A 57671-nucleotide genomic window follows, 5' to 3' on the forward strand; every position below is an offset into this window, starting at 1 on the left:
CTTGAATATGCATGAATATGACTCCTTTGAAATTACAATTCGCGCAAAGAAAATCGAAATCTAAATTTCCAATAAAAAAAGGGAGGTTAATTAGCCTCCCTCAGTTTCTAATTTTAGTTTTATCGCCAGCGATTGAGATCCAAGCGCACGACGCAAAACTAAGGCAAAGTACACATGCAATGTGCCATCACCATATAGGATCGGTTTTCTTTACGAAGATCTGCTAGCCAATTCAAGTCCTTCACCATCTCAGTCGCAGCAGCGGGAGGTATACCAGTTGGAGCGACCGCCACTTTGAATTTTTCATTGAAAGCTTTTGACATGGCTTGCGCCGCATTATCGCCAAACATGCTAAAGAAGCGATCAAACTTTGAGGGCTCACGTTCGATGTAAGTGACGCGATAAGCATCGCCCAATTTAGCGCGCGTCGCGGCCGATTTCAATGCATCGTTAAAACTACCGAGCTTATCTACCAAACCACGTTCTTTCGCTTGTTCGCCTGTCCAGACCCGACCTTGTGCGACCGCATCGATTTTTTCTGGCGTCGTTTTACGCGCCGCTGCCGCCTTGGTTGTGAACTCGTGATAAATATTATTAATGCCTTGCTGTATCACTTCTCCAAATTTGGGATTCATAGGACGCAAAGGATTAAACGAATCAGCCATCCAAGTGGTGGTGGTACCCGCAGTATGCACGCCGATTTTATCCATGACTTTTTCTGCTGTGGGGAAAATCGCGAACACACCAATAGAACCAGTAATCGTCGCCGCATCGGCTATCACTTCGTCCGAGGACATGGACACCCAATAGCCGCCTGATGCTGCAACATTACCCATAGAAATCACCACAGGTTTGCCCGCTTTGCGGGTCAACTCTAATTCCTGACGAATTAACTCCGACCCGAATGCGCTGCCACCAGGTGAATCAACTCGCAACACCAGTGCCTTGACCTGATCGTCTTCACGTGCCTTGCGTACCAGATTCGCTGTTGACATACCACCAATCGAGCCCGGAGGTGCATTGCCTTCGCTAATCTCACCCTCAGCGACAATCACTGCGACCGCAGGGCCAAAGGCGAATGAACGGTGATTTTCTAAGTAATCATCAAACGCAATTTGTTTAAAGCTCTTAGTGTGCTCATCTTTCGCACCCATGCCTAACATCATTTGACGCAGATCATCACGGGTTTTCAAGCCATCAATTAATTTGGCATTGACAGCGAACTGTCCCACGCTACCATTGGCCGCCTTCAACATCTCAGGCAGATTATCAATGCTTTGCATAATCGCGCCAGCAGGTAATTTGCGCGCTGCCTCAACCCCATCGGTATAGAATTTCCACATCGCGTTATACAAGAATGCATCGGCTTCAGCTGCAGCGGAAGAAGGACCGTTAGCGATATACGGTTCAGCAAAGCTTTTAAATGTACCGACTTTTAAAACATTGACGGTGATACCGATTTTGTCCAAAGCATCTTTGTAATAATTACGATAGCGACCAAAACCGGTGAGCATCACATTACCCATAGGATGCATGTAAACTTGATTGGCGTGTGATGCCAGATAGTATTGACGCTGATCGAAACTCGAACCCCAGGCGATCACTTTTTTGCCGCTAGCTTTAAAGCGTTCCAAAGCGGCTGCAACTTCGCGCAACATAGGCAAACCCGCACCTTGCATACCATCTAACAGCAACACGGCATTATTAATTTTAGGATCTTTGCTCGCGGTATCGAGTACGGTCAAAATGTCGCGCAACTGAGTCGAACGTTTATTTTCACCCTGCACTTCAGCCAAAAACGCGTCGCTGGCACTACCTGCATGTTGCTCAACCAGATCGCCTTTGAAGTTCAATATCAATGCGGTCTTGTCTTCAACTTTGATCTTATTCGAAGAAAAAAGACTAGTCAGAATAAATATAACGATAATCAGAAAAATTAAATTGATGACGAAGCGACGGCTAACATTCACCGCATTCCAGAACCATTTAATACCTTGCCCGATCGCTCGGAAGGGGGAAAAAGCCATAGTAACTCCTGGGTAAAAACAATATTAGAGTAAGTGCCCGTCATGCCTGCAACAGATCACTTTCACACATTTACATTAATACAAACTAACCCGCATAAGTTCACGTTGGAACATGAATCAGGATCTGACGCTATTCTAGTCCTTAAATCTTAAACCTTGAGTCGTAGATCATTGCAAAAAACAACACAGAATTTTAACTGATTTCCAAACCATCTATAAAGAATCTGACATTAAGCATCTGACGCAGTAACAAATCACAATTCAGCTAAAATGTCACCGAATCACTTTGACTAGTCGCCCCCTTAATTCACCTAGAACGGAAAACTCATGAAAACAAAAGCCGCCATCGCCTGGGAAGCAGGAAAACCGCTGACCGTAGAAGAAGTCGATTTGCAAGGCCCGCAAGCCGGTGAAGTCTTGGTCGAAATCAAAGCGACTGGAATCTGCCACACCGATTACTATACTTTGTCAGGTGCAGATCCTGAAGGCATTTTTCCAGCGATTCTGGGACACGAAGGTGCTGGCATCGTGGTCGATGTTGGCCCCGGCGTGAAGAGTTTGAAAAAAGATGACCACGTGATTCCACTCTACACACCAGAGTGCCGCGAATGTAAATTCTGTCTCTCACAAAAAACGAATCTTTGCCAAGCGATACGCAGCACGCAAGGCCGCGGCTTGATGCCCGATGCCACTAGCAGATTTTCTATCTCTGGCAAGCCGATTTTCCACTACATGGGTACATCGACTTTTTCCAATTACATCGTGGTTCCAGAAATCGCATTGGCAAAAATCCGTGAAGATGCGCCCTTCGATAAAGTTTGTTATATCGGCTGTGGCGTAACGACTGGCGTAGGTGCTGTCTTGTTCACAGCAAAAGTAGAAGCAGGTGCGAATGTCGTTGTGTTCGGATTGGGAGGAATCGGCTTGAATGTGATTCAGGCAGCACGCATGGTCGGTGCGAACAAAATCATCGGTGTGGATATCAATCCAGCCCGCGAAAGCATGGCGCGCAAATTCGGTATGACCCACTTTATCAATCCTAAAGAAGTCGGCAACGTGGTCGACGCCATCATAGGACTCACCGATGGCGGCGCCGATTACAGTTTCGAATGCATAGGCAACACAAGCACCATGCGCCAATCGCTAGAATGCTGCCATAAAGGCTGGGGTCAATCCATCATCATTGGCGTTGCCGCCGCAGGTCAAGAAATCAGCACCCGCCCATTCCAGTTAGTCACAGGCCGGGTTTGGAAAGGCTCCGCTTTCGGCGGCGCACGTGGTCGTACCGATGTACCGAAAATCGTTGATTGGTATATGGAAGGCAAGTTGAATATCGATGACTTGATCACCCATAAATTGCCTTTGGAAAGAATTAATGAAGGCTTTGATTTGATGAAGAGCGGTGTGTCGATACGGTCTGTTGTGGAGTTTTAAACACATTCGAACCTACCCTACATGCGACTATAACGAGGCCACTTTCCTTTTCGCATTTCCCTTAATTAACTGCCGTCGAGGTGACCGACTTTTTTGGGCACCTCGATTTCTTGTGGTGCTGTAACAGCCTCCAACGTAGTCGTATGAATGCTCAGAATGTCAGTCTTAGAATGAACAGGTCGATAGCGAATAGTGAAAGTCGCTTTAACGCGTTCTGAACGCAAGAAATACACGGTCCACAGCGCATAGGCGATGCTAGTGATGATCAAACTAGTCCATTCTTTTGCGAGTGCTAAGTTTTCGACTTTAACAAAATAAGTGGCGAGCAAATTGTCACAAAAGTGAAAAAGTAAAATCGCGCCAAAGATCATGATGTAAGCACGCGGGAAAATACTACGTTTCTTATACAAAAATAGAACCAGCAATAATGCAAAAACCAAAGCACCTATATTTCCCGCTAGTTCAAAGATTAGTATGGGAATTTGTGCCGGGTAGAAGGCTGGACTTGTGCTTGTCTCGAGTGTCACCCAAGTAGGTAAGCTATAGATATCGACATCGGAAAGTGAGTTCAAAATTCGCAACGGTGTCAATGTGATGCTAATCATGGGAATTAACAACCAGCCGCCAAATCCTTGAGGTACTGACATCTCGCTGACGCTTAAAGAATTTGCCTCAATTGGTGGGTCGTGACGATAGAACTTGATCGCGAATTGCACCCAAAGAACGCAGAATAGAACCGCAAGTGTCGCGATGGTCCAATTAAAATTTTGAGTGAAATTTGTATTGGACTCATCGCCAACTATGTTCGATTGTTCTTGATTATTAGAGGTAGGCGTCGATTGCTGATCGTTTTTCCACAATGAATAACCCAAAACATTTTTTACTTGCTCAATCGCCTCCACATGTTTGCTGACCTGCTCCGGCAAGAGATGATCTACGCGGCTGATGTAGTGGTCGCGCATCGTTATGCTTTTCTCATTTGAACTGACTTTATGTGTCAGCTCAAATCCTGGCCCCTCTATACGCTTACTTTCTTCAGTAATAGTCCACGATTCTGGCAATAAAATTTCGGTTACTTGTTCTAGGTCTATAGGATGACTGAGCGCTAAAGGGCTAGTGCGTATCGGTTGTGACGGCCGGGTTAAGAGGCTGTCGATTTCTGGAGCGTAATACAAGGATTCAAGCCGTTTTTTCGCGTCGTCGCGAGACCACAATTGTGGGATCAAGTAGTGTTCAGTGGTACGCAGCTGACTTGTTGCCTCGTCATCCACGACATTCATAGCTGAGGCGAGCGAGATACTCGGATAGTATCTGGCGTAATAGTTCATGTAGCGTTTTTGTAGATCATCCAAATTTTCAACTGCAAGCGAATTACGGATATTTTCTGCACTGATGCCTTGATAGGTCGTGGTTACCGTCATTTTCGCTGCTTGTGCTATCCCTGCTGAATTATCTATCACGGTATGAACGATACGTTTTTGGACTTGGCTATCCAACTTTGGCATCGGTGTGAGTGCCGTACTGTCTGCATCAATCAATAAAGACAAATCGTAATTCGGCTGATAGAGTTGATCGAGGCTTGAAATCTGTTGTTGACGAGTAGGATCCAGCCAATAATCTTTTCCGCCAACTTGTGCTCTTACTATGACATGATTGAAGACATTTGGGCTCGGCTCCAGCTGTGCAATGCCTCGGCGTAGATTGGTGTTAACCAGTGCCGCTTGGGCTTTTATGCCCAATGCTTTAAGCAGCGTTAAAGTAAGTAAAGTTTTGTCCTTACAGTCGCCAAAACGACGGCTCAAAACTAAATCAGGCGAGTTGGGGGCGTGTGAATTGGCGCCAATTTCTACGCCCAGATATCGGATTTCCTTTTGCACAAAAAGTAGCGCCGCAAGCATTCTTTCTTCCGCGCCACTATGTTTTTCCGCGATCTGATTGATGATCTTTTGTAGTGAATTATTGTAAGTATTTGGAATTCGATAGAGTGGCAACGCCCACTGCGCAACGCTTTGCCAACTCTTAAAATCGCCCCATTGCACGTAAGGATAAGCATCGTACCAGCTAGGCGTCTCAGCCGCGACGATCAAAGCAGGAACCTGTTTGCGCTCCCAAATATACTCACGTTCATTGGCTAGTTCTTGCGTTTGCACCTCTTGCTTAGCGTTGACATAGGTAAAGTGCACTTCACTCTTCTTTGGCAATAGAAGTCGATTGAAAATTTGACTGACAGGCGCTCCCCATTGCAAATCGAAACCACCAAATTGATGCTGCTTAAAAACGGGATTAGAGCCTGAAATGGTGTAGGCATAATCAAGTATGTCACCGACCTGAATATCTTCCAAAAAAATATTGGCGGTCTTACTTCCGTCATATATCCGAAGCTCTAATTCCTTCTCGCGTTGAAGGATTTTGACTTTTGCACTATTTAATTTATTGATTACCTTATTTCCTCTGTAGATGGAAACGGAGTGCAGAGTGAGTTTTTGGTAAGAAGGATCGAACCAAATTTCGACGTGGCCAAGTTGGTCCAAACCTTGAACGTTAAGCGCCTTTATTGTGTAGTGGCGATAAGTTGTTTTTTGCGCGTCGCTAACTTTCACTTGATTATCCGCGAGCAGGTAATAGACGCCTCGACTAACTTGATTGTCTTTATCGAGTGCGTTTAAGTCCGGCGCTATGAGTTTGACCCAATCAGGTCTCGGTTTGATATCGTACTCACTTGCATTTGCCATTGTGGGACTAGCTACCGTCAACGCGATAAATAGTAAAGTAGCCAGGACAGTAATTATTGAGAGTCGGGTAGAGGCGTATGTTTGGCTCATTATTGGACTAGTTTGGACGATTATAATTTTAGTGTGTTGATTTGCCTGTTACTACGAAACCATACAAGTCTGTCGTAGGAAAAGATGCGAAAAAGAACTACAAGCCATCTAAGCCAAGCTATTCTACCTTAAGCGCATGATCACAATCACAACTTTAATATTCAACACTAATTTTCAACATCATAAAAATAAGAAGAAAGAGTGAAATACAAGCTCAAACAAAGCACAAGATCTACACAAAGTGGCGAACTTTATCCCTGAGAATGTATGCGTATATAGGCTAGCAACATCAATCACAGCCTACAAAAACATAAACGTATCTCTTTTCTATTTTTCATTAAAGGCCTGAACACGAAAACCCGGCGCAAAACCAAAATGCCACTCCGTCACATGGTAAAATATGCGGTTATTCTAATCTTACAGAACGCCCGCAATGACCGACTCCATCAGCACTCCAGACGATAACAACGAACAAGACAGCGTTGCCATCAAAAAAGTATCTACTGACCTGATCCGCAAAGAAGTGGCACGTCGTCGCACCTTTGGCATTATTTCTCACCCGGATGCGGGTAAAACCACGCTCACCGAAAAACTCTTGATGTTCTCCGGTGCGATTCAATTAGCGGGTACGGTCAAAGCACGTAAAAGCGGGCGCCATGCCACGTCTGACTGGATGGAAATTGAAAAACAACGTGGCATCTCGGTAGCATCTTCCGTAATGCAGTTTGAATACCGCGATCACGTGGTCAACTTGCTCGACACGCCGGGTCACCAAGACTTTTCCGAAGATACCTATCGCGTGTTGACCGCAGTCGACTCCGCCTTGATGGTAATTGATGCGGCCAAAGGTGTGGAAGAACAAACGATCAAGCTATTAAATGTCTGTCGTATGCGCAATACGCCGATTATCAGCTTCGTCAACAAAATGGATCGTGAAACCCGTGATCCTTTGGAATTATTGGATGAGTTGGAATCGGTTTTAAAGATTGATTGCTCGCCTGTCACCTGGCCTATAGGCATGGGTAAAACTTTCCGCGGTGTGTATCACATCTTAAAAGACGAGATCATGTTGTTCACACCAGGTAGTGAACGCGCTGATCAAGAATTTGAGGTCGTCAAAGGCATAGACAATCCGCGCCTGGCAGAATTATTCCCGCTGGAAATCGAACAATTAAAAATGGAAGTCGAATTGGTGCATGGTGCCTCTCATCCTTTCGATTTAGAAGCGGTGTTAGCGGGTACACAAACGCCTGTGTTCTTTGGTTCGGCGATTAATAACTTCGGCGTACGTGAAATTTTGAACGCCCTGCTCGACTGGGCGCCAGCACCACGCGAACGCAATGCAACTATTCGTACGGTAGAACCAACGGAAGAACCGTTCTCCGGTTTCGTCTTCAAAATTCAAGCGAATATGGACCCGGCACATCGCGACCGCATCGCCTTCTTGCGCGTTTGCTCAGGTCGCTTTGAACGTGGTATGAAACTCAAACACTTGCGCATCAACCGCGACATCAAAGTCTCATCGGTGGTCACGTTTATGGCGTCTTCTCGCGAACAAGTTGAGGAAGCTTACGCGGGCGACATCATAGGTTTACCGAATCACGGCAATATGCAAATTGGCGACAGTTTTTCTGAAGGTGAATTACTGCAATTTACTGGCATCCCCTACTTCGCACCGGACTTCTTCCGTATCGCCCGTATCTTGAATCCACTCAAGACTAAGCAATTACAAAAAGGTTTGCAGCAGTTAGGTGAAGAAGGCGCGGTACAGGTATTCAAACCTATCGTCAGCAGTGATCTGATCCTTGGTGCGGTTGGTGTATTGCAGTTTGAAGTCGTCGCCAGTCGTTTAAAAAATGAGTATGGTGTTGACGCAGTATTCGAAGGCACCAGCATCAGCAGTGCACGTTGGATTACGTGCGAAGATAAGAAAATGTTGGCTGACTTTGAACGTTCCAGCGCCGGTGCGAACGTGGCTTATGATGCGGCTGGCAATATGGCCTATCTCGCCAGCTCGGGCGTGAATTTACGTTTAACGCAAGAGCGTTGGCCGGATGTGGTGTTTCATGCGACGCGGGAACATGCTGCGAAGTTAGATTGATATCGACTTGATTTCGGAAACAAACCGCTCAACACCGAGGTAAAGACATGCCGTTACCTCGGTGTTGAGCGGTTTTAGTTTTATTCTGAGGCAATATTCAAACGCATACGTTCAAACCGTATCGTCACACCATCTGGCAAGGTATCTGAAACATCTTCTAGCTTTTCAAAACCCAAGACCTGATAAAACGGCACGCCAGGCAGCGTGGCCATCAATTCCAAGCTCGTAAAACCTTGCGCTAAGGCCGCTTGTTTGCAAGCTTCAAATATCGCTCGACCTACACCGCGTCGCGCAGCATTAGGTGCGATAAAAAAGGCGCGGATTCGAGCAGGATCGTGGGCCGGATCAAGAAACTCATCGGCGCCCATGGGTCTTTGGTCACCGCCATATAGCGTACGACGACGACTCCAACCGCCACAACCAGCTAACTCGCCATCGAGTGTCGCGGTGAAATAGCTACCGTCATTCACCAGCGCGCTATCGACACCGAAAACATACTTGATGGCAGACTCGGCTTCTTGCTCAGTATAAAAACCACGGCTCAAGAAACGGGCTGATTCTATGATCATTTGATTGAGTTGCGGGACTTCTTCAAGCGTACTTGGCCGGACAAATAATTGTGGATTTGTTTTGGAATTCATGAAAACCTCTTACTCATTTGCTACTCACTGGTTGTTGAAATCACGTCTTACACAGACATGAAAAGAGGCTAAGTTCGATTCATCGTAGGGCGGGTGCAACCCGCGCCGCATGTAAGTTGTGCTGGCGCGCTCCACGTTTTGGCGGCGCGGGTTGCACCCGCCCTACATTTATTCATCATTAATTTACCGGATTCGTCCTGTCCATTCTTGAAACAAAAGTAATTTTTCGCTTCAACCTCTAGACTGGAATATACACAAAAACACACAAAAAACAAAACCCCAGAATTGCTTCTGAGGTTCGTGCTTTATCACTAAAATTATGACTAAGTTTTGGCTCTTCTATTTAAACACCAAAGCACCATCCACTACATCCACCACAATCACATCCTTAGGTCCAAACTTACCTTGCAGCATCAGTTTAGACAAAGGATTTTCTATCTCTTGCTGAATCGCACGTTTGAGTGGTCGGGCGCCATACACAGGATCGAAACCAGCCTCTGCGATTTTCAACAAGGCAGCGTCAGTGACTTGTAAACCCATTTCCATTTGTGCCAGACGTTTGTTCAATGTTTCTAACTGTATCTTGGCGATTGCGCCTATGTTCTTCGCGTCGAGCGCATGGAAGACGACGATTTCATCAATACGATTAATAAACTCTGGACGGAAATGTGATTTCACTTCGCCCATCACCGCCATTTTGATCACACTAGGATCACTGCCTTCCATGGCTTGAATCTGATGCGAACCAAGATTCGAGGTCATGACAATCACGGTGTTTTTAAAGTCGACGGTGCGTCCTTGTCCGTCAGTCATACGGCCATCATCTAAGACTTGCAGTAAGACGTTAAAGACATCGTGATGCGCCTTCTCAACTTCATCCAGCAAGATCACACTATACGGTTTGCGACGTACGGCTTCGGTCAGATAACCGCCCTCTTCGTAACCAACATAGCCCGGAGGAGCACCAATTAATCGTGCGACGGAATGCTTCTCCATAAACTCGCTCATGTCGATACGAATCAATGACTCTTCTGTATCAAACATGAAGTTCGCGAGCGCTTTGCACAACTCTGTCTTACCGACCCCGGTTGGTCCCAAAAATAAGAAGGAACCATATGGGCGTCCTGGATCACCGAGTCCAGCACGTGAACGGCGAATTGCATCCGATACCGCCGTAATCGCTTCATGCTGACCGACTACACGCTTGTGTAAAGCATCCTCCATCTGTAAAAGTTTTTCACGTTCACCCTGCATCATACGAGAGACGGGAATGCCAGTTGCACGTGAGACGATTTCCGCAATTTCTTCCGCCCCAACTTGGGTACGCAATAATTTTGGTTTGCCACCTGTTTCGGCATTTTTTGCCGCTTGTTGTTCAGCGGACTTCAATTGCGCTTCCAGTTCTGGCATACGCCCATACTGAAGTTGTGACATAGTTTGCCAATCGCCTTTGCGTTTGGCATCGTCCATTTGCAAGCGAATTTTTTCTATTTCTTCCTTGATGTGGGTACTGCCCTGAACCGTGGCTTTTTCCGCTTTCCACACTTCTTCCAAATCAGCATATTCGCGTGAGAGTTTTTTGATCTCATCTTCAATCAAGACCAAGCGTTTCTTCGAGCTTTCGTCCTTTTCACGCTTGACCGCTTCTTTCTCGATTTTTAATTGAATCAAGCGACGATCCAATTTATCCATCACCTCAGGCTTAGAATCAATTTCTATCTTAATTTTTGCAGCAGCCTCATCAATCAAGTCGATCGCTTTATCTGGTAAAAAGCGATCAGTGATATAGCGATGCGACAGTTCAGCAGCAGCGACGATCGCCGGATCGGTGATATCAACGCCATGGTGAACCTCATACTTTTCCTGCAATCCGCGCAAGATGGCAATCGTCGCCTCGACGCTAGGTTCATCTACGATAATTTTTTGGAAGCGACGTTCGAGCGCCGCATCTTTTTCTATGTATTTACGATATTCGTCCAAAGTCGTCGCGCCCACGCAATGCAATTCACCGCGTGCCAAGGCAGGTTTCAACATATTGCCTGCATCCATCGCACCTTCAGCCTTACCTGCACCGACCATGGTGTGCAACTCGTCGATAAAGACGATAGTTTGTCCTTCGTCCATCGCGATTTCTTTGAGTACAGCTTTCAAGCGCTCTTCAAACTCACCACGGAATTTTGCACCCGCCAACAAGGCTGCCATATCGAGCGAGAGTACGCGTTTAGATTTCAAACTATCGGGTACCTCACCATTGACGATACGCTGCGCCAAGCCTTCGACGATGGCAGTTTTGCCCACGCCTGGTTCACCAATCAGGACTGGATTATTTTTGCTGCGGCGTTGCAAAACCTGAATCGCACGACGAATTTCATCATCACGACCAATCACAGGATCGAGCTTGCCAAGTCGTGCACGTTCAGTCAGATCTAAAGTGTATTTTTTTAAGGCCTCGCGTTGACCTTCTGCCTCAGGAGAATCGACGTTGGCACCGCCACGTACGCCTTTAATCGCAGCTTCCAAAGCACTACGGGTTAAACCGTTTTCACGCGCCAATTTGCCTGCTTCTGATTTATCGTCGACTAATGCCAACAACACCATTTCGCTGGCCAAAAATTGATCCCCGCGCTTTTGTGACTCTTTGTCGGCCAAATTCAATAGACCCATAAGTTCACGGCCAATTTGTACTTGACCATCGGTGCCGGTGACTTTTGCGATACGATCTAAAGCCGCTTTTAGACTACTCAGTAAGCCATTAATATTGACGCCAGCACGTTGCAATAAGGAACGCGCGCCGCCATCGTCCTGATTGATCAAGGCAAGTAAGACGTGCACAGGCTCTATATATTGGTTATCATTACCTACGGCCTGACTCTGAGCGTCGGCCAAAGCTTCTTGCAATTTTGTCGTTAATTTATCTAAGCGCATGTAAACCTCCAAGTGCATTAATTTATGCACTATAGATTAGGCGACAAAACCACTTTTCAAGCACCATTAATAGGAAAAACTTTAACCGCTTTGCGTTAAATCAATCATTTATGCAATTAGAACAACTTAATTTAACTTATCGTGCCGACGAAGATCGTATCTTATTAAGAGTTGGATTTTCCTCAGACAATCCCGAACAACCCAAACAAGAAATACAACTTTTTTTCACTCGACGTATGCTGCAAAAATTATGGCCAACCATGATGGAAGCAATTAGTGCTCACATGCGCCTGAATCGCCCAGAAGCAGCATTTGCCAGCAGCGAACTGGTCAATATGGAACATCAACAAGCCATCGACAACATCAAGAAAAGTGGAAATTTCGATCAGGCCTACTCGGAAGATAATCGCAAAACACTAAATGGCGAGCGACCACTATTATTAGAAACTATAAAATTCCATTTGAAAGCGAATTCACCACTTTGGATACAGTTTTTTCCAACGCAAGGCGGCACCGTCGATTTGCGTTTAGAGACGTCGCTCTTACACGGCTTTTGCAAATTACTAATTGACGCAGAAAAAGCGTCTGGTTGGGGATTGGATTTGAACTTACCAAAAGCGGAAGAAATGTCGGTACCGGCTCATATGCTAAATTGAGTTCGCGCTAGCTCTCAGTTAATTGTCACAAAAAAGGCAGAGAAAAAATCTCTGCCTTTTTCATGTGAACCACAGTTTACTTACGTCCTTTTACATCACGTTCCATCAATTTGTAAATCCGGCGATATTCATCTAACCAGCTATCTGCTTCGCGAAAACCATGCGGTTCAATCGGATAGACTGCCAAATCAAAATTAGGGTTCTTCAATTCAATCAGTTTTTGTACCATGCGCACGCTATCTTGGAAGAAAACATTGTCATCCAAAATACCGGTGCAAATTAACAGCGGACGTTTTAATCCAGCTGCGAATTCTATCGGGGAGCTGCGTGCATAGGCATCGGGATCAACATCCGGGGTATTCAAAATATTCGAGGTGTAACCATGATTGTAATGAGCCCAATCTGCGACCGGACGCAAAGCCGCACCAGCGGCGAACTTATCGGTTTTAAACAGTGCCATGAAGGTCATAAAACCACCGTAAGAGCCACCATAAATACCAACACGATTTCTATCGACGTTTGCATTATCGACGAGCCAATCGAGACCATCTTCATAGTCTTCCAATTCAGGCGTACCCATGCGTTGGTAGATCGCATTGCGCCAGTCACGACCATAACCAGCTGAGGCGCGATAGTCCATATCAATTACGACATAGCCTTGTTGCACCAAGAGATTATGGAACATCATTTCGCGGAAGTAAGTCGACCAACCGTGATGCGCTGCTTGCAAATAGCCAGCGCCGTGAACAAACATTACGGCAGGTTTACGCTCGCCGTTTGCCGCCTTATTGTCGCGGTATACACGTGAATAAATCGGCGCTGCACCGTGCTTGGATGGCACAGCAATAATTTCGGGCTTGATCCAATCGATCTGTGCAAACTCTTTTGATGTTGAATCTGTCAAACGAATTGCCTTGGCACCTGGCGCCGTCGCCTGCACAAATAAATCAGGCTGACGGATAGTCGTAGAATGGGTCAACAAAAGTTTATCTTCGGTCGGCGCCAATTCAAAATCGATGCCGCCATTCATATCCGTTAATGCCTCATCGCGTTTGCCATCAACAGAAACACGATACACCTCATGAATGCCGGGATGCTTTTTGTTGGCACGATAGTAGAACCATTTTCCATCGTGCGTAGCTTGCACGCTATTGACTTCAAAGCGACCATTCGTCAGCGCTACATTTTTACCATCACGTTGTATGTACAGCTGGCTAAAGCCAGATTCTTCCGATAAATACCACAATGCTTTGCCGTCAGGACTCCAGCCAAACTCATTAAAGCTACCATCGTTAACCCAGGCCTGATCGGTCAGTCTATGAGCCAGCTCCCATTTTGTCCTATCATTGGAACTCAAATCCATTTTCAAGATCCATCGATCTTTGTTATCGGCACTGAATAAACTAAAGGCGAGTTGCTGGCTTGAAGTGCTCCAACGTATGCCACGGAAATTAATATACACAGCACGTGGCGCAGAGGCTTTGGGTGCCGGCTTTCCTATGCGTTTTGCTGCATCGGTTTTGAGTGCCAAGAGTGGATCATCGTTGATACCCGCCAACTGATCCAAGCTGAGTTTATGGGCTTTATTGGCGCTGACATCAACCACAAAAATTTGTTCATCATTGTCGGCACCCGTTCCGACTTTGCTACGAACATCTTCAATTTTCACATAGCCGTCGCTGCTCACATAATGTGGCATTTTGTCGTTACGCCCATCTTTACGTGGCGCAGCGGTGCTGACTAAGACAAATTTCCCATCCGGTGAAAGGCTGAAACTACGGAATTCACGACCCTTACCTAAATAAATCGGCATAGGTGCGCTAGCAGCCTGACTAGCCAATTCACGCTGACGTGCTTCCGCTTCTTTTTTATCCGCGTCACGTTTTTTGATAATGTCGAACAAGCGTGTTTGCTGTGCAGTCAAATAGTCGGGCGTTTCTTTTTTGGCTATCGGATCATCATCATTTTTGATATTCACCAACATGCTTTGCTCGCCATTCCGCAAATTAAACAAAATCACTCTGCCATCATTGCGCAGCGCGATTTGATCATTTCCGACAAACCCTAAAACACCATTCATCTCACCAGTGCGAGTGAGTTGTTGGCGCTTACCCTCTTTTAATAAGAATAAATTCCCATTCCGTAACCACACTGTTTGCGCACGATCAGGGCTAGTGAACTTTTGTTCTGACTCAGCAACGACGACCTCGGCAGCACTTAATTTTTGCGCGGCACCGCCATTTGCATTGACTTTATATAAATCACGGATTTCAGAACCAACAGCCTTGCGAGAAAAATAAATACTCTTGCCATCTTGGCTAAAATACGGACGTTCAGGCGCAATTCCCATCCAATCGGTATTTGCCATAATCTGTTCCATGCTGAGTTTTTCAGTGGACTTTGTGGCCAGCTTATTACTGTCCTGCGCCGCAGCAACAGGCATAAAACTCGTCGTCAAGACGCTTGCTGCGATCAAAAGCAGCGCACCATTCTTTTTCATTCTCATTGTTGTTTCCCTCGTCGGGTAAGATGGTCAATAAAAAAACGCTGAATCTTTGCAGAGTTCAGCGTTTCTTGGACAGACCGGAAACAAAAAGATTCCTTTTAAATTGGCCCTAATCAATCTTAATCAAACTTATTCAGGCAATTTCTGATTTGCCAAATCACCTTCTACATGATCGCCCAACTCGCCTTCCCATTTCGCCACTACCGCCGTTGCCAAACCATTACCAATCACATTGGTCGCAGAACGCGCCATATCTAGGAAGTGATCAACCCCTAACAACATCAAGAGACCGGCCTCAGGGATATTAAATTGCGCCAAAGTCGCGGCAATCACGACCAGAGAAGCACGTGGCACACCCGCCATACCTTTGGAGGTCAGCATCAAAATCAGCATCATCGTGATTTGCGTACCGAGCGACAATTCTATGCCATAAGCCTGAGCGATAAACACCGTGGCGAAAGTGCAATACATCATAGAACCATCGAGGTTAAAAGAATAACCCAAAGGCAGCACGAAAGAGGCGATACGGTTTTTCACACCAAAGCGCTCCAGACCTTCCAGCGTTTTTGGAAATGCGGCTTCAGACGAAGCGGTGGAGAAAGCTAAAATCGTTGGCAAACGCAATTCACGCAAGAGACCGACAACGCGCCCTTTCAAAAACAGGTAGCCAATAAAAATCAATACCAACCACAAAATCAAAATGGAGAAATAAAACTCAGCCATAAAGACGCCGTAGGTTCCAAGCACCGCTAGTCCGCTCTTAGCGACCACACCGGAAACCGCCGCGAACACCGCGATAGGTGCAAAATTCATGACGTAACCAGTCAATTTCAACATGATGTGCGCCACGCCATCCACCGCTTCAATCAAGACTTTACTGCGATCACCGACCGCCGCTGCCGCTGTACCGAAGAAGATAGAGAAAACGACAATCTGCAAAATTTCATTTTTCGCCATACCGTCAACAATCGACGAAGGCACCAAATGTGTAATAAATTCCTTCATGCTCAAATTAGTCGTGGTAATTCCCGACACCGCATCAGCCGCGGGCAACATGGCGTGCATCGCGTCGCCAGGACGGAAAAAGTTGACCATGATCAAACCCAAAGTCAGGGAAATTAATGAGGCAATAATGAACCATGCCAAGGCCTTGCCACCAACTCGTCCTACCTCATTCACATCGCCCATTTTGGCGATACCAACCACCAAAGTAGAAAACACCAAAGGCGCAATAATCATTTTGATCAAGCGCAAAAACATCGTGGTAATCAGCGACATTGCATCCGCAAAGTCTCCAGGTTTTGCTGTATTTGCGTTAACAAAATAGCCAACCACGATCCCGAGTATCAATCCGAGAATGATGTAACTAGTAAGATTGAGGCGTTTTTTCATGTTTTACACATCCCTTTTAATAATTTCCGACTTCATCTAATAAGCTGTTCGCGCTACTTTTTCTCAACACAAAATAAATACAAAAATAAATCCAAAATCTTAAACTAGGTAACTGTCGTCAGCCCAAACAGGCAATCAGCCCTTGAAACAAGCTAAGAAAAATGGTGGCTCAGTATACTGGAGGAAGATGTTAGCGACCACTTTTTATTCAAATAGCGCGTAAGAAAATTTTCATTTTTAATACAAAAACGCTAAATACTCTGTTGAATCCTATCACCATCAGCGACAATTCCTTGAATTCATCATACGAAAAAAAACCCAGATCAAAATCTGGGTTTTTCAAGTTCGCAGCAAAAAAGAATTTATTCCACTTCCACCACTTCTTGAGAAGCGACTGGCGGTGGTGCATCACCTTCTGAAAATTCCAGCTTGATCTGATCTTTCTCATCAAGATCAACGCCGACACGTCCGCCACTCACCAAACGACCAAACAATAATTCGTCCGCCAAGGCTTTGCGTATCATATCTTGAATCAAACGCGCCATAGGACGAGCCCCCATCAATGGATCAAAACCCTTCTTCGCCAGGAACTTACGTAAATGTTCGCTGAAAGTCGCTTCCACTTTTTTCTCATGCAATTGCTCTTCCAACTGCATCAAGAATTTATCCACGACGCGCAAAATAATTTCTTCGTCCAAAGAACGGAAGCTGATAATCGAATCCAAACGATTGCGGAATTCAGGCGTGAACATACGCTTAATATCCGCCATTTCATCACCAGCTTGCTTGCTATTACTAAAGCCAATCGATGCTTTCTGCAAACTCTCGGCTCCCGCATTGGTCGTCATAATAATGATCACATTACGGAAATCCGCTTTGCGTCCATTGTTATCGGTGAGCGTGCCATGATCCATGACTTGCAACAAGATATTAAATACGTCAGGATGGGCTTTTTCAATTTCATCCAGCAGCAAAACAGCATGCGGTTTTTTAGTAATCGCCTCAGTCAACAAACCACCTTGATCAAAGCCTACATAACCCGGTGGCGCGCCAATCAAACGACTGACCGCGTGACGTTCCATGTACTCGGACATATCGAACCGTATCAGTTCTATGCCTAAAGTAAAGGCAAGCTGTTTCGCCACCTCAGTTTTACCTACGCCAGTTGGACCTGAAAATAAGAAAGAACCGATAGGTTTATCTGTCTTGCCCAAACCTGCACGTGACATCTTAATTGCCGCCGCCAACGCTTCAATTGCAGGATCTTGGCCGAACACCACATTTTTCAAATCACGATCAATGGTTTGCAATTTACTGCGATCATCTTGATTTACGGTTTGCGGTGGAATGCGGGCGATCTTAGAAATAATGTCTTCAATATCGGCCTTACCGATGGTTTTCTTCTGTTTAGATTTCGGCAAAATTCTTTGGGCAGCACCAGCTTCGTCGATCACATCAATCGCCTTATCTGGCAAATGTCTGTCGTTCAAAAACCGGGCTGACAATTCCGCTGCCGTCGTTAAAGCTGCAGCAGAATATTTCACGTTGTGATGTTCTTCGAACTTCGATTTCAAACCACGCAAAATCTGCACGGTTTGTTCTATCGTAGGCTCATTCACGTCGACTTTTTGGAATCGACGCGCGAGTGCATGATCTTTTTCAAACACGCCGCGATATTCTGTATAGGTTGTCGCACCTATGCACTTCAACTGCCCATTCGACAAAGCAGGCTTCAACAAATTCGATGCATCCATCGTGCCGCCTGACGCTGAACCAGCACCAATGATCGTGTGAATCTCGTCAATAAACAAAATCGCGTCAGGAGCGTCTTTTAACTGTTTCAAAACACCTTTCAAGCGCAACTCAAAGTCACCACGGTATTTTGTACCAGCTAACAAGGAACCCATGTCGAGTGAATACACGACCGCTTGACTCAAAATATCCGGCACATCGTTTTGCGTAATGCGCCATGCCAAACCTTCGGCAATTGCCGTCTTACCGACGCCAGCTTCCCCCACCAGCAAAGGATTGTTCTTACGGCGACGGCACAAGATTTGAATCACGCGCTCCACTTCGCTGTCACGTCCAATCAAAGGATCGATCTTACCTTCAGCGGCCGCTTTGTTCAGATTTTGGGTGAATTGTTCTAGAGGATTTTCTTTTGCTTGACCATCACCCTGTGCATCTTCTGCACCTTCTGGTGATTTTTGTGGCTCATTATGATTATCTTTACGCACGCCATGCGAAATAAAATTCACCACATCGAGACGGGTCACGCCTTGTTGATGTAGGTAGTACACGGCATGGGAATCTTTTTCTCCGAAAATCGCGACCAGCACATTTGCGCCGGTGACTTCCTTCTTACCATTCGATGCTGATTGCACATGCATAATGGCGCGTTGAATTACGCGTTGAAAACCCAAAGTCGGTTGCGTATCAACTTCGCCAGTGCCTTGAACCGTAGGTGTATTGTCGGAAATAAAATTAGACAAAGTCTTACGCAAGTCTTCAATATTCACGGCACAAGCGCGCATCACTTCGGCTGCGGACGGATTATCCAACAAAGCCAAGAGCAAATGCTCGACCGTGATGAACTCGTAACGAGCTTGCCTCGCCTCCACAAAGGCCATATGCAAACTGACTTCTAATTCTTGCGCAATCATACTTCCTCCATCACACATTGCAGCGGATGGCCCGCGTGCTTAGCGTGTGTTAAAACCAGCTCAACCTTTGTCAATGCGACATCTTTCGTATATACACCGCAAACTCCACGCCCTTCGACGTGTACTTTCAACATGATTTGCATGGCGGTTTCTCTATCTTTACTAAAGTATTCTTGAATGACCGCAACAACAAATTCCATAGGCGTGTAGTCATCATTCAGAAGTACCACTTGATACATCGAAGGCGGTTTTAATTTCTGCGCCTGTTTTTCGAGTATCGTACTATTTTCATGCTTTATTCCCATACGTCTATTCTAGTACGTTGATCGTGGTCGAAGTCAAAAATTAGACAAATAAAAGTGCTTCTGTTCATTGTAAGGCGCTTACGTAATTCCTGCAGAAACATAAGGCAAAGTAAACTCATATTGGTCGTTGACCATTTTTTGCATTTAGTTGCTATAAGACTTTTCAACTTGCATCCCTAGATGGAGATCATTTCCTATAGATCAAGAGCGAGCCTTTTTCACGTAAAAAAACAACAATGCTACAAGGACAAGCTAATTTTCTTGACTTTACTTTTTTTTCCGCCAAGAATGATATTTATTGATATGAAACTTAGATTCTTATTATCAATATGAAGTGGGCAGGTTAAGAAAGGTAGCTTTATAGAGTTTTCTTGCTTTTTCGGCTCGTGTGATTAGTTTATATTTGAAAGATGTATTATGGCAACAGGTACCGTAAAATGGTTCAATGACTCCAAGGGCTTTGGTTTTATCACTCCTGATGATGGCGGTGAGGATTTGTTCGCCCACTTCTCCGCGATCCAAATGAACGGCTTCAAGACTTTGAAAGAAGGTCAAAAAGTACAGTTCGAGGTAACACAGGGTCCAAAAGGCAAGCAAGCTTCTAACATCCAAAATCCTTAATCCGGTTTTTGTAATGTTTTAAAAAAACCCGCTGCGGCGGGTTTTTTTGTGAGTGTTTGGAATGTGTTCGCCACAAAAAAGTATTTCATCTGATTCAAATAAGAAATACTGGAAATTCGCTTCACCGAACAACCGAAAGGTTATCTCGTTGAACTCGCCTTGAACCCATCCCCATCCCAAGCTTCCACCGCGTCGCTTGCAAGCGACTTAGAAATTACCGGCGCAAAGCATGCTTTGCGAAACCCCGTCAATTTCCCCTTGAAGGGGAAGGAGTGAACAATGCAAATCCTAGACATAGAAACTCTATCTTTCGCATTAATAGACGCAAAAAAGCAGACAAAAGTCGGCTTTTTAAGTCAAAACTCAACAGCACTTTTAAGCTTCGGAAAATTCAATTATAGGGATGCAGATCAAGGCGCAAAGCACAGCAATACATGTGTATTGCGCGCATTTGCAACGCCGATATGCGCCCTAGAATTGGATTTAACGACGCTTAATTGCAAATTCAATTATGGGGATGCAGATCTAGGCGTAAACCACAGCCATACCCAAGTATGGCGAGGATTTACAACAACGAGCTGCGCCCCAGAATTGGATTGCTTACATGTTCTCGATCATTACATCACCAAAGCCCGAACAAGACACTTGCGTAGCGCCTTCCATCAAGCGGGCGAAGTCATAAGTGACTTTCTTCGCAGTAATCGCACGTTCAGTTGCAGAGATCAACAAATCAGCCGCTTCCAACCAGCCCATGTGGCGCAACATCATTTCTGCGGACAGAATCAATGAACCTGGGTTCACATAATCTTTACCAGCATACTTCGGTGCTGTACCGTGAGTTGCTTCGAACATCGCGATAGAGTTAGACAAGTTCGCACCTGGAGCGATACCAATACCGCCAACTTGTGCAGCCAACGCGTCCGAGATGTAATCGCCGTTCAAGTTCAATGTCGCAATAACGCTGTATTCTGCTGGACGCAACAAGATTTGCTGCAAGAATGCGTCGGCGATGGAATCCTTAACGATAATGTCCTTACCTGTTTTTGGATTCTTGAATTTGCACCATGGACCGCCATCGATCAATTCTGCGCCGAATTCTTTTTGTGCTAATGCGTAAGCCCAGTCACGGAAGCCACCTTCGGTGTACTTCATGATGTTACCTTTGTGAACGATAGTCACAGATGGCTTGTCATTGTCGATCGCGTATTGAATCGCTTTACGTACCAAACGCTCTGTACCTTCGATAGAAACTGGTTTAACACCGATACCGGAAGTTTCTGGGAAACGGATTTTCTTCACACCCATTTCATCTTGCAAGAACTTGATCAGTTTTTTAACTTGTTCAGAGCCTTGTGCAAATTCGATACCTGCATAGATGTCTTCTGAGTTTTCACGGAAGATGACCATGTCAGTTTTTTCTGGCTCACGCACTGGTGAAGGCACGCCTTTGAAATAACGCACTGGACGCAAGCAAACATACAGATCCAGCTCTTGACGCAAAGCCACGTTCAAAGAACGGATGCCGCCTCCAACAGGTGTCGTCAAAGGACCTTTGATAGAAACGACGTAATCCTTCAATGCACCTAAAGTTTCTTCTGGCAACCAGACGTCTGGGCCATACACTTTCGTGGATTTCTCACCCGCGTAAATTTCCATCCAGCTGATTTTGCGCTTGCCGCCGTAAGCTTTAGCTACCGCTGCATCAACAACCTTGATCATGACTGGGCTGATATCAACACCAGTACCGTCACCTTCGATGTAAGGGATAATTGGATTTTCAGGAACATTCAATGAGAAGTCTGCATTGACGGTAATTTTTTGACCTTCTGCAGGCACTTTAATATGTTGATACATCGTTTTCTCCGTGGATACGTGCGATCAAGCGCTACACTAGCATTCTGTAAATTATAGAATCGCGCTTTACTGTTAACATGTCTCGATGCCAGATACAAAATTCGCGCGATAACAACTTCACTACAACATCGAACACGCAAACTCTTATATAAGACAGAAGACCACCATTTCGTATTATGCACTACTATTTTACTTGATGCCATAATTTTGCGACACTTGCGATTCGACTTTTCGCGCGCTTTTAGCATGCATTTTTACCGTTTTACCGATTAAATCAATGAAACTTATCTTATTTAACAAGCCCTTCGATGTGATGTGTCAATTTTCATCACACCCCACTCGTGAGACTTTGGCCAATTACATCAAAACGCCAAATATTTATCCGGCAGGTCGACTTGATGCCGATAGCGAGGGCTTGGTTTTACTAACGGACGATGGAAAGTTACAGCACAAAATCAGCCACCCGAACTGGAAGGAGGCTAAAACTTATTTGGTGCAAGTGGAAGGCGATGCCACACCTGAACAACTAACTTGCTTAACACAGCCGCTCAATTTGGGTGATTTCACCACACTACCCTGCAAAGCAGTCAGGATTGCTGAGCCCGAATGGATCTGGCCACGCAATCCACCTATACGTGAGCGCGCGAATATACCCACTAGCTGGCTTTGCATCATTTTGTCTGAAGGGAAAAATCGGCAAGTTCGACGCATGACAGCCGCCGTTGGCTTACCGACCTTGCGCTTGATTCGTAGTGGAATCGGCGAGTATAGCCTCGCCAGCCATCCATTATTACCGGGCGAGTCAATGGAAATTGTTGGCTAGGACAAATTGACATTTAAATTGAACGATTTTCAACAAGGATAGTCAGACTTCAAGCTATTTTTACCATACACCAATACTATCCATGCTCAAAATTTCTCACATCAACTTATTGATATTATTTTGCTCAATAATCTGCACTCATGACACGACGGCGGCAGAGTCGACGCTTAAGCGTCAGCAATTTCAAATTAGCACCTACTTAATCGATGCTGAATTAGCGCGCACTACCGAGGAGCGTCAGCGTGGCTTAATGTTCCGCGAATCACTGGCTGAAAATCAAGGGATGATGTTCCAGTTCGCACAAGCAGATCACTACTGCATGTGGATGAAAAATACCTTAATTCCATTGTCGATTGCGTTTATTGATGAGCAAGGCAAAATCATTAATATTGAGGAAATGCAGGCCAACAGTGAACAAACCACTTGTGCGAAAAGCAAAGCGCGATATGCATTGGAAATGAATTCAGGTTGGTTTCGTCTGCGTCAGATTATAAACGGACAAAAAGTAGAAGGACTTCCACTGACAGGTAACACTGAATAAGCAAAAGCGCTCACACTTTTGACCATCAGAACAAATCTAACGCAGCAGAAAAGACAAAAACCGCAATAGAAATTGCGGTTTTTTATGTCGTAAGTTGAATACAAAGTAACTACAAGGTAGGCAACTTATTTACTACATTTACGCCAATCAAGCCAGCGCAAAACAAAAACAATTAAGCCAATGCTTTCAAAGCAGAAGCTAAACGGCTCTTATGACGAGCTGCTTTATTTTTGTGAATGATTTTTTTGTCAGCAATACGATCGATCGTAGAAACAGAGTTCTGAAAGATCACTGCAGCAGCAGCTTTATCACCAGCTTCGATTGCCTTACGAACAGCTTTGATCGCTGTACGCAAAGTCGAACGCTGACTAGAGTTGTGTGCATTTTGTTTAACTGCTTGACGAGCACGTTTACGTGCTTGTGCGGTATTTGCCATGAGATTTCCTAAACGTGGTCAACGCGACGGGTTCAAGATGTGAATTTAATTACCCACATGGCCGCGCCGCAAAATTCTGTACAGCTTTGCAGTATAACTGGTTTTAAAACCATGTGCAAGCCGCTTCTCGCTTTTATTGCTAGCGACCGTCGTAGACCTGCAAAATCGATAATAAAACCGAGGCTTACTACCAAGGAAATATCTTTTTCGACGCATTACAATAAGCGCTTGAGCACTCACGCGTACAACAGGAATCACGATGTCAATTGGCAGTATCACCCTTACCGGCCTGCACGCCAGGCTTGCACCACTCTCGCAAGATCATCTGACCGACTTGCAAGCCGCCGCCAGCGATGGACGCCTGTGGGAATTATTCTTCACTTCTGTGCCTTCGCCAGAACATCTGACGACTTGGTTCAAGACTGCAATCGAGCAACGAGACAAAGGCCTTGCCCTACCCTTCACCGTATTTGACCAGAGTCAAAATAAAGTGGTCAGATCAACACGCTATTGCAATATTGATAGTGCCAACAAACGTCTGGAAGTTGGTTACACATGGTATGCACAATCTTATCAACGCAGTGCCATCAATACGGAATGTAAGCTTTTATTATTGACGCATGCATTCGAAGTTTTGGATTGCAGTAGAATTTCGCACAGACTGGTTCAACCAACGCTCGCAAAAAGCCATAGAACGCTTAGGCGCCAAACTCGATGGTGTATTGCGTAGCCATATGATTTTGCCAGATGGCCGGGTACGTGACACTGTGGTGTACAGCATACTCAAACATGAATGGGCTGGTGTCAAAGCAAATTTGGAATTCAAACTCAAGCGCGCGCCATTTACAGGTTTATTCTAATTATCTATCAATCTAAATACCAACCCCAGAGAACTACACAGTGTTAACCGACTTTTTCTTCACGCTCAAAGACGCCAAAATCCCAGTGTCAATTAAGGAATTTCTGACCTTGCTAGAAGCCATGCAGCAAGGCGTCGTTGGCACTTCGGTCGACGAATTCTATTTCTTGTCGCGCACTATCTTGGTCAAAGATGAAGCGAATTACGATAAATTTGACCGCGCTTTTGGTCTTTACTTCAAAGGCATCAATACAATTTTTGAAAAGCATCCCGACATTCCACTCGATTGGCTTAAAAAACGCCTACAACGAGAATTGACAGATGAGCAAAGAGCTGCATTAAAAAAATTCGGCTACGACAAGCTGATGGACAGACTCAAGCAATTACTCGAAGAGCAAAAAGAACGACACGAAGGTGGGAATCGTTGGATAGGCACGGGCGGTACCTCGCCTTTTGGCAATGGCGGCGATAATCCTGAAGGCATACGCATAGGTGGCAAAAGTGAACGCCGTTCTGCGGTCAAAGTCTGGGAAGCGCGCGCCTTCAAGGACTACGATACCGAACGTGAGCTCGGCACTCGCAATATCAAAGTCGCTCTGCGCCGCTTGCGTAAATTCGCACGACAAGGTGCAGAAGAAGAGTTGGCGCTAGATGCGACGATCAAAGCTACCGCGAACAATGCGGGCTACCTCGATATCAAAATGCAGCCCGAACGCAAAAACAATATCAAAGTGCTGATGTTGCTAGATGTCGGCGGTACGATGGACGATCACATCGCTCAGATTGAGGAATTGTTTTCAGCGGCAAAAACTGAGTTTAAAAATATGGAGTTCTATTATTTTCATAACTGCGTCTACGATTATCTGTGGAAAAATAACCACCGACGTCATTCAGAAAAATTCCCAACTTGGGATGTGCTACGCAAATACACGCCTGATACCAAATTAATTTTTGTGGGCGATGCCACCATGAGTCCGTATGAAATCTTACAAGCTGGCGGCTCAGTAGAATACAACAACGAAGAAGCTGGCGCAACCTGGATACAACGTTTCACTGCGCACTTTCCTAAGCATTTATGGCTTAATCCCGAACCCGAAGGCATTTGGCAATATCGACAGTCGATCGACATCATGCGGCAATTGCTGAGTAATCGTATGTTTCCTATTACTTTGTCGGGCTTAGAACAAGGAATGCGTTTATTGAGCAAGTAAGCGCAACATCTCTCACATTGTGACCGACGGTACCAAAGAAGACCGAATAGCAAACCGCAGAGGCGCAAAGAACGCAGAGGAATTCTCGATAAAAACTTTGTGATTTCTGCGTCTATGCAGTTCAAATATTTTTCTTTTTTCCACACAAACAAAAAATTAACTGTACATAAAACCAGTATTTCACATTACAATAATTCGTCAAATCCTCGGTTTTCCGTGTAGGATAAAAAAAGAAACGCGCCGTTCAGACACGGGCGAAAGCAAATAAACAAGTCAATAAATTAATAGATTAATAAATTCCTCACCCATTTCATCGCATGGCAACTAAAAAAACCACAACCCCATCCGACTATAGCGAATCATCCATCCGTGTCCTCAAAGGACTGGAGCCGGTCAAACAAAGACCTGGGATGTACACCCGCACCGAAAACCCTCTGCACATTATTCAAGAAGTCATCGACAATGCCTCGGATGAAGCTTTGGGTGGTCATTGTAAGAATATCCAAGTCACCTTAAATGCCGATGGCAGTATCAGCGTCGAAGATGATGGCCGCGGCATTCCTGTCGGTTTGCATCCAGAAGAAGGCGTGCCTACGGTAGAAATTGTCTTTACTCGCCTGCATGCTGGCGGCAAGTTTGACAAAGGTTCAGGTGGCGCTTATGCCTTCTCCGGTGGTTTGCACGGGGTCGGTGTTTCTGTCACCAATGCACTATCCAAACGTTTAGAGATTACCGTCTGGCGCGAAGGCGGCTTACATAATCTGGTGTTCGCAAATGGTGATGTCATTGAGCCATTGAGCACACAGGCTTTAGGTCGTGGTGATAAGAAAAATGGCACCCGCGTTTCAGTCTGGCCGGATGGAAAATATTTTGACTCCCCGAATATTTCTATCCCAGAAATGCAACGTTTACTACGCTCCAAAGCAGTTTTGCTACCGGGCGTTAAAGTCACCTTCAGCAATGCGAAAACAGGCGAAAGTCAGACCTGGCAATATGATCAAGGCTTACGTGGTTATTTAACTGAAGCACTTACACAAGCCTCACATGGCGACTTAGTCATCCCCATGTTTGAAGGCGAGCAATTTGCGAATGCCGATACCGATGGTTTCGCAGAAGGTGAAGGCGCATCGTGGGTCGTGGCATGGACTGAAGATGGCGGTGTAGTGCGCGAATCGTATGTGAATTTGATTCCTACACCCGCTGGCGGCACCCATGAATCCGGTTTGCGTGAAGGCTTATTCGGCGCCGTGAAAAGCTTCGCGGAAATGCATTCCTTGTTACCTAAAGGAGTAAAACTTTTGCCAGAAGACGTGTTCGCCCGCGCTTCGTTTGTGCTGTCGGCGAAAGTCTTAGACCCGCAATTCCAAGGACAGATTAAAGAACGCTTAAATTCACGTGATGCAGTACGTCTGGTATCGAGTTTCTCCAAACCACCTTTGGAACTGTGGCTTAATTCGCATGTGGAACTGGGTAAAAAACTCGCCGAATTGGTGATCAAGCAAGCACAATCACGTCTGCGTTCTTTGCAAAAAGTCGAGAAGAAAAAATCCTCTGGCGTGGCAGTATTACCAGGCAAGCTCACCGATTGCGAATCGAATGACATCACACGCAATGAATTATTTTTAGTCGAAGGTGACTCTGCTGGCGGCTCGGCAAAAATGGGACGTGACAAAGAATTTCAAGCGATTCTTCCCTTGCGCGGCAAGGTCTTAAATTCTTGGGAATCCGAACGTGATCGCCTGTTCGCGAATAATGAAATTCATGACATCGCCGTTGCGATCGGCGTTGATCCGCACAGCATCAATGACACTATCGATTTAACGAATCTGCGTTACGGCAAAATTTGCATACTCTCAGATGCGGACGTCGACGGTTCCCATATTCAAGTCCTATTACTGACGCTGTTCTTCAAACATTTCCCACAGTTGATTGCACGCGGTCATATCTGCATCGCCCGCCCTCCTCTGTTCCGTGTGGATGCACCAGCGCGTGGTAAAAAACCGGCACAAAAAATTTATGCACTCGATCAGGGTGAATTGACGGCGATCGAGGACAAGCTGCGCAAAGATGGAGTCAAAGATGGTGCTTGGGCGATTTCCCGTTTTAAAGGTCTGGGTGAGATGAACGCCAACCAGTTGTGGGAAACGACAATGAATCCTGATACGCGTCGCTTACTGCCTGTGTCTCTGGGTGAATTCGATCAAGAATTTTCGGAAGGTCGTTTCAATATGCTAATGGGCAAAGGCGAAGCGTCTGCACGTAAGGCATGGCTGGAAGAACATGGCAATGAGGTAGAAGCGGACATATAAAAAATAAACTTCTAAACCTCTCAACACAGAGGCACAGAGACACTGAGAAAAGCAAGAGAACATACTACGGCAAGTCGTCAGAAAATATGGCAAATACGCCCTACCACACTCTAAAACTTAAAAGTATCCAATAAACTGATCTTTAAAATACTTTCTAGTTTCTCTCCGATTTTTCTCTGTGCCTCTGTGCCTCTGTGTTGAGAGGTTTTAAGAATCATCAAAAATACAAACAAAACATTATGAGCGAACAAGCAAATTTATTTGACGAAGCCCCGGACAATAACGGTAGTAATGGCGGTGATGGCGAGACTTTGACGCTGGCGACTTTCGCTGAGCGTGCTTATCTTGATTACGCGATTTCTGTGGTGAAAGGTCGCGCGCTGCCCGATGTCAGCGATGGGCAAAAACCTGTACAGCGTCGAATCTTGTATTCGATGAATGAACTTGGTTTAAATTCCTCCGCCAAGCCGCGTAAATCAGCGACCGTGGTTGGTGATGTGCTCGGTAAGTTGCATCCGCATGGCGATCAATCCGTGTATGACGCGATGGTACGTATGGCGCAGGATTTTTCTTTGCGCTATCCCCTGATTGATGGACAAGGTAACTTCGGTTCACGTGATGGCGATGGTGCGGCGGCTATGCGATATACCGAAGCGCGCTTAACACCTATCTCTAAATTATTGCTCGATGAAATTGATCTGGGCACAGTTGATTTTCAGCCCAACTATGATGGCTCGTATGAAGAACCGACATTATTGCCAGGACGCTTGCCCTTCGTTTTATTGAATGGCGCATCGGGTATCGCCGTCGGCATGGCGACTGAAATCCCTTCACACAATTTGACCGAAGTAGCGAAGGCAGCAGTCGCCTTAATTCGCAATCCTAAAACTACGCATGCTGAGTTAATGGAATTCATCCCTGGCCCAGATTTCCCAGGCGGCGGACAAATCATTACGCCAGCAGCGGCAATCAGTGATATTTACGCTAGTGGTCGTGGCAGCCTGAAAGTACGGGCGCGTTGGAAAATAGAAGAACTGGCACGTGGTCAATGGCAGGCGGTGATTACCGAACTACCACCAGGCACCTCTTCACAAAAAGTACTGGAAGAAATCGAAGAGATTACCAATCCCAAAATCAAAATGGGTAAGAAATCTCTGTCGCCAGAACAAGTCAGTCTGAAGCAAGTCATGTTGTCGGTACTCGACGCAGTACGTGATGAATCGGGCAAAGATGCGGCTGTGCGCTTGGTCTTGGAACCGAAATCCAAGAATCAAGATCAAGCCGAATTCATGCAAATGTTGTTGGCGCATACTTCGCTCGAAACTTCCGCTTCATTGAATCTGGTGATGATAGGTGGAGATGGTCGCCCGCGTCAAAAACCACTCTCCGATATTTTGACGGAGTGGATCACTTTCCGCTTTGAAACCGTCACTCGTCGCACTCAGTTCAAGCTGAAAAAAGTCAATGACCGTATTCATATTTTAGAAGGTCGTGAAGCGGTACTGCTAAACATTGATAAGGTCATCAAAATCATCCGCGAATCGGATGAACCTAATCCCGCATTGATGGAAGCTTTCCGCTTATCGGATCGTCAGGCAGAAGATATTTTAGAAATTCGCTTGCGCCAATTGGCACGTTTGGAAGCCATAAAAATTCAGCAAGAATTAGCAGAATTGCGCAACGAAAAAACCAGTTTGCAAAATCTCTTAGATGATCCTTCAGCCATGAAGAAATGCATCATCAAAGAGATCGAAGCTGACGCAAAACAATATGGCGATGCACGTCGCACTGTCATCGAAGAAGCACAACGTGCGTCTATTGAACAAAAGGTCATCGATGAGCCTGTTACCGTTGTGATCTCGGAAAAAGGCTGGGTACGTGCTCGAACTGGACATGAACATGATCCTGCTCAATTCACGTTTAAGGCTGGTGATAGTTTGTATGGCACGTTTGAATGCCGCACGGTTGATCAGCTCTTAGTATTTGGCTCGAATGGTCGCGTATATTCCGTGCCTGTTTCGGCGCTGCCGGGTGCTCGCGGCGATGGCGTGCCTGTCACGACTTTGATCGACTTAGCGAGCGGTTCACGTATCTTGCATTATTTCGCTGGCAAAGCCGAGACATCCCTTTTATTAGCTTCCACGGCAGGTTATGGCTTCACCGCCAAACTCGGTGACATGGTTGGTCGTATGAAGGCGGGTAAAGCCTTTATGACTTTAGAGGAAGGTGATGAGCCATTAGCACCAAGCCCTGTTTCTGATGACGCTAGTGCGATAGCTTGTCTTTCAGAAAAAGGGCGCTTACTTGTATTCGGTCTGGCTGAAATCAAACATCTTTCTAGCGGTGGCCGCGGTGTAATCTTAATGGAATTAGAGCCTAAAGAAAAACTGATAGCTGCTACTGCAATCAGTCAAAAAGGTGTCAAAGTCAGTGGCATAGGTCGAGCTGCCAAACCGCAAGAAGTAAGTTTAAGTGCCAGCGGCCTCGCTATTCATATCGGCAAACGCGCACGTAAAGGAAAGGCTTTGGAATCGAAAATCAAAGCTAGCCATCTGACTAAAAACTAAACGATAAATTCGTTCGTACTAGCGCAAAAAAAGCCTGCACAGTTTATTCTATGCAGGCTTTTTGCTATAGGGTGATAGTAGTATAAAACGGCGCACGCAAAGCAATTAAAAAATTCTTAAAACAGTCTACTTCACTTTCAAATCTTAATGACTAATGACTGATCTACTCCAAGCCGCGACAAAAAACATATCAAGTTCCCAAAACAATTTGATTTTTTCCACTATGTTTTGCGCGATACAAAGCCGCGTCAGCAATCAGCAATAAATCATCTGGGTTCGTGGTTTGTCTTGAGTCTGCAACGCCGGCAGAGAAACCCACCGAGAACTCGCCTTGCTCAGATACATGCATGATTTTATTGAATGCGACGCGAATTTTCTCTAAAACCAATTCTGCTACTTCAGCAGTGGTATTAGGGAAAATCACCACAAATTCTTCGCCACCATAACGGCCGACCACGTCACTTTTACGCAAACGTTGGCGCAGCATATGCGATAAAGTACGCAATACCTGATCACCAATTTGATGGCCGTACGTGTCATTCACTTTCTTAAAATTATCCAAATCCAACATCGCCACCGAAACGCTCGTTACATTACGACTAGCACTAGACATCTTTGCGATCAAGTCTTCCTTAATTGCAGTGTGGTTGAATAGACCAGTCAAACCATCACGCATGACCAAGGAGCGCAAAGCGCGATAGCGTTCCGCACGCGAAGACAAGGAAGAGATCAATAACTCAGGTGCAATCGGTTTATTTAAAAAATCATCTGCACCCACTTTGATCGCTGCGATTTGCTTTTGAATGTCATTCTCGCTCGATAAAAAAATAATGGGAATGTCGAGATACGAAGGATCTTGCCGTATGACTTTAGATAATTCCACGCCATCACAATTGGGCATATACACGTCCATCAAAATTAGTTCAGGCCGAAAATTTGCCATCCGCTCTAAAACTAATTCGGGGTCATTCAAAACCTCGGTGATCATGCCAACCCGTTTCAATATCTCACTGTAATACTGTGCCAACTCTATATCGTCATCAATAATCATCACTCGATACAAACGTGGACAATCGCGCTCCAGTATCTCATCGATACGCTCAGTTAACACCAGTATATCCACCGGTTTAAGCAAGAAAGCTTGCCCCCCTGCTCGCACCGCATGCAGACGACTGTCAAAACTATTAGTTTCAGAAACAAAAATAGTCGGTGGAATGGTAAAACCAGCGGCCGATAAACGCATCACTTCATGGATTCCTGCCAAGTGAGAGGACTCAAAATCCGTATCAATAATCAAAATAGCAGGGATTTTCTCGTACAAAGCTGCCTCTAGATCCTGCAAGCGAGGCAAATGTTCAACTTGAAACGCAAACTGCTCCAACTGTTGAATAATTTCAGCATTTTCTTCAACAGCGGCAACTAACAGATAAATTAATTTTTTATCGCTTCCTGCCATTGGTCCAGTCGACGATAAGGATACGGTCGATGCAGAGGCAAGCTGGCTATTTCCCTGACTCATGGCAAAAGCAATATAAACCTCCACTTGCTTACAAAAAGCCTCAACCGCTGTCGCATCCCACGTCTCTCCAGCAAGATAAGCCTTAAGCTGCATTTCTAGAACACGGGCCTGTTCGCCCATTTCTGGAAATCCAAAAGTGCCGGCAGATCCGGCCATCGTATGCAAAGCGCGATGTAATAAAGCAAAATTTTCGCGGTCATCAGGTGCAATTTGAAAACGCTGATTCGCGCTTTCAATTTCTGAGAGTTTGGCTGGCAATTTAGCAAGGAATAACTGCCCTAAGGCGAGAATTGCCTCATTCAGTTCTTCATCTCGATTTGCCAATTAGTTCACCTTTTCCCAAAGTGCCTGAACTTGTCCAGATAGAGCCATGGGATCAAAAGGTTTTGCAATTACCCCAGTAGCGCCTAGTGTGAAATAATAATCCTGTTCACTCGATTGTACTTTTGCGGTCATAAAGATCACCGGGGTTTGCGCAGTCAAAGCTAATTTACGCAACTCGGTCAAAGTAGTGGGACCGTCCATATTCGGCATCATGACGTCAAGCAATAATAAGTCGGGTTTGTAGCCTTGCTCAATGGCCGCAATCGCTTCACTTCCTGAGCTACAAGTTTTCAGAGAAAAGCCACCGACGACTTCCAATGCAATTTGTGCAACAGCTTGAATATCCAGGTCGTCCTCTACATACAGAATATTGGCTAATTTTTTTTCTGACATTTGGATCCTCTGATTAAGCGGAGAAAGTAATTGCACATTAGGGCATGCGTGACGAGGGCTGAGAATAAACGCTGTTCTAGCATAATATCCCTAGCCAGAATGTTGTCAAAGCAAATTCATCAAGCCGTCGACATTTCCCAACAAGAAACATTTTTTATACGTAGGACTTACGCAAAATTGCGCTGGCTAGGCGTGGAGCCGAAGGCAGTGCAATTGCACGGCGAGGCGAACACAACAACGCCAGCGTCTGTTTTGCGTAAGTCCTAATACGAATACTCGCTGAATTCATACTCTGTAGCAATGGCAGTCTAGAAAATTCTAAGACTGCCGCTAAACACGCTAGTTACGCAAGGATTAACACCTATCATGTAAGCTAGATCTGCTGGACGTTCAATTCTCCACAATGCAAAATCAGCTCGCTTCCCCACACTCAGACTACCAACTTCTGATTGCAGGCCCAAAGCGCGGGCCGCGTGTAAAGTGACGCCTTGCAGTGCCTCTAAAGGCGTCATACGAAACAAAGTACAAGCCATATTCATGGTCAACAACGGCGAGGTCATAGGCGAGGTGCCAGGATTGCAATCAGTCGCTAAAGCGATAGGCACATTTGCTGTGCGCAAGGCAGCGATTGGTGGATATTTGGTTTCGCGTAAAAAGTAGAATGCACCGGGTAATAAGACCGCGACCGTGCCCTGCTTTTGCATCGCTGCTATACCTTCGTCGCTCAGGTATTCCAAGTGATCCGCTGAGAGTCCTTGATACTTGGCCGTCAATGCCGCACCGCCTTGATCAGATAGCTGTTCAGCATGCAATTTGACTGGCAAACCATGGCGCTGCGCCGCTTGAAATACACGTTCGGTTTGCGCTGGTGTAAAACCTATCTTCTCGCAAAACACATCGACAGCGTCGGCCAAGCCTTCAGCGACCATTGCAGGCAACATGCGTTCACAGACTTCATCAATGTAGTCGTCGGCACGCCCTGCGAATTCAGGCGGCAAAGCATGCGCGCCTAAAAAAGTCGTGGTGACCCTGACCGGCAAGTCGCGTTGTATCTGTCGGGCGACGCGCAAAATTTTTGCTTCTGTTGCCGTATCTAAACCGTAGCCCGATTTAATTTCCAGCGTCGTCACGCCTTCGCGCAAACTACTCAGTACACGTGGCAAACTCGCTTGCATTAATTCTTGTTCGGTCGCGGCACGTGTGGCTTTGACGGTCGAGACGATGCCACCGCCTTGCCGCGCAATTTCTTCGTAAGCGACACCGTTTAAACGTGCTTCAAACTCATTGCTGCGATTGCCTGCATACACCATGTGAGTATGACAATCAATCAAACCCGGAGTCAACCAACACCCCTGACCATCGTGCGTGATTGGCGCGACATAATCGACCGGTAAATCTTGTGCCGCGCCTAGCCACGCGATCTTGCCGTCTTTAACAGCGATCGCTGCATCGCGAATGATGCCGTAATCAGTGCCCGCTTCCATGGTGGCGAGATGCACATTCAGCCACAGACTATCCCAATTAAGCAAGGACATGCGCGCCTCCATGCTGTTCATGATGACTTAGAAAACTAATCCGCATTAAGTATAAAAGACTGCCCTCTTCCGCTTCAATATGACAGCGTATACCACTGGCCTCATGTTCTTCTTCAAGCAAAACTAGATCACCCGCTTCCAATTGCGTATGCTTGATCAATTGCGCGCGACCTCTTTCGCAGAAGAGCAAAATTTGCTGAGCATCTTCCGCATTGATCAGATGTTCACCCGGACTCAGTCTTTGCATGTAATGCTGACACACATCACGTCGCGTCATCAAGTTCAGATCGACGACGGTGCCATCTACTAGTTCAGCAAAAATATTATCTTCACCGGAGAACCTATGCGGCAAACTCTCTTGCGTCAGCGTGTACATTTTCTCTGCAGTAGTTCCAGCATCCGTTTTCAACACTAAACCTGCACCAGTCAAAACCGCGAGACTACGGTCAATTTGTGCGAAATGCGAGAACGGCCCATCCTGTGCGACGGTTGCCGTACTTAAACGCCAAACAAAATGATCCATCCCCGCAGCTTCCGGAAAAATCGCTAATTCAGTGGTACTACCGCCACCGTTTTTCCACGGCATCGTGCGGTAATCTTTTGCAGTCCATTTACGCATGGCGACTCTCAAAATAATGAAATTCAAAAGCACGCCGCAGAGGCGCAGAGGTCACAGAGTGATTTAAAAATGCTCTACGACCTCTGCGCCTCTGCGGCAAAAAAACTACAACTTCAACTACAACTTCCGCTACAACTAAAGCGACAACTAAAGCGACAACTAAAGCGACAACTAAAGCGACAACTTAAGCCAAATACAAATGCGAATACAAGTCCGCACATTGTGCGCTCAAAGCACCATCAACCACTAAAGATTTTGCGGCTTCGATATCAGGCGCGAAGAAACGATCTTTGTCGTAGAACGCGACTTTAGAACGTAATAACTGATGCACCGTCGTCAATTTATCTGAGGTTTTCAAAGGCTGATGGAAGTCCACACCCTGCGCCGCCGCCAACAATTCTATACCTACGATGGTAGCAGTATTATGTGCCATCTCATGCAAACGACGGCCAGCAAATGTCGCCATACTGACGTGATCTTCTTGATTCGCAGACGTGGGAATTGTATCGACACTGGCTGGATGGGCGTGCGATTTGTTTTCAGATGCCAAGGCCGCTGCGGTCACGTGCGCAATCATAAAGCCGGAATTCAAACCAGAGGATGGTACTAAGAATGGTGGCAAACCAGAGATAGATGCATCGATCAACAAGGCAATACGACGTTCAGAAATAGAACCGATCTCCGCGATTGCCAAAGCCAAAGTATCTGCCGCAAAAGCAACTGGCTCAGCGTGGAAATTACCACCTGAAATCACTTCATTCGTATCGACAAACACCAAAGGATTATCTGTGACTGCATTCGCTTCGGTCAGCAAAGTACGAGCTGCATTATTGATGATGTCCAAACATGCGCCCATTACTTGTGGCTGACAACGCAAGCAATATGGATCTTGCACACGCTCGTCATTCACCAAATGCGATTGACGAATTTCACTACCGTTCAACAAAGTACGATAAATATTCGCCGTCGCAATTTGACCAGGCTGACCACGCACTGCATGAATACGTGGATCAAATGGCGCATCACTACCTTTCGCCGCATCGACGGACAAGGCACCAGTGATGGTTGCTGCTTCCAATAAACGTTCCGCTAGGAATAAACCATTCAATGCCAATGCCGTAGACACTTGCGTACCATTGATCAAAGCCAGACCTTCTTTCGCTGCCAATACCACGGGAGTGATGCCTGCCTTGGCGAGTGCCGCTTTCGCATCAACCATCTTGCCATCGACCCGTACATGGCCTTCACCCATGATCGCTAAAGTCATGTGTGACAAAGGTGCTAAATCGCCAGAAGCGCCGACTGAACCTTTGACCGGAATCGCTGGCATGATGCCCGCGTTGTAAGCCGCGATCATGGTATCGATCACCGATGCGCGAATACCTGAAAAACCACGCGCCAAACTCGCAATTTTCATTGCAATAATCAAACGCACGACCTCGTCCGCAATCAATTCACCGGAACCAACTGAGTGCGACAAGATCAGATTTTTTTGCAGCAATTCTAAATCTTCGTCTGGAATACGGGTCTTCGCGAGTTTGCCGAAACCGGTATTGATACCGTAGGCCGCATCCCCTTTGGCGACGATACGATCGATGGTTGCAGAAGACTCGTTGACGGCGGCGTAGGCAGATTCTGCTAACGCCAGCTTGAAAGGTTTTTGCCAAATCGCGCGTAAGTCAGCGAGTTTGAATTGACCTGGTTGTATGGTGAAAGTTGTGTTCATATTTTTTCCTTAATTTTTAAAACCTCTCAACACAGAGGCACAGAGACACGGAGGAAAAGCGGAGAAGTGCAAACAACTAAGGATAGAGCTATTGATTTTCTCCTGTCCTTCTCTGTTTCTCTGTGTCTCCGTGTTGAGAGGTTTTGAATTCAAATTTATTTAATCATCGGCAATTGCAAACCATTACGCTTAGCACATGCCACAGCTTGTTCGTAGCCTGCATCGGCATGACGCATCACGCCGGAACCACAATCGTTAACCAATACACGGGCTAAACGCTTAGCAGCGGCTTCCGTACCGTCGGCCACAATCACCATACCGGAATGTTGTGAGTAACCCATTCCCACACCACCACCGTGATGCAATGAGACCCAGCTCGCGCCGCCTGCCGTATTTAACAAGGCATTCAGCAAAGGCCAATCGGATACTGCATCAGTACCATCTTTCATACTTTCTGTTTCACGATTTGGACTGGCGACAGAACCGGTATCGAGATGGTCACGACCAATCACGATAGGTGCTTTCAGTTCGCCGTTTTTCACCATCTCATTAAAAGCCAAACCAGCGATATGACGTTCACCCAAGCCTAACCAGCAAATACGTGCTGGTAAACCTTGGAAGGCGATCCGTTCGCCTGCCATGTCCAACCATTTATGCACGCCTTTATTCTCTGGGAATAATTCTTTAATCTTAGCATCGGTCTTACGGATATCTTCAGGATCACCAGACAACGCCACCCAACGGAATGGGCCTTTGCCATCACAGAATAATGGGCGGATATACGCAGGCACAAAACCTGGGAAATCGAAAGCATTCTTCACGCCGGTATCGAAAGCGACTTGGCGAATATTATTGCCATAATCAACAGTAGGAATGCCCATAGAGTGAAAATCCAACATGGCTTGTACATGTACCGCACATGCTTGTGCTGCATCCGCTGTTAACTTCGCGTGCTGGCTCGCATCGTGTTGTGCGGCCTTCCATTGTTCAACACTCCAACCGATAGGCAAGTAACCATTAATCAAATCATGAGCGGAAGTTTGATCTGTGACCAAGTCCGGCTTGATGCCGCCTGCTTTCGCGCGCTTGACTAATTCTGGCAAAATTTCTGCAGCGTTACCCAGCAAAGCAATCGAAATCGCCTCTTTGCGTGCGGTGTGATACTTGATCAGTTCTATTGCGTCATCAATGTCTTTGGCTTGTTTATCGACATAGCGAGTGCGCAGGCGGAAATCGATGCTTGACTGCTGGCATTCGATATTTAAGGAGACTGCGCCAGCAAAACTCGCCGCTAGTGGCTGCGCGCCGCCCATGCCGCCTAAGCCTGCAGTCAAGATCCAACGACCGCCCCAATCGCCACCAAAATGCTGACGACCTGCTTCGGCAAAAGTTTCATACGTACCTTGCACGATACCTTGGGTACCGATGTAGATCCAGCTACCCGCTGTCATCTGACCGTACATGAACAGGCCCTTGCGGTCGAGTTCATTGAAATGCTCCCAATTCGCCCATTTCGGTACCAAATTGGAATTAGCGATCAAGACCCGTGGAGAGTCTTCTGTGGTTTTAAAAATGCCGACGGGCTTGCCCGATTGGATCAATAATGTTTCATCTTCGCCCAAGTCTTTCAGGCTAGCCAAAATCTGGTCATAGCATTCCCAGTTACGTGCAGCGCGACCGATGCCGCCGTACACGACTAAATGCTTAGGATTTTCTGCGACTTCTTTGTCGAGATTATTTTGAATCATGCGGTAAGCCGCTTCGGCTACCCAAGTTTTACAAACCTTTTCAGCGCCGCGTGGTGCGCGGATTTCACGACTTGCATCCCAGCGTGGATCATTATTCATAGCCATCTCCTAAAGAGTCAAAATTAAGATTTCTTCACCACATCAACACTATAGGAGAATTGAAATAATGAAGGTAAAAAGCTTTACTGTACGCCCAGTTTAAGTTGTATATACAACTTTTGCAAGCGACTTTTTTTGATTCTGTGAGAAAATATAGAAAATTTGCTTTTCTTCAATAAATTCTATCTCCCAAGTCTGCGCTCAACATGACAACACCATCCTCCGCTACCCCTGTTTTTCAAACGATTAAGGACTACTTACTCAAGGAAATTCAGGCGGGCACTTGGAAAGAAGGCGATGCGATTCCCTCCGAAGCCGCATTGGCACAACAATTTGCTGTGTCACGGATGACGGTCAATCGCGCAGTAAGAGAGCTAACCAGCGAACAAATATTAAATCGCATACAAGGATCGGGAACCTACGTCGCGCAACAGAAATATCAAGCGACCTTAGTCGCGATTAAGAGCATTGCAGACGAAATCCGTTCACGCGGCCACACTCATCGCAGTGAACTTCATGAATTAATTGAAGTCGAAGCAAGCGAACTGCTGGCAACACAATTCCAAGTTAATCCAGGGCATCCGCTATTTCATTCTGTCATCGTACATTTCGAAAATGACATTGCGATACAGGTGGAAGATCGTTGGGTAAATTCAATACTGGCACAAGACTATTTGGCGCAAGATTTTGCCAGTAAGACTCCGAATGAATATTTGATGGCCATCGCACCTTTGCAGGGTGTGGACTACAGCATAGAAGCGGTAATGCCCCCCAAAACCATCGCCGATATGTTACAAATATCGAGCAAAGAAACCTGCTTAGTCTTGCATAGAAAAACCCGCTCTCAGAATCAAATTGCGACCATCGTTACTATGTGGCATCCGGGTAGTCGCTATCAATTCACCGGTAGTTTTTGATTCTTATCGAAGATTTAAAAATATGATCGCTAAGCTCGGCAGACAAAACGCTAACTACATTTTTTACGTGAGCAGGTAAGCATGTTATTTCATCAGCATCTGAAAAAATTATCGAAAATTGTTCTCTTCTGCTTAAGCTGCACGGCATTTCATACAGCACAAGCGCAAGAGCAGAAGTTAGAAGAGAATATCCCCGCGATCAAAGAAAGACCGAAAGTTGCCTTGGTGTTGTCCGGTGGTGGCGCTCGCGGTTTCGCCCACGTAGGTGTATTGCGGGTTTTGAAAGAGCTACGTATTCCCGTTGATTTTGTGGTTGGCACCAGTATGGGCGCCGTGATAGGTGGGGCTTACGCAGCAGGTCGCTCAGTAGAAGAGATCGAAGAAATTGTTCGCAACACCACATGGGAAAATGTACTCGCCGATAGACCTGCACGTGATGCCCTAGACTTCCGGCGACGCGAAGAAGATGTCGCATTGCCGTCGCGTATTGAGTTTGCCGTTACCAAATCGGGCATCACTTTACCGCCTTCAGCTGCTGGCAATTCAGCTTTGGAGCAAGCTTTAACACGCTTGTTACCAAACGGTATGAAAAGCGAACACATTAACCACTTACCAATACCGTTTCGCTCTGTAGCTTCCGATTTAGTTACCGGTGATATGGTAGAGCTGACCGACACACCATTATTTATTACTTTACGTGCCTCGCTAGCGGTACCAGGTATGTTTGCGCCAGTCCATATCAACAAACGCCTGGTCGTCGATGGCGGTTTGGTACGTAATTTGCCGATTGATATGGCAAAAAAAATGGGCGCCGATATCGTAATCGCAGTGAATGTCGGCACGCCATTGGCTCAAGAAAAAGAACTGGGAAGTGCTATTAGCGTCGCGCAACAAATGCTGCAAATTTTGACAGAACAAAATGTACAGCGCTCTTTGAAGGAATTGCGTCCAAAAGATATTTTGATTGCGCCGAATTTAAGCGGCATTAACTTTCTCGACTTTGATGAGCATCATAATGCCATGCTGGCAGGTGATATCGCAACACGTCAAATGGAAAGCAAATTGCAACACCTGAGTGCCACGCCAGAGGAATACCGTCGTTACGAACAATTACGTGTGGCAGAGAGTAGTACGCCCGATACCAGTCTAAAAATTGCGAGCATAGAAATTCAAGGTACTCAAAATATCAATCCCGATATTTTATTAAAACAATCTGGACTCAAACTCAATGAGGTCACCAGCGAAGAAAAAATCTTACAAGTCACTGGAAAATTATATGGACGTGGCGATCTTGATCATGTCGAAGTCGAGATAGACGACCGCTTAGATGAACGCGATGTGATCATCAAAACTCATGAAGCCTCATGGGGGAAAAATCGCTTACGTGTCGGTTTGGAGTTATCTAGCGACTTTAAAGACACACATAAATTTTCACTTGGTGCTATGCATATCGCCTCTTCACTCAATAGCTGGGGTGGCGAATTACGTTTAGTTGGAAAAATCGGCTCAGACAGAATTTTTGGGGCCCAATTTTATCAACCACTAGACGTGGGTAGTGAATGGTTTGTTGCCCCGTCAATTCAAAGTAGTTCCGTGTCTGCTGACGTATTCTCAGCGGGGCGAAAACAAGCCCGTTATGGTTACAAAGGCAGTGGCTTGGTTTTTCCGATTGGCATGCAAATTGGCAATTGGGGTGATATCCAACTAGGTTTTCGTCGCGAGCGTGCCGAGGTCAAAAAACTATTACCAGAGGAGATAGGACCAGATTTAAGAGTATTCCAGTCTACAGAATTCTTGCAATTTCGCGTCGACACTTTAGATTCACTCGCTTATCCAACACGCGGCAATTTCTTAACAATGAATTGGGAGCGGGCACTAGCGCAAGATAGCTCACGCAAAGCCATACTTAATTCCTCGATCATTGGTATGCATGCGTTTAAACAAGGAGACTGGGCGGGCCATGTTTATGGCGAATGGGCGCGCTCTCAAGGAGACGCAGCGCCACTTTCATTAGGTGGTTTTTTGCGCCTGTCTGGCACACCAGCCGATTCATTATCCAGTAAGACCGTTGCCCTGGGACGCGTCGTGATGGCGCATCGTATTGGCGGCATGCCGGCTGCTTTAGGTGGCGCAGTGCGTTTAGGATTTTCTGCAGAATTAGGTGGTGGCTTTGGCGAAGGCGAAGCTGTTAAGTTCAGTAAAATTAAACGTAGTGGCAGTGCTTTCATCGCCTTTGATACGCGCTTTGGCCCACTGTATTTTGGTGCTGGCGCAACACAAAATACAGGCTCCACCTTCTATTTATTTTTAGGCCCGATCTGGTGAACCACCCGTCCCTTAGTATTAGCCATCGTAGTTGGGCGGCGTAATGCAGTGAAAGCGGAAAACTCCCAAGAACGGAAGCCCAACATCAAAGTAAAACCGTCGCGATCCTCGGCTGGCAGACGACGGTCTTCATGCTGGAGTCGCGCAATCTCGGCAGCCAATTGTTGGATTTTTTGCTGAATTTCTCTCGCACTATTTTGCGATAAACGGGCCGGCACACACATCAAGGTTTCTCCAGCACCGTCGAAGCGACCATTGAAGTAATCGGATACGACCACTTCTTTAAAGAAGGCTTGAATTGGGCCGTCGGCACGCCAGCTAAAGGCCGGTGAGACGCGCAAGCGATAGCGATTCATGGGCTTTAATTCGATCAATGCGTGCTTATCGAGCTCTATCATGCACAAGATACACTCAGCCTCAGTCAAGGTATAAGTTTCTACAATCTGCTCAAAAGTCCAGTGACCTAAACATGAAATCGCCACCAGTAGCAGTTTGGGGTTGTCCATCAAAGCACGCTCTTGCGCCAAGGTTAAGCTATCGGCTGTTGGCGTCACATCAGCAGCCTGGCGCAGCACATCTTCCAAAGATATCTGTGCCACCTTGCAAATTTGTGCCATGCGCGACAAGGTCATATCTTTTTGTCCGAACATACGCTTAATGCTCGACTCACTCATATCGATCAATTGGGCTAACTGTTTATACGTCATACCGACGCGACGTAATTCGGTTCTTAACACATCAAGCAACAATTCTGGAGAGCTCATCTGCAACCTCATTCAATTCTTTAAAAGTCAACTTAAGTCCATTAAAACTAGTCTGATTTTGGCTTAGGCAAAAAATTAATTTCCTGCGCTGTCTTAGTACCGATCAACACTTGCCGAAAATCAGCAGGCATCACTGAATCCGACGACGATAACACAATACGTCCCCCCATAATCTCTGCATAGCGCTGTGGAAATAAGGGCGATCTTTGCGGTTCACCATAGCCATCCGGAAAACTGGGCATATCATTGCTTCTATCGTATTTGTCGGTTGCGCCCAAGGTATGTAGAAACTCATGCGCAATAATGACATTATTCTTCGCACTCATTTCTTTACTGGCAAAAACATTCACCCGTCCAATCAATCCTTGCTGCAAGGCCGTTGAGCTATGCGACTGACTTTTATGCGGATCAAAATATTGTACAAATAAGCGTACCTGTGGCCCTGGCCCCATTAATTTGGCATGACGATACGCCCACCAACGAAATTTCAAGCTCCACCACATGACTTTCAAGGCACTTTGTTCCTCTGGTGGGGCTGGTGGCCCCTCTTGCAAACGCGGCTGCAGGCGCATTTCCACACTGGCGCTGCTGGTTTTACCATATTGATCGGCCGCTTTACGCATGAAGTCTTCAATCGGCTTAAACTCTTCTACTGTCAAATTACGAATATAGTCCTCAGCGACGGGACTCGCGTCACCATTGATGGGGTAAATATTCACTAGTAAAGTGTATTTCCATTCCACTGACTCGACTCGTGCACGATAGCTGGAAAAACTGACTACCGCCAAAATGCTCAGCAAAATAAAAATACGAATGAATTTAAACATGTAAAAAATGCATAGATTGGAAGTCAATGATTGTAACTGAAAGCTTCTTAGTCTTACTATTTGAATTTACTACCCCTATCCAAATCGATCCGCAGCAAGCGACGCTCAGACTTTTTTGAGCAGGCGAAAAAAAAGCAGCCGAAGCTGCTTTTTTTTCATCTTGGTAAAGCGATTATTTCTTCGCTTTTTTACCTGCCGCTGTGGCAGGCAAATAATTCAATGGGTCATTCAAGCCACTTTCATACGCGGTCATCACAGTTTTTGGACGCATACAAGTTGCACCCAAAGTTGTGGAATCAGCAGAAATAGAATTCACGCAAACCTGCAACTTCATGATCTTCGATTGTGGGATCCCCGCTGCAGCAGCGATGGAGATGACAGAATGATGATTAGCGCCGTTAGCAATTAATTGATCCACGGTTTTTTGCAAATTACGGCTAGTCGACAAAGCAGTAAAAATACCATCAACAGAAGTGTCAACTGGTTTTGCCGCTTCGATTGCAGAAGCGCTACCAATCATTGCCAAACTTACGCATGCACTAATAAAAATTTTCTTCATTTGAGTCTCCATATTTTGACAAACCATTTTGTCTAACGACTTGATTTTAGTGAGTTTTTCCTTAGCTGCAAAGGACTAAATCACGAATTTCAGCAAAATTATTTCGAAGTTAAAATTCAGACAAATAGACTGTTTAAGATTTACGACAGAACAGGACATTTTTAACTATCAATAAAAACAATAGTGTTGAATTTAATATCAAACAGTTCACAAAACTCAAGAAAACGAAGCCTAGCCCTATGTCCATTCGCTTGCCTAAAATATAGGTCAACAAGCTCTAGAGTGGCAAACCCAGATCTATTCCATCAAAGTCACGCAATGGCTGCAAATTACTAACCCGCCCAACAAAAGGCGAGCGTTCGTGCCAGCCTTGCTGTTTCGCTGGCACCAGCCAATAGCCATCTGCATCGCGTGCGATCCAAAAGCGCGGTTGTAGCATGTACTCGAAAAAAACAATATCCACTGGAAATTTGCCTAAAAACTAAACAATAGAGTAAATCGGATAGCGACGCCATTCTGGCTCATGGAACCGTTTTCCATGCGCAAAAATAAAATTTAACACGGCTTCCTGATTGTTCAACAAGTCTGGATTTTGCATTTTCCAAACGGTGAATTTTTCTGCTAATTCCGGCTCGGTCTGCAACATCTCGTAAGCACTATCCTCAAACACATAGTCAGAAAATGCTTCTTTCTTTTCTAATACGCTATTAAAGAATCCCCAACGGAAGAAACTATCATGCGCTTGCGGCTCCAAGGTTTCCACTGCATAGCGCGCATTGGGCTGATTCAAATACAATAAATAATCGCCAGCTCGAGCCTGTACTGTTGCGACTTGCGCCACCAAGCTCATATCATCGTGAAACATGTGTGCTTCATAGGCATTTTTTCGCGAAGTCACATCGTGAATTTGATAAATTTTCACCTGCAGTTCTTGGTTCGCGTCTAACTTTTGCAAGACCACGCCATTCCATTCCAAGCGCGCAATCACTTCGCGCCAAGCTTGCGGGATCAGATACGCTTTGGGAGTCTGCACCACATGGTCTTCCACAAAGTTATCGTAGTAAGCAATATCTTTTTCCCAAGGCTGATTCCGATCATAGGACAATCGAGTGTAGTTACCGATCTTACTCGGGCTATAAACCGCTTGATAGCCCTTAAAACGGAAGGTCGATGGATTCGAACGATCGGCTTTCCATGTCACGGGCCATTGTGTCTTTTGCACAGCCGCTGCGCGCGCCTGATTACGTAGGGTTTGAATCTCAGAGGCATGCGCTATCGTAAAATCAAGCACGACTTCGACCAAAGTACGCATAGAATCGTAGCGGTCTGCGTAAGGCTTCAACATATGCGTTTCGGGCATAAAGCCTATAGTGTGATGCAAAGCCGCAAAACCGGTAGAGAAACGTGGCACTTCCAAAAAATCTTCTATGCCGTCATCCGGTGTTACTTTCACTGGATTCACATAAGGACAAGTCGGCCAGCCACGCTGATCCATTTCACGATAAATGGCAGGCAGCATGGTCTTGCGTAAAAACGGACCTAATCCGTCACCCAGCTTATCTGCCTGAGTTTGAATCAAGGTCATGGTATAACTGTAATCAGCACCGTTTGAGGTATGCGTATCGACCATCACATCAGGATCCCACATCGTGAAGAACTGATTGAAGACTTGTGCTGCAAGACTATCGCACTTAATGAAATCACGGTTCAAATCCAGATTACGACTATTCGCCCGGAATCCAAACATTTCCGGTCCATCTTGATTAACACGCGAGGTATTCTGACGGTTTAAACATCCATCGACGTTATACACAGGAATGAACAAAAACACGGTTTTGCCCAGCGCCGCTAAACGCTCAGGCTGTAAGCAAAAATCACGTACCAAGGCCATACATGCATCGATACCTTCTGGTTCTCCGGGGTGAATGCCATTATTATTGAAAAATACAGGTCGCCCTTCTGCTTTTAAAACCGCTCTGTCAAAAACGCCGTCAGCCGTAATCACGCCCGCATGCATAGGGAGACCACCGTCGGCCAATCCAATCTGTTGAAAACGTAAAATCTGCGGGAAGTCTTGTGCCAGTTTTTGATAAAAAGAAATGCAATCGTCCCAAATCGTCGTTTGATTTTGATTACCGAGTTCGTAAGGAGTTGGATAAGCGCGCGTAGATGGCATGTTCATGTTGACCAGGTTTCTATAGAATAAAAAGTGTGGCGAGAATTGTAGCATCGTCGCTTCAAAATTTTTGATGTAATACCTGACCATGCGCAGAACAAATCAGTCAGTACAAAACACTTACCCACATTTAACAAACCTAAATTTATGCAGACAGAAGACTTAATCCTGCTAGTTACAAAAACAATGCCGTTTGGCAAATACGAAGGCCGCATCTTGGCAGATTTGCCAGGACACTATTTAGGCTGGTTTGCCCGCGAAGGATTTCCACGCGGTGAATTAGGGCGACTCTTAGAAATTATGTACGAGATCGATCACAATAATTTACGCGATTTATTAATGCCTTTACGTAGTTAAGGAATCCAACAAACGTAAATCACCTAGCACAAAGTTCCATTCGAATTAAGCTTCCTGTCATGCTCTCTTACTCAAAAAGTTCCCTCAACGCTCAAAGTAGCAATTCACAATACCAAACATCTCGTTTGATAAGCCTCGCCAAGTAATTTTGGCATTCATTCTCGCAAATGCAGACACTCCATACCAAGTTACGGCGAGCACAAAAAAAGTCTCAGCGTCCACGACTACTAAGTTTAGGACAGTACTTTAATCCAAAGTATTCATTGCATTTTTATTGTGTTTAGCTAGACATGATTTACAAATTTTAGACAATTTGATTTGAACTTATCATTATCAAGCTAATCTGAAATAGCACATTTAATTCGCACTCAGCAGAAAGAATGTCGCGACTCAGGTAAGAAAAATTCAGGCTTAAAATAAGCTCAACTGCAAGGACCACTGACGTACAGAGGCACACACTACCTGTGAAAAAGTAAGATACTCCCCTCCGTCTTACAATTTCGTGTGTCTCTGTGCTGATGGGGTTAATCGCCGCCGACTATGCGCTTACGTACAAAATGTATATGGCTACGTAAGCCATACAATTCTTCTGCATAAGAAAGTGGAATCGAAATATGATTCACTTTTTGCTCTATCTCATCTAAACGCTGCAATTGTTCCTGAGCGATTTGCTTACGTTGCTTAGGCGTCGCTTCGTCAATCGCATGTTCAACTGCTCTGAGCTGCCCATACCAGCGGTAGATACGAGAACGAATACGCCACACGTACAGAGGCGGAATTATTTTCGACAAAGGTAAAGCCAGCGCGCCCAAAGTCAAAAGCACCACCCACATCCGCTCCAAAAAATTAGACATCCAAAAACTCAAATAGCGCTGTAAAAATGGCGGTCCATTTTTATAAAATTTTTCAGCCTGTTTTTCTACCGCAATTTCGGTATAGCGATCCGATGGAAACTCGGCTTGTTTGCTAAACCAATTCGCACCGCCGTGGATTTTTTTCGCGGCTTGCAAAAATAAGCTGATCAAGGCCGGGTGCAAGCTCTCGTGGGCTACCAAGGTCGCAGTGGGAGAAATCAAATGATAATCACGTGCCGGGATATCGCGCCCTAAATCCACAATACCGCGCGGCAAAACCACGTGCGATAAAAAAGGAAAGCGTCGTGTGTAAGCCTCGGCCTGCACAAAATCAAATAATCTAACACCCGGTGTTTGCAGTAGCATTTGTACCAACAAGGAATCTGAGGCGGAACTCATCACTAAGACGTCCAGTTTTCCTTCGATAAAGTCGGCAGTGGCAGGTGTGCTCTCTAATTGCTGCATTTGGATATCACTTTCTTCCAAATTATTGACCGAGAGGATTTGTTTAAAAAGACGGCGTACACCGTAACCGTCGGGTCCAACATTGACGCGCTTCCCCTTGAGCTCTACCAAACTGGTGAAATCTTTTTTGTTCTTATAAAAAATCCAGATAGGTTCGTAAAATAAACTACCAAGCGAAACCAAGCCTTGTGCTTCGGCATCGGCTTGATTGGTCGATCCGCTTTGGACGAAACCAATATCGATCACGGACTCCGGATCACTGATTTGATGCAGGTTCTCTTGCGAGCCTTGTGACTTATGAATGCGCAAAGTGATCTGGTTTTTTGCCAATTCCTCTGCATATTTGGCAGCAAAGTCTTGGTAAGCCGTATTGTCTTGCCCTGCACTAAAATCCAAAGTACGTCCCGGTGCCGGATCAACCAGATAATATGCAGCAACAATAACTGCCAATACCATCAAAACGATAGGACCAAACGCAAATAAAGCGTCTTTCATGGAGAACAGCGTAAATTTGATTTTCGACATGGCTAGTCCAATAATGAAATTGCATCTTAGTCAAACACAACACGCGCCAATTTATGCAGGACTATATTCGGCATGAAATTGATCTAAGACCAACAACATCTCTGCGAACGCAGAAGCGACCTGTGCAGGCTCACCTTTCACCCCCAACTCAATATGGCGACGTATCGTTTCGTTACCGACACTTGGTAAGCTAAAGACCTTGATCAAAGGATATTTCAACTCCAAAGCTTCCATCATCGGTGTCAGTGAAGATTCAGCGACTTCGAATACTAAAACCGCTTTTTCATCCTTCGCTTGCTGATGAAATAAATGTGCGTAATAGGTATCTAAGACCCAAGCTATCATAGGCCAAGCCATCACTGGAAAGCCCGGCACAAAGTAATGTTCGCGGATCGCAAAGCCGGGAATTTTATTGAAGGGATTTGGAATAATGGCAGCGCCTTGCGGGAACTCCCCCATTTGCAAACGACGCCAATAATCGGGACCATCCAAGGCCGTTGGCAAGTCAAGTGTCGCATTCATTTCCAGAATACGCTGATGAATTAATTCTTTCGCTTCCGGATGCAAAACTATATCCAAATTCAAAGCGGCAGCCGCGCATTGGCGAGTATGATCATCGGGTGTCGCACCGATACCACCGGTGCTAAAAACAATGTCACCGCTGGCAAAACTACGCTGCAAAGTTGCGGTAATCCGGGCACGATCATCGCCGACATATTCTGCCCAATCAAGACTTAAACCACGCTCTTTAAGTAGCTCTATGACTTTTGGCAAATGCTGATCGACACGTTTCCCCGATAAAATTTCATCACCGATAATGATGAGTCCTATTGCCATAATTTACTCCACATTAAAAAAGTAGCGTTTTGTTTAGCTTGTTACGTAGCAAGCTGATCTAGTACCGTCGCTTTTTCCATTTTATCCTGACGCATTTTCTGCAATGCGGCAAGGCAGTAAAATTGAAACCACAGACCAGTAAAAATAAAAATGATCAAGTACATCCAAATCGCCACGCTGACAAAAAACGGAAAGAATGCCACATAAGCCATAGACATAGCGCCCCCCATCCACAACATCGAAGGCAAACTTCCAACCCAGCCGGCCACCAAGCCAATCACTAGCAATGCTGGACGATGAGACGCCACCAAGGCTTTACGTTCTTCAGGATCGGCGAAACTCGCCAAAGCGTCATAACTCATAATGCGATAGGTCAACCAGCCCCACAGCAGAGGCTGTACCAATACATAAATTGGCGGAATAAAGATTAAAGGTAAAGTCGCAACGCAGGCGAATATGAACCAGAACAAAGACCCAAGTGAGAATACAAAACCACCGAGGAAGGAGCCGCCCTGACGTTTTTCCAGCTTAGGATAATCCCTGGCACCAACGTGCTTGGCAATGCCGGGCATCACCAAGACACCTATAAACACCAGGCAAGTCATAATCATCAAAGGCAATAGTGCCCACATCGCCAGCAAAGGAACGATCACGGTTTTTAAAGCCAACAAACCCAGGGAATTTAATACCGCACTGGCAGAGGAAAAACCATTATGCTCAGAGAAATAGCTTTGAATAAAATCAAACAAGGCCTGCAAACGCCAGGCCATCAGGCCTCCCCACAAGCAAAGTGAAATCACCAAAGGAATCAAGCTTAACAGAAGAATCTTAAAGCGAAATTGTGCGGCCAAGGCGCGCGCCCATGAGCGCATGACTTCTTGTAAGTGCATCGTAACAACCTTTGAATTAGAACCTCGAATAGCGAGCAGAGTGAAAAGGCGAAACGCTATTCTACCTTGCAAATGCGGCAAGCACCTCTTAGTTGATGCGTAGGCGACGGCTAAGTTTTGGACTAAAATATCGACTAGCGAAAATTGATGATTAACACAATTTTCTCCCCTCTCATTAAGTTTAAGGAAAACTATGTCAACAATCACTACCGCCAGTGGCTTGCAATATGAAGATAAAGTGGAAGGCACAGGCGCTGAAGCCACGGCTGGAAAAAATGTACTCGTGCATTACACAGGCTGGTTGCAAAATCCTGATGGTAGCGCCGGTAAGAAATTTGATTCCAGCAAAGACCGCAACGATGCTTTCGAATTCGCACTGGGTGCAGGTCAGGTTATCAAAGGCTGGGATGAAGGCGTGCAAGGAATGAAAATCGGCGGCACTCGGGTACTCACGATTCCTGCGGCCCTGGGCTATGGTCCACGTGGCGCTGGTGGCGTGATTCCACCGAATGCAACATTGATTTTTGAAGTGGAATTATTGGGCGTTTAAATTTAACTAATCGCACCCGTATGAAAAAAGGCTGACATCAAGGTCAGCCTTTTTTCATCTTGGTCGGCAACTTTATCTCGGGATTACTCCTTAATAAAATGCTCGCGATAGTATTTCAACTCTTCGATAGACTCGATGATATCGGCTAATGCCGTATGTTTTTGATGTTTCTTAAAGCCACTAGACAAGGCTGGTTTCCAACGACGGCACAGCTCTTTTAGGGTTGATACATCTAGATTACGATAGTGAAAGAAGGCTTCCAGTTTCGGCATACCACGGAACATAAAACGACGATCTTGACAAATCGTATTGCCACACATCGGTGATTTACCGGCCGGCACATAGGCTTTCAGGAATTCAATCAAGGCTTTCTCGGCCTCGGCTTCGCTTACTGTAGACGCTTTAACTTTATCGATCAGACCGGAGCGTCCGTGTGTACCTTTGTTCCAGGCGTCCATCTTATCCAAAACTTCATCGGATTGATGGATTGCAAATACCGGGCCTTCTGCCAACACATTTAATTGCATATCTGTCACAACGACGGCGACTTCTATGATCTTATCAGTGTCGGGATCGAGACCTGTCATCTCCATATCGACCCAAATTAAATTCATTTCATTCGGTTTCGCTGGTTTGGCTGCCTGTGCTGGTAGCGCACTGGTGGTTTCATTTGCTTGGACATTGCTCTCTTGTGACATAATTCTTCCTAGAACCTTAACTTGGCATTATTCGACATTACTTGGCTTTATTTTTAATGGGCGAATTGTGATTAAAAAATAATTGCCGTAAACATTTTTCTGATAAAGCAGCATTTTCCCATGAATTCATATACGTTTTCGGTTTTATTCGTTGTTTTTCTTAGCATTACAGTAAGTTTGCAATTTTGGCTATCGTCTCGCCAGTTAAGGCACGTTGCCCGCCATCGGGCCGCAGTACCTGCTGAATTCGCCGAAAAAATTAGTTTAGAAGCTCACCAAAAAGCGGCGGACTATACGATAGCCAAAACCCGCTTTGGCTTAATTTCTCTATTCGTAAGCGTTTTGGTCTTATTGGGTTTCACGCTATTTGGCGGCTTGCAATTGCTCGCGGCAACTTTATTTCAATGCTTAGGCGATGGCATGAGCTATCAACTAAGCTTGATCGTCGCGTTTGCATTAATCAGTGGTGCTATCGATTTACCATTCGACCTATATCGCCAATTCGTATTAGAAGAGAAATTTGGTTTCAATAAAATGACGCTCAAATTATTTTTCTCCGATATGATCAAAGGCGGTTTAATTGGCGCAGCCATTGGCTTACCCTTGGTCTGGGTAGTTATCAGCTTGATGGATAAGTCAGGCAACTTATGGTGGCTGTACGCTTGGCTGGTCTGGAGCGGATTTCAACTCTTGATGATGTTGATTTTTCCGACCTGGATTGCGCCTTTGTTTAACAAATTCACGCCACTGGCCGATGAAGCTTTACGCACACGCATAGAAGGCTTGATGCAACGGGTAGGATTTGCGTCTAGCGGCTTATTTGTTATGGATGGTTCAAAACGCAGTGCACATGGTAATGCTTATTTTTCCGGCTTCGGCAAAACCAAGCGCATCGTGTTTTTTGACACTTTGATTGAACGTCTGGCACCACAAGAAGTGGAGGCCGTACTGGCCCACGAGCTAGGTCATTTTAAACTTAAACACATCGTCAAACGTATGGTGGTGATGTTCGCGGTATCGCTGGGATTCCTGGCTTTACTCGGCTATTTGAAGCAACAAATCTGGTTCTATACCGGTTTGAGCGTCGATCCTGTTTCTTTTGCTTCGTCAAATAGTGCTATGGCTTTGATTTTATTCATGCTGACTCTGCCTGTTTTCACCTTTATACTTTCTCCAATAACGGCTATCAGCTCACGCAAGCACGAGTTTGAAGCCGATGCCTTTGCGGTAAAACATACCAACGCAAACGACTTAGTGTCTGCACTAGTCAAACTATATGAAGACAATGCCTCAACGCTGACGCCAGATCCTGTGCATTCTGCTTTTTATGACTCTCATCCGCCCGCTTCAATCCGGATTGCGCACCTGCATCAACAAGCGCTGGCTTAAATCATTCGTTCCATCTAATTAATTATTAAAAGACTCTATGAAAACATCTGATCTTCTAGCAAAAAAATCCGCTCACACCGAAATCGGTTTGCAAGACCAAGAATTAGCTGCCTATTTCGCAGCAACACCCGGCTGGACGCAAGAGGGTCCACGCATCGTCAAAACTTATAACTTCAAAAATTATTATGAGACTTTAGCCTTCGTCAACGCTATCGCTTACACCATACACGAGGAAGATCATCACCCGGAATTAGTCGTCACTTACAACCGCTGTGTCGTTAAATTTGACACGCACACGGTCAATAATGGCACAGGTGGTATTTCAGAAAATGATTTCATCTGCGCAGCTAAGCTCGATGTGATCTTCACGCAGACCTTCGGTTAAGCGAACCGCATGTCTAAAAAATTCTCCCCGCAAAAGAAATCAGGTCCTACTGAACAAGGTACCGTGATTGCTGCTCATGGTCGCCATTATCTGATCCAAGCAGACGGTATTAAATTGCACTGCGTGACGCGCGGCAAGAAGAGTGATGTGGCGGTAGGTGATGTGGTTGAATATCAAATGACCTCAGCCAATCAAGGTGTAATCGAAGCCATCGTGCCGCGCACTACTTTATTGTATCGCTCTGACCAGTACAAATCTAAAATGCTGGCGGCGAATCTGACCCAATTGATTGTGGTGGTCGCCACCGAGCCTAGCTTTTCCGATGATTTGATTTCCCGCGCTTTAGTTGCATCAGAATCATCGGGCATTAGAGCCCATATTATTTTAAACAAAATTGACGTTACTACCAGCTTACCAAAGGCGCGCGAGCGGGTCGGCTTGTACGCCTCGCTTGGCTACCCTGTACACGAAGTGTCGGTGACGGCACAAGCAGAGGCAACACGCGAAAAAATGCTGTCTTTGATTCAGGGACAAAGTACGATTTTGATCGGTCAATCCGGTATGGGAAAATCTTCACTGATTAATCTATTGATTCCCGACGCTGAGATCGCCACGCGGGAAATCTCGGCAGCTTTAGATACAGGTAAGCATACGACGACATTCACACGTCTGTTTCAGATGGACGAGTATGAAGGTAAACCGACATATGTAATTGATTCGCCAGGCTTTCAAGAATTCGGCTTGCACCATTTAAGTGAAGGCATGTTAGAACGTGCTTTTCCCGAATTTTTGCCGCATCTGGGTCACTGTAAATTCTACAATTGCCACCACCATACCGAACCGGGTTGCACCGTTTTAGACGCAGTCAAACGTGGTGAAATCAGTGGCATGCGCCATGATCTATTCAAACAATTGGTACATGAAGCGGCACAAACGATAGGTTATTGATCAACTCGCTGCAGATCTCTGGAATCAAGGCGCAGGAGTGCGCCACTTCTGCTCTATCTCGGCATATACGCCATTTTTTCTTATCTTACGCAAACCTGCATCAAGCAAATTGGCAAATTTCGTTGATTCAGGTCGATATTTAGAAAAACTCAGGTATAAGTCACTTTGATTCAAGCTGCCGACTTGACGAATTTTATCTTTGAATTCTCCTGAATACTTACTCACCAGGTAATCCACCACTCTTGTATACACCAAAGAATAGTCAGAGCGCTTGAGCACCAATTTACGCAAATTCGACAGGTCCGTCGGAGCCACTTCGCGCAAAATTAACTGGTCGCCATCTATTTCATCCGAATACGTATAGCCATGGGTAACACCAACGTGCTTACCTTTAAGATCTCGCACCTTTAGGCTATGTTCTTTTGCATCCGCCAGGGCATAAATACCAATTTCTGCTTTGAAGATAGGTTCTTGATGAAATAAGTGGGTCTTGAGTAACTTACTATCTTTCAAACTGTCAAAGCACCCCAATTCCTGTCCGCTCTCCGCCAACATCATACAACGAGCGTATGGGGCAGTTTTGAACTGCACTTTAACATTAACAGCTGCATAGGCGGCTTCGATCACATCAACCGCCAGCCCTTGTAACTTACCATCTTTATATGCCGAATAGGGATACCACTCGTCCTCACCCACGAGAACAATCGTCGGTACTGCGTCATCCGCTGCTACCGAAACACTGATCAGCAATGAGCTCATCAGGCATAGGCAAAGCCCGGATACGCCTAGTATCCATTTAGCTGCTATCAGATAGGATCGAGAAATTATCATCATTATCATTTCTTTGGTTACGTAAACATTTAACCATAGATTGCCAAGAGTACAAAAAATAAAAACTGTTTTGCACAAATGAGGCGCGAATTATGCGAGTGGTTTGCTATGCCATAGAACTAATTGAAGGATAACTGGTCTGAACGCATTTACGAAAAAATTTTAATCCAGTTTTTTCTATAGCGAAATGAACCGCTTCGAAATAGATCGTTTAAGTATGCGCAGTAATTTTTATTAAACTATACGCAACAATTAAGTATATTCCTGTTTTCCCACTCTACTAGCTTTGATTTTTATCAACCTTATTCGTCTAACACTATGAAAATTCGCTCTCTACTGTTTAGCTTATCCTTGGGCGGCATGATTGCTTCGGCGTACGCTGCACCCAACGACAATGCTTATGTCCGCTTCCCCTCTATCCGTGCTGACACTGTGGTGTTTACTTCCGAAGGCGATTTATGGAGAGTCGGCGTCAACGGCGGCGCGGCGCAACGCTTGACCACTCATTTGGGTGCGGAGACCAACTCCGCGATTTCACAAGATGGCAAATGGATTGCTTTTTCTGCCAGCTACGAAGGTGCGCAGGAGGCTTATGTGATGCCGCTCGCCGGCGGTGTGCCTAAACGTATCAGCTTTGAAAATACAGCAGTCACAGTCTTAGGTTGGAGTGCGCAAGGTGAGGTATTAGTGACAAGCCAAAATCAAGTTGGACCCAGTGCGCAAACAGTGATCTCCGCGATCAATCCGCAGAATCTGCAACGTCAGGTTTTCCCTGTCACCGATGCCAATGAAGCCGCTTTGGATGAAAGTGGCAAAACTTTATTCTTCACCCGTCTCGGTCTGCATACCCGAAACGACAACGCCAAGATGTATCGTGGCGGTGGTTTAGCACAACTTTGGAAGTTCGATTTGAATGGAAAAGCCGAAGCGGTCAATGTCTTTGCCAAAGAAAAATCCAATAACCGCCGTCCTATGCTATGGAAAAACCGGCTCTACTTCCTGAGCGACCGCGACGGTGCTTACAATATCTATTCCGCCAATCTGGATGGTAGCGATGTACGTGCGATCAGCAAACATAAAGAATGGGAAGTCAGAAATCCGCAATTAGGTGATGGCAAGATCGTCTACCAGTTAGGCGCAAATTTGCATGTATTAGACTTGGCCGTATCGAGCGATAGATTATTGAATGTCGACTTGGTTTCCGACTTTGATCAGTCACGTCAACGTTATATCAAAAATCCTTTAGAGTTTTTGTCCAACGTTCAAGTCGCTGGCAAAGATGAAAAACTGGTCTTCACTGCACGCGGTCAAATGACCATCGCGGGCACTGGCACTCAGCGTCGTGTCGATATTAATTTACCTGATGGAGCCAGGGCACGCGAGGCAGTATTCTCACACGATGATCGTTACGTTTACGCTTTCGTTGATAGCACGGGTGAAAATGAAATCTGGCGTTTCCCAACCAATGGAAATGGTAAACCAGAACAATTAACCAAAGATGGTGAAACCCATAGACTCGCGATGGGCCCATCACCAGATGGTAAATATTTAGCGCATATCGATAAACGCGGTCGCCTTTGGTTATTGGATCTTGCCACTAAATCGAATGTAGTCATTGATGACGCATCCAAAGGCGGGAATGGTACACACGACGAAATCGTGTGGTCACCTGATAGCAAAACACTGGCGATGGTTCGCGGCAATAGTTCGCAAGGCCGCAATCAAATCGGCCTGTACGACATCGACAGCAAACAAACCCACTTCGTCACCACGGACCGCTATGAGTCTGAGTCGCCTACTTTCTCCAGCGACGGTAAGTGGTTGTATTTTTTATCGAATCGCAATTTCCAACCCGGCGTAGGCGCACCTTGGGGTGACCGCAATATGGGTACTTATTTCGATAAACGTGCTGGCATCTTCGCGTTGGCTCTGCAACCGGGCAATCGCTTCCCCTTTAAGCCTGATGATGAGTTGAGCAAAAACGGTGACAAAAATACCGACAAGACGACAGAAAAATCAGGCGAAAAAACGGACGTCGCTGACGCTGCCAAAGATACAGCAAAAAAAGCTGACAGCACCGCTGTGAAGAAACCTGGCAATGCCATCGTGTATCAAGGCTTAGCAGAACGCTTATATGAAGTACCTATCGCTGCGGGAAATTATCGCCGTTTGATCGCTGATGATAAGCGCTTGTATTTCATGGAGCGCGATGCCAATGATCGTAGTCGCAGCAATGTAAAAACCTTAGCTATCAGCAAAACAGCGCCGCAAGCAGAAGTCTTCGCGTTAGGTATTCGTAACTTCGATTTATCACTCGATAAGAAACGGGTACTTATACATACGGGTAGCGGCAATGGTGACTTCTATGTTGTCGATGCCGCAGCAAAAGCGCCTGGCGATTTAAGTAAAGCCAAGGTAAAAATTGACGACTGGAGTTTCAGCTCCAATCCACGTCAAGAGTGGAAACAAATGTACATGGATGCCTGGCGCATGCACCGTGATTTCTTGTACGACACCAATATGCGCGGTGTAGATTGGGTCAAAGTACGTGACAAATACGCGCCACTGGTTGATCGTATTACTGACCGTGCAGAACTCAATGACGTGCTAGGATTGATGGTGAGTGAGGTCAGCTCTTTGCATTCTCAAGTGCGGCCAGGCGATGTACGTCGCGCTGTGCCGGATGGACAGGCAGCCGGCTTGGGTGCGGTGCTCAGC

The 57671-nt window shown here is 45.7% G+C and carries 43 protein-coding genes and 1 pseudogene (1 of these 44 only partly in view); 18 read left to right on the forward strand and 26 right to left on the reverse strand.

Annotated elements, in window-relative coordinates:
• Nucleotides 1-158: 158 nt before the first annotated feature.
• Entirely contained in the window at nt 159-2027 is a 1869-nt protein-coding gene (gene sppA, locus AC1RR2_RS10960) for a signal peptide peptidase SppA (RefSeq protein WP_493222291.1), read from the reverse strand.
• 327 nt (nt 2028-2354) lie between these two features.
• Here sppA and AC1RR2_RS10965 point away from each other — a divergent pair, with 327 nt between their 5' ends.
• Nucleotides 2355-3461 (forward strand): S-(hydroxymethyl)glutathione dehydrogenase/class III alcohol dehydrogenase, encoded by a 1107-nt coding sequence (locus AC1RR2_RS10965; protein WP_493222292.1) that lies wholly within the window; start codon nt 2355-2357, stop codon nt 3459-3461.
• 65 nt (nt 3462-3526) lie between these two features.
• On the opposite strand, the gene AC1RR2_RS10970 is transcribed toward AC1RR2_RS10965, so the two are convergent.
• Nucleotides 3527-6193: a DUF3857 domain-containing protein gene (locus AC1RR2_RS10970; protein WP_493222293.1), complete on the reverse strand. Its 2667-nt coding sequence runs from the start codon at nt 6191-6193 to the stop codon at nt 3527-3529.
• A 523-nt stretch (nt 6194-6716) separates the two neighbouring features.
• On the opposite strand from AC1RR2_RS10970, the gene AC1RR2_RS10975 reads away from it, so the two are divergent.
• Nucleotides 6717-8384: a peptide chain release factor 3 gene (locus tag AC1RR2_RS10975; RefSeq protein WP_493222294.1), complete on the forward strand. Its 1668-nt coding sequence runs from the start codon at nt 6717-6719 to the stop codon at nt 8382-8384.
• Between the two features lie 80 nt (nt 8385-8464).
• Here AC1RR2_RS10975 and AC1RR2_RS10980 read toward each other — a convergent pair whose 3' ends face one another.
• The gene (locus AC1RR2_RS10980) at nt 8465-9025 is read right to left on the reverse strand and encodes a GNAT family N-acetyltransferase (RefSeq protein ID WP_493222295.1); all 561 of its coding nucleotides are present in this window, start codon (nt 9023-9025) and stop codon (nt 8465-8467) included.
• A gap of 339 nt (nt 9026-9364) precedes the next feature.
• Entirely contained in the window at nt 9365-11950 is a 2586-nt protein-coding gene (gene clpB / locus AC1RR2_RS10985) for an ATP-dependent chaperone ClpB (RefSeq protein WP_493222296.1), read from the reverse strand.
• A 110-nt stretch (nt 11951-12060) separates the two neighbouring features.
• On the opposite strand from clpB, the gene AC1RR2_RS10990 reads away from it, so the two are divergent.
• Nucleotides 12061-12606, forward strand: coding sequence for a hypothetical protein (locus tag AC1RR2_RS10990; RefSeq protein ID WP_493222297.1), 546 nt, complete (start codon nt 12061-12063; stop codon nt 12604-12606).
• 76 nt (nt 12607-12682) lie between these two features.
• Here AC1RR2_RS10990 and AC1RR2_RS10995 read toward each other — a convergent pair whose 3' ends face one another.
• The 4 genes from AC1RR2_RS10995 to clpS all read right to left on the reverse strand — a co-directional run bounded on the left by AC1RR2_RS10995 (nt 12683) and on the right by clpS (nt 19472).
• The gene (locus AC1RR2_RS10995; RefSeq protein WP_493222298.1) at nt 12683-15112 is read right to left on the reverse strand and encodes a S9 family peptidase; all 2430 of its coding nucleotides are present in this window, start codon (nt 15110-15112) and stop codon (nt 12683-12685) included.
• 129 nt (nt 15113-15241) lie between these two features.
• Nucleotides 15242-16504 (reverse strand): dicarboxylate/amino acid:cation symporter, encoded by a 1263-nt coding sequence (locus tag AC1RR2_RS11000; RefSeq protein ID WP_493222299.1) that lies wholly within the window; start codon nt 16502-16504, stop codon nt 15242-15244.
• Between the two features lie 362 nt (nt 16505-16866).
• Nucleotides 16867-19167, reverse strand: a complete 2301-nt coding sequence (gene clpA, locus AC1RR2_RS11005) for an ATP-dependent Clp protease ATP-binding subunit ClpA (RefSeq protein ID WP_493222300.1) — start codon at nt 19165-19167, stop codon at nt 16867-16869.
• Complete coding sequence (clpS, locus tag AC1RR2_RS11010) at nt 19164-19472, reverse strand: ATP-dependent Clp protease adapter ClpS (RefSeq protein ID WP_493222301.1); 309 nt, start codon at nt 19470-19472, stop codon at nt 19164-19166. Before clpS ends, clpA begins: the two co-directional genes overlap by 4 nt.
• Before the next feature lie 417 nt (nt 19473-19889).
• Here clpS and cspE point away from each other — a divergent pair, with 417 nt between their 5' ends.
• On the forward strand, nt 19890-20093 hold the full coding sequence (gene cspE, locus AC1RR2_RS11015; RefSeq protein ID WP_126129050.1) for a transcription antiterminator/RNA stability regulator CspE: 204 nt from the start codon (nt 19890-19892) through the stop codon (nt 20091-20093).
• Nucleotides 20094-20693: 600 nt separating this feature from the next.
• On the opposite strand, the gene icd is transcribed toward cspE, so the two are convergent.
• Nucleotides 20694-21947, reverse strand: coding sequence for an NADP-dependent isocitrate dehydrogenase (icd, locus tag AC1RR2_RS11020; protein WP_186890175.1), 1254 nt, complete (start codon nt 21945-21947; stop codon nt 20694-20696).
• A 277-nt stretch (nt 21948-22224) separates the two neighbouring features.
• Here icd and AC1RR2_RS11025 point away from each other — a divergent pair, with 277 nt between their 5' ends.
• Nucleotides 22225-22770 (forward strand): pseudouridine synthase, encoded by a 546-nt coding sequence (locus AC1RR2_RS11025; RefSeq protein WP_493222302.1) that lies wholly within the window; start codon nt 22225-22227, stop codon nt 22768-22770.
• An 82-nt stretch (nt 22771-22852) separates the two neighbouring features.
• A complete protein-coding gene (locus tag AC1RR2_RS11030) occupies nt 22853-23311 on the forward strand; it encodes a DUF192 domain-containing protein (RefSeq protein WP_493222303.1) in 459 nt (152 codons plus the stop codon).
• Nucleotides 23312-23483: 172 nt separating this feature from the next.
• On the opposite strand, the gene rpsT is transcribed toward AC1RR2_RS11030, so the two are convergent.
• Nucleotides 23484-23747 carry a 30S ribosomal protein S20 gene (gene rpsT / locus AC1RR2_RS11035; protein WP_186890178.1) on the reverse strand — a complete coding sequence of 88 codons (264 nt, stop codon included), beginning with the start codon at nt 23745-23747 and terminating at the stop codon, nt 23484-23486.
• Between the two features lie 253 nt (nt 23748-24000).
• Between rpsT and AC1RR2_RS11040 the strand changes: the two are divergent.
• From AC1RR2_RS11040 to parC, 4 genes and pseudogenes are all read left to right on the forward strand, one after another.
• Nucleotides 24001-24607: pseudogene (locus tag AC1RR2_RS11040) on the forward strand (GNAT family N-acetyltransferase).
• A 40-nt stretch (nt 24608-24647) separates the two neighbouring features.
• Nucleotides 24648-25817, forward strand: coding sequence for a vWA domain-containing protein (locus tag AC1RR2_RS11045; protein WP_493222304.1), 1170 nt, complete (start codon nt 24648-24650; stop codon nt 25815-25817).
• Nucleotides 25818-26134: 317 nt separating this feature from the next.
• Nucleotides 26135-28126 (forward strand): DNA topoisomerase IV subunit B, encoded by a 1992-nt coding sequence (locus AC1RR2_RS11050; RefSeq protein WP_493222305.1) that lies wholly within the window; start codon nt 26135-26137, stop codon nt 28124-28126.
• 239 nt (nt 28127-28365) lie between these two features.
• Nucleotides 28366-30693 carry a DNA topoisomerase IV subunit A gene (gene parC, locus AC1RR2_RS11055; RefSeq protein ID WP_493222306.1) on the forward strand — a complete coding sequence of 776 codons (2328 nt, stop codon included), beginning with the start codon at nt 28366-28368 and terminating at the stop codon, nt 30691-30693.
• Between the two features lie 190 nt (nt 30694-30883).
• Here the strand turns inward: parC and AC1RR2_RS11060 are convergent, their stop codons facing one another.
• The 6 genes from AC1RR2_RS11060 to hutU all read right to left on the reverse strand — a co-directional run bounded on the left by AC1RR2_RS11060 (nt 30884) and on the right by hutU (nt 38656).
• Nucleotides 30884-32536 carry a diguanylate cyclase gene (locus AC1RR2_RS11060; RefSeq protein WP_493222307.1) on the reverse strand — a complete coding sequence of 551 codons (1653 nt, stop codon included), beginning with the start codon at nt 32534-32536 and terminating at the stop codon, nt 30884-30886.
• Nucleotides 32537-32929: a response regulator gene (locus tag AC1RR2_RS11065; protein ID WP_493222308.1), complete on the reverse strand. Its 393-nt coding sequence runs from the start codon at nt 32927-32929 to the stop codon at nt 32537-32539.
• 308 nt (nt 32930-33237) lie between these two features.
• Nucleotides 33238-34464 (reverse strand): imidazolonepropionase, encoded by a 1227-nt coding sequence (gene hutI / locus AC1RR2_RS11070; RefSeq protein ID WP_493222309.1) that lies wholly within the window; start codon nt 34462-34464, stop codon nt 33238-33240.
• The gene (locus AC1RR2_RS11075; protein WP_493222310.1) at nt 34451-35083 is read right to left on the reverse strand and encodes a HutD/Ves family protein; all 633 of its coding nucleotides are present in this window, start codon (nt 35081-35083) and stop codon (nt 34451-34453) included. Before AC1RR2_RS11075 ends, hutI begins: the two co-directional genes overlap by 14 nt.
• A gap of 184 nt (nt 35084-35267) precedes the next feature.
• Nucleotides 35268-36809, reverse strand: coding sequence for a histidine ammonia-lyase (gene hutH, locus AC1RR2_RS11080; RefSeq protein WP_493222311.1), 1542 nt, complete (start codon nt 36807-36809; stop codon nt 35268-35270).
• A 155-nt stretch (nt 36810-36964) separates the two neighbouring features.
• Nucleotides 36965-38656 (reverse strand): urocanate hydratase, encoded by a 1692-nt coding sequence (gene hutU / locus AC1RR2_RS11085; RefSeq protein WP_493222312.1) that lies wholly within the window; start codon nt 38654-38656, stop codon nt 36965-36967.
• A 206-nt stretch (nt 38657-38862) separates the two neighbouring features.
• On the opposite strand from hutU, the gene hutC reads away from it, so the two are divergent.
• Nucleotides 38863-39573 carry a histidine utilization transcriptional repressor HutC gene (gene hutC, locus AC1RR2_RS11090; RefSeq protein ID WP_493222313.1) on the forward strand — a complete coding sequence of 237 codons (711 nt, stop codon included), beginning with the start codon at nt 38863-38865 and terminating at the stop codon, nt 39571-39573.
• 81 nt (nt 39574-39654) lie between these two features.
• Entirely contained in the window at nt 39655-41898 is a 2244-nt protein-coding gene (locus tag AC1RR2_RS11095) for a patatin-like phospholipase family protein (protein ID WP_493222314.1), read from the forward strand.
• Here AC1RR2_RS11095 and AC1RR2_RS11100 read toward each other — a convergent pair.
• From AC1RR2_RS11100 to AC1RR2_RS11120, 5 genes are all read right to left on the reverse strand, one after another.
• Nucleotides 41871-42662: a helix-turn-helix domain-containing protein gene (locus tag AC1RR2_RS11100; protein WP_493222315.1), complete on the reverse strand. Its 792-nt coding sequence runs from the start codon at nt 42660-42662 to the stop codon at nt 41871-41873. The genes AC1RR2_RS11095 and AC1RR2_RS11100 overlap by 28 nt on opposite strands.
• Nucleotides 42663-42709: 47 nt before the next feature.
• Complete coding sequence (locus AC1RR2_RS11105; protein ID WP_493222316.1) at nt 42710-43489, reverse strand: hypothetical protein; 780 nt, start codon at nt 43487-43489, stop codon at nt 42710-42712.
• A gap of 172 nt (nt 43490-43661) precedes the next feature.
• Nucleotides 43662-44048: a hypothetical protein gene (locus AC1RR2_RS11110; RefSeq protein ID WP_493222317.1), complete on the reverse strand. Its 387-nt coding sequence runs from the start codon at nt 44046-44048 to the stop codon at nt 43662-43664.
• Between the two features lie 277 nt (nt 44049-44325).
• Entirely contained in the window at nt 44326-44511 is a 186-nt protein-coding gene (locus tag AC1RR2_RS11115) for a hypothetical protein (RefSeq protein ID WP_493222318.1), read from the reverse strand.
• 18 nt (nt 44512-44529) lie between these two features.
• Nucleotides 44530-46224, reverse strand: a complete 1695-nt coding sequence (locus tag AC1RR2_RS11120; RefSeq protein ID WP_493222379.1) for a M14 family zinc carboxypeptidase — start codon at nt 46222-46224, stop codon at nt 44530-44532.
• Nucleotides 46225-46371: 147 nt separating this feature from the next.
• Here AC1RR2_RS11120 and AC1RR2_RS11125 point away from each other — a divergent pair, with 147 nt between their 5' ends.
• Nucleotides 46372-46581 (forward strand): DUF3820 family protein, encoded by a 210-nt coding sequence (locus tag AC1RR2_RS11125; RefSeq protein WP_493222319.1) that lies wholly within the window; start codon nt 46372-46374, stop codon nt 46579-46581.
• 524 nt (nt 46582-47105) lie between these two features.
• On the opposite strand, the gene AC1RR2_RS11130 is transcribed toward AC1RR2_RS11125, so the two are convergent.
• From AC1RR2_RS11130 to AC1RR2_RS11140, 3 genes are read right to left on the reverse strand one after another with little or no spacing between them, the layout of a single operon-like run.
• The gene (locus AC1RR2_RS11130; RefSeq protein WP_493222320.1) at nt 47106-48425 is read right to left on the reverse strand and encodes a TAXI family TRAP transporter solute-binding subunit; all 1320 of its coding nucleotides are present in this window, start codon (nt 48423-48425) and stop codon (nt 47106-47108) included.
• Nucleotides 48426-48476: 51 nt separating this feature from the next.
• Nucleotides 48477-49262 (reverse strand): competence/damage-inducible protein A, encoded by a 786-nt coding sequence (locus AC1RR2_RS11135; RefSeq protein ID WP_493222321.1) that lies wholly within the window; start codon nt 49260-49262, stop codon nt 48477-48479.
• 41 nt (nt 49263-49303) lie between these two features.
• Nucleotides 49304-50152, reverse strand: a complete 849-nt coding sequence (locus tag AC1RR2_RS11140; protein WP_493222322.1) for an EI24 domain-containing protein — start codon at nt 50150-50152, stop codon at nt 49304-49306.
• Between the two features lie 193 nt (nt 50153-50345).
• Between AC1RR2_RS11140 and AC1RR2_RS11145 the strand changes: the two genes are divergently transcribed.
• A complete protein-coding gene (locus AC1RR2_RS11145; RefSeq protein ID WP_493222323.1) occupies nt 50346-50702 on the forward strand; it encodes an FKBP-type peptidyl-prolyl cis-trans isomerase in 357 nt (118 codons plus the stop codon).
• A gap of 83 nt (nt 50703-50785) precedes the next feature.
• Here AC1RR2_RS11145 and orn read toward each other — a convergent pair whose 3' ends face one another.
• The gene (gene orn, locus AC1RR2_RS11150) at nt 50786-51400 is read right to left on the reverse strand and encodes an oligoribonuclease (protein WP_493222324.1); all 615 of its coding nucleotides are present in this window, start codon (nt 51398-51400) and stop codon (nt 50786-50788) included.
• Between the two features lie 120 nt (nt 51401-51520).
• On the opposite strand from orn, the gene AC1RR2_RS11155 reads away from it, so the two are divergent.
• The 3 genes from AC1RR2_RS11155 to rsgA are packed head-to-tail and all read left to right on the forward strand — an operon-like array spanning nt 51521 to nt 54122.
• Nucleotides 51521-52789, forward strand: a complete 1269-nt coding sequence (locus AC1RR2_RS11155) for a M48 family metallopeptidase (protein ID WP_493222325.1) — start codon at nt 51521-51523, stop codon at nt 52787-52789.
• A 37-nt stretch (nt 52790-52826) separates the two neighbouring features.
• Entirely contained in the window at nt 52827-53174 is a 348-nt protein-coding gene (locus AC1RR2_RS11160) for a 4a-hydroxytetrahydrobiopterin dehydratase (protein ID WP_493222326.1), read from the forward strand.
• Nucleotides 53175-53183: 9 nt separating this feature from the next.
• Complete coding sequence (gene rsgA, locus AC1RR2_RS11165; RefSeq protein ID WP_493222327.1) at nt 53184-54122, forward strand: ribosome small subunit-dependent GTPase A; 939 nt, start codon at nt 53184-53186, stop codon at nt 54120-54122.
• Between the two features lie 24 nt (nt 54123-54146).
• Here the strand turns inward: rsgA and AC1RR2_RS11170 are convergent, their stop codons facing one another.
• Nucleotides 54147-54953 carry a substrate-binding periplasmic protein gene (locus AC1RR2_RS11170; protein WP_493222328.1) on the reverse strand — a complete coding sequence of 269 codons (807 nt, stop codon included), beginning with the start codon at nt 54951-54953 and terminating at the stop codon, nt 54147-54149.
• 318 nt (nt 54954-55271) lie between these two features.
• Here AC1RR2_RS11170 and AC1RR2_RS11175 point away from each other — a divergent pair, with 318 nt between their 5' ends.
• On the forward strand, nt 55272-57671 hold the 5' portion of the coding sequence (locus AC1RR2_RS11175) for a S41 family peptidase (protein WP_493222329.1). The gene runs 930 nt beyond the window's last position; the window shows 2400 of its 3330 coding nt (coding positions 1-2400); the start codon lies at nt 55272-55274; its stop codon lies beyond the right edge, outside the window.

It is taken from the genome of Undibacterium sp. GW821-FHT11H02, assembly GCF_058808015.1.

Excerpts from the sequence above, each read along its gene's own strand:
- sppA (WP_493222291.1), bottom strand. The coding sequence starts at position 2,027 with ATGGCTTTTTCCCCCTTCCGAGCGATCGGGCAAGGTATTAAATGGTTC.
- AC1RR2_RS10965 (WP_493222292.1), top strand. The coding sequence starts at position 2,355 with ATGAAAACAAAAGCCGCCATCGCCTGGGAAGCAGGAAAACCGCTGACC.
- AC1RR2_RS10970 (WP_493222293.1), bottom strand. The coding sequence starts at position 6,193 with ATGGCAAATGCAAGTGAGTACGATATCAAACCGAGACCTGATTGGGTC.
- AC1RR2_RS10975 (WP_493222294.1), top strand. The coding sequence starts at position 6,717 with ATGACCGACTCCATCAGCACTCCAGACGATAACAACGAACAAGACAGC.
- AC1RR2_RS10980 (WP_493222295.1), bottom strand. The coding sequence starts at position 9,025 with ATGAATTCCAAAACAAATCCACAATTATTTGTCCGGCCAAGTACGCTT.
- clpB (WP_493222296.1), bottom strand. The coding sequence starts at position 11,950 with ATGCGCTTAGATAAATTAACGACAAAATTGCAAGAAGCTTTGGCCGAC.
- AC1RR2_RS10990 (WP_493222297.1), top strand. The coding sequence starts at position 12,061 with ATGCAATTAGAACAACTTAATTTAACTTATCGTGCCGACGAAGATCGT.
- AC1RR2_RS10995 (WP_493222298.1), bottom strand. The coding sequence starts at position 15,112 with ATGAGAATGAAAAAGAATGGTGCGCTGCTTTTGATCGCAGCAAGCGTC.
- AC1RR2_RS11000 (WP_493222299.1), bottom strand. The coding sequence starts at position 16,504 with ATGAAAAAACGCCTCAATCTTACTAGTTACATCATTCTCGGATTGATA.
- clpA (WP_493222300.1), bottom strand. The coding sequence starts at position 19,167 with ATGATTGCGCAAGAATTAGAAGTCAGTTTGCATATGGCCTTTGTGGAG.
- clpS (WP_493222301.1), bottom strand. The coding sequence starts at position 19,472 with ATGGGAATAAAGCATGAAAATAGTACGATACTCGAAAAACAGGCGCAG.
- cspE (WP_126129050.1), top strand. The coding sequence starts at position 19,890 with ATGGCAACAGGTACCGTAAAATGGTTCAATGACTCCAAGGGCTTTGGT.
- icd (WP_186890175.1), bottom strand. The coding sequence starts at position 21,947 with ATGTATCAACATATTAAAGTGCCTGCAGAAGGTCAAAAAATTACCGTC.
- AC1RR2_RS11025 (WP_493222302.1), top strand. The coding sequence starts at position 22,225 with ATGAAACTTATCTTATTTAACAAGCCCTTCGATGTGATGTGTCAATTT.
- AC1RR2_RS11030 (WP_493222303.1), top strand. The coding sequence starts at position 22,853 with ATGCTCAAAATTTCTCACATCAACTTATTGATATTATTTTGCTCAATA.
- rpsT (WP_186890178.1), bottom strand. The coding sequence starts at position 23,747 with ATGGCAAATACCGCACAAGCACGTAAACGTGCTCGTCAAGCAGTTAAA.
- AC1RR2_RS11050 (WP_493222305.1), top strand. The coding sequence starts at position 26,135 with ATGGCAACTAAAAAAACCACAACCCCATCCGACTATAGCGAATCATCC.
- parC (WP_493222306.1), top strand. The coding sequence starts at position 28,366 with ATGAGCGAACAAGCAAATTTATTTGACGAAGCCCCGGACAATAACGGT.
- AC1RR2_RS11065 (WP_493222308.1), bottom strand. The coding sequence starts at position 32,929 with ATGTCAGAAAAAAAATTAGCCAATATTCTGTATGTAGAGGACGACCTG.
- hutI (WP_493222309.1), bottom strand. The coding sequence starts at position 34,464 with ATGTCCTTGCTTAATTGGGATAGTCTGTGGCTGAATGTGCATCTCGCC.
- AC1RR2_RS11075 (WP_493222310.1), bottom strand. The coding sequence starts at position 35,083 with ATGCGTAAATGGACTGCAAAAGATTACCGCACGATGCCGTGGAAAAAC.
- hutH (WP_493222311.1), bottom strand. The coding sequence starts at position 36,809 with ATGAACACAACTTTCACCATACAACCAGGTCAATTCAAACTCGCTGAC.
- hutU (WP_493222312.1), bottom strand. The coding sequence starts at position 38,656 with ATGAATAATGATCCACGCTGGGATGCAAGTCGTGAAATCCGCGCACCA.
- hutC (WP_493222313.1), top strand. The coding sequence starts at position 38,863 with ATGACAACACCATCCTCCGCTACCCCTGTTTTTCAAACGATTAAGGAC.
- AC1RR2_RS11095 (WP_493222314.1), top strand. The coding sequence starts at position 39,655 with ATGTTATTTCATCAGCATCTGAAAAAATTATCGAAAATTGTTCTCTTC.
- AC1RR2_RS11100 (WP_493222315.1), bottom strand. The coding sequence starts at position 42,662 with ATGAGCTCTCCAGAATTGTTGCTTGATGTGTTAAGAACCGAATTACGT.
- AC1RR2_RS11105 (WP_493222316.1), bottom strand. The coding sequence starts at position 43,489 with ATGTTTAAATTCATTCGTATTTTTATTTTGCTGAGCATTTTGGCGGTA.
- AC1RR2_RS11110 (WP_493222317.1), bottom strand. The coding sequence starts at position 44,048 with ATGAAGAAAATTTTTATTAGTGCATGCGTAAGTTTGGCAATGATTGGT.
- AC1RR2_RS11120 (WP_493222379.1), bottom strand. The coding sequence starts at position 46,224 with ATGCCATCTACGCGCGCTTATCCAACTCCTTACGAACTCGGTAATCAA.
- AC1RR2_RS11125 (WP_493222319.1), top strand. The coding sequence starts at position 46,372 with ATGCAGACAGAAGACTTAATCCTGCTAGTTACAAAAACAATGCCGTTT.
- AC1RR2_RS11130 (WP_493222320.1), bottom strand. The coding sequence starts at position 48,425 with ATGTCGAAAATCAAATTTACGCTGTTCTCCATGAAAGACGCTTTATTT.
- AC1RR2_RS11135 (WP_493222321.1), bottom strand. The coding sequence starts at position 49,262 with ATGGCAATAGGACTCATCATTATCGGTGATGAAATTTTATCGGGGAAA.
- AC1RR2_RS11140 (WP_493222322.1), bottom strand. The coding sequence starts at position 50,152 with ATGCACTTACAAGAAGTCATGCGCTCATGGGCGCGCGCCTTGGCCGCA.
- AC1RR2_RS11145 (WP_493222323.1), top strand. The coding sequence starts at position 50,346 with ATGTCAACAATCACTACCGCCAGTGGCTTGCAATATGAAGATAAAGTG.
- orn (WP_493222324.1), bottom strand. The coding sequence starts at position 51,400 with ATGTCACAAGAGAGCAATGTCCAAGCAAATGAAACCACCAGTGCGCTA.
- AC1RR2_RS11155 (WP_493222325.1), top strand. The coding sequence starts at position 51,521 with ATGAATTCATATACGTTTTCGGTTTTATTCGTTGTTTTTCTTAGCATT.
- AC1RR2_RS11160 (WP_493222326.1), top strand. The coding sequence starts at position 52,827 with ATGAAAACATCTGATCTTCTAGCAAAAAAATCCGCTCACACCGAAATC.
- rsgA (WP_493222327.1), top strand. The coding sequence starts at position 53,184 with ATGTCTAAAAAATTCTCCCCGCAAAAGAAATCAGGTCCTACTGAACAA.
- AC1RR2_RS11170 (WP_493222328.1), bottom strand. The coding sequence starts at position 54,953 with ATGATAATTTCTCGATCCTATCTGATAGCAGCTAAATGGATACTAGGC.